The organism is Providencia sp. PROV130 (assembly GCF_028482225.1).
In the GTDB taxonomy this organism is placed as follows: Bacteria; Pseudomonadota; Gammaproteobacteria; order Enterobacterales; family Enterobacteriaceae; genus Providencia; species Providencia rettgeri.
The window spans coordinates 57672-115342 of record NZ_JAMPQC010000010.1; the positions used below are offsets into that span (position 1 = coordinate 57672).

52 protein-coding genes and 1 tRNA gene (2 of these 53 cut by a window edge) are annotated in these 57671 nt (G+C 39.8%); 38 read left to right on the plus strand and 15 right to left on the minus strand.

What is annotated here, in order from left to right; genetic code table 11:
• The 3 genes from dapA to PSF28_RS07660 all read left to right on the plus strand — a co-directional run.
• A protein-coding gene (dapA, locus tag PSF28_RS07650) for a 4-hydroxy-tetrahydrodipicolinate synthase (protein WP_272684857.1) crosses the window boundary here: on the plus strand, window positions 1-320 show its final stretch. Its footprint begins 547 nt before the window's first position; the window shows 320 of its 867 coding nt (coding positions 548-867); its start codon lies beyond the left edge, outside the window; its stop codon occupies window positions 318-320.
• An 8-nt stretch (window positions 321-328) separates the two neighbouring features.
• Window positions 329-1813, plus strand: coding sequence for an aldehyde dehydrogenase (locus PSF28_RS07655; protein WP_210835579.1), 1485 nt, complete (start codon window positions 329-331; stop codon window positions 1811-1813).
• Window positions 1814-1899: 86 nt separating this feature from the next.
• A complete protein-coding gene (locus PSF28_RS07660) occupies window positions 1900-3420 on the plus strand; it encodes an alanine/glycine:cation symporter family protein (protein ID WP_272684858.1) in 1521 nt (506 codons plus the stop codon).
• A gap of 8 nt (window positions 3421-3428) precedes the next feature.
• On the opposite strand, the gene PSF28_RS07665 is transcribed toward PSF28_RS07660, so the two are convergent.
• A tRNA-Ser gene (locus PSF28_RS07665) sits at window positions 3429-3516 on the minus strand.
• Between the two features lie 337 nt (window positions 3517-3853).
• On the opposite strand from PSF28_RS07665, the gene ghrA reads away from it, so the two are divergent.
• Window positions 3854-4795 carry a glyoxylate/hydroxypyruvate reductase GhrA gene (gene ghrA / locus PSF28_RS07670; RefSeq protein ID WP_272684859.1) on the plus strand — a complete coding sequence of 314 codons (942 nt, stop codon included), beginning with the start codon at window positions 3854-3856 and terminating at the stop codon, window positions 4793-4795.
• Window positions 4796-4933: 138 nt separating this feature from the next.
• Window positions 4934-5485, plus strand: a complete 552-nt coding sequence (locus PSF28_RS07675; RefSeq protein ID WP_115167313.1) for a TorD/DmsD family molecular chaperone — start codon at window positions 4934-4936, stop codon at window positions 5483-5485.
• Window positions 5486-5628: 143 nt separating this feature from the next.
• Here PSF28_RS07675 and PSF28_RS07680 read toward each other — a convergent pair whose 3' ends face one another.
• Both PSF28_RS07680 and mdtH read right to left on the minus strand, forming a co-directional pair.
• Window positions 5629-6189, minus strand: a complete 561-nt coding sequence (locus PSF28_RS07680; RefSeq protein ID WP_115167312.1) for a lipoprotein — start codon at window positions 6187-6189, stop codon at window positions 5629-5631.
• A 38-nt stretch (window positions 6190-6227) separates the two neighbouring features.
• Window positions 6228-7433 (minus strand): multidrug efflux MFS transporter MdtH, encoded by a 1206-nt coding sequence (mdtH, locus tag PSF28_RS07685; RefSeq protein ID WP_210835586.1) that lies wholly within the window; start codon window positions 7431-7433, stop codon window positions 6228-6230.
• A 431-nt stretch (window positions 7434-7864) separates the two neighbouring features.
• Here mdtH and rimJ point away from each other — a divergent pair, with 431 nt between their 5' ends.
• Window positions 7865-8452, plus strand: a complete 588-nt coding sequence (gene rimJ / locus PSF28_RS07690; protein WP_109911314.1) for a ribosomal protein S5-alanine N-acetyltransferase — start codon at window positions 7865-7867, stop codon at window positions 8450-8452.
• 83 nt (window positions 8453-8535) lie between these two features.
• Window positions 8536-10074, plus strand: coding sequence for a murein biosynthesis integral membrane protein MurJ (gene murJ / locus PSF28_RS07695; RefSeq protein ID WP_210835588.1), 1539 nt, complete (start codon window positions 8536-8538; stop codon window positions 10072-10074).
• Between the two features lie 233 nt (window positions 10075-10307).
• Here the strand turns inward: murJ and argS are convergent, their stop codons facing one another.
• Window positions 10308-12038, minus strand: coding sequence for an arginine--tRNA ligase (gene argS, locus PSF28_RS07700; protein WP_272684860.1), 1731 nt, complete (start codon window positions 12036-12038; stop codon window positions 10308-10310).
• 165 nt (window positions 12039-12203) lie between these two features.
• Between argS and PSF28_RS07705 the strand changes: the two genes are divergently transcribed.
• The 5 genes from PSF28_RS07705 to PSF28_RS07725 all read left to right on the plus strand — a co-directional run bounded on the left by PSF28_RS07705 (window position 12204) and on the right by PSF28_RS07725 (window position 17822).
• Window positions 12204-12758 (plus strand): VOC family protein, encoded by a 555-nt coding sequence (locus PSF28_RS07705; RefSeq protein WP_272664987.1) that lies wholly within the window; start codon window positions 12204-12206, stop codon window positions 12756-12758.
• A gap of 181 nt (window positions 12759-12939) precedes the next feature.
• Window positions 12940-13701 carry a copper homeostasis protein CutC gene (gene cutC / locus PSF28_RS07710; protein ID WP_210835595.1) on the plus strand — a complete coding sequence of 254 codons (762 nt, stop codon included), beginning with the start codon at window positions 12940-12942 and terminating at the stop codon, window positions 13699-13701.
• A 291-nt stretch (window positions 13702-13992) separates the two neighbouring features.
• On the plus strand, window positions 13993-16416 hold the full coding sequence (locus tag PSF28_RS07715; protein WP_272684861.1) for a DMSO/selenate family reductase complex A subunit: 2424 nt from the start codon (window positions 13993-13995) through the stop codon (window positions 16414-16416).
• Between the two features lie 10 nt (window positions 16417-16426).
• The gene (locus tag PSF28_RS07720) at window positions 16427-17044 is read left to right on the plus strand and encodes a DMSO/selenate family reductase complex B subunit (RefSeq protein ID WP_210835599.1); all 618 of its coding nucleotides are present in this window, start codon (window positions 16427-16429) and stop codon (window positions 17042-17044) included.
• A 1-nt stretch (window position 17045) separates the two neighbouring features.
• Entirely contained in the window at window positions 17046-17822 is a 777-nt protein-coding gene (locus PSF28_RS07725; RefSeq protein ID WP_272684862.1) for a dimethyl sulfoxide reductase anchor subunit family protein, read from the plus strand.
• Between the two features lie 61 nt (window positions 17823-17883).
• On the opposite strand, the gene cmoB is transcribed toward PSF28_RS07725, so the two are convergent.
• The 5 genes from cmoB to PSF28_RS07750 all read right to left on the minus strand — a co-directional run bounded on the left by cmoB (window position 17884) and on the right by PSF28_RS07750 (window position 21123).
• A complete protein-coding gene (cmoB, locus tag PSF28_RS07730) occupies window positions 17884-18855 on the minus strand; it encodes a tRNA 5-methoxyuridine(34)/uridine 5-oxyacetic acid(34) synthase CmoB (RefSeq protein WP_210835603.1) in 972 nt (323 codons plus the stop codon).
• 2 nt (window positions 18856-18857) lie between these two features.
• On the minus strand, window positions 18858-19607 hold the full coding sequence (cmoA, locus tag PSF28_RS07735; protein WP_272684863.1) for a carboxy-S-adenosyl-L-methionine synthase CmoA: 750 nt from the start codon (window positions 19605-19607) through the stop codon (window positions 18858-18860).
• A 131-nt stretch (window positions 19608-19738) separates the two neighbouring features.
• Complete coding sequence (locus tag PSF28_RS07740) at window positions 19739-20137, minus strand: MAPEG family protein (RefSeq protein WP_004255048.1); 399 nt, start codon at window positions 20135-20137, stop codon at window positions 19739-19741.
• Between the two features lie 149 nt (window positions 20138-20286).
• Window positions 20287-20691: an NUDIX hydrolase gene (locus tag PSF28_RS07745; protein WP_272684864.1), complete on the minus strand. Its 405-nt coding sequence runs from the start codon at window positions 20689-20691 to the stop codon at window positions 20287-20289.
• A gap of 108 nt (window positions 20692-20799) precedes the next feature.
• Window positions 20800-21123, minus strand: coding sequence for a DUF4377 domain-containing protein (locus PSF28_RS07750; RefSeq protein WP_272684865.1), 324 nt, complete (start codon window positions 21121-21123; stop codon window positions 20800-20802).
• Window positions 21124-21617: 494 nt separating this feature from the next.
• Here PSF28_RS07750 and aspS point away from each other — a divergent pair, with 494 nt between their 5' ends.
• The 6 genes from aspS (at window position 21618) to ruvB (ending at window position 27176) form a co-directional block, all read left to right on the plus strand.
• Complete coding sequence (aspS, locus tag PSF28_RS07755; protein ID WP_210835611.1) at window positions 21618-23387, plus strand: aspartate--tRNA ligase; 1770 nt, start codon at window positions 21618-21620, stop codon at window positions 23385-23387.
• Window positions 23388-23392: 5 nt separating this feature from the next.
• Window positions 23393-23824 (plus strand): dihydroneopterin triphosphate diphosphatase, encoded by a 432-nt coding sequence (gene nudB / locus PSF28_RS07760; protein ID WP_210835613.1) that lies wholly within the window; start codon window positions 23393-23395, stop codon window positions 23822-23824.
• Window positions 23825-23854: 30 nt separating this feature from the next.
• The gene (locus PSF28_RS07765; RefSeq protein WP_210835615.1) at window positions 23855-24598 is read left to right on the plus strand and encodes a YebC/PmpR family DNA-binding transcriptional regulator; all 744 of its coding nucleotides are present in this window, start codon (window positions 23855-23857) and stop codon (window positions 24596-24598) included.
• 269 nt (window positions 24599-24867) lie between these two features.
• Window positions 24868-25389: a crossover junction endodeoxyribonuclease RuvC gene (gene ruvC / locus PSF28_RS07770; protein WP_102140267.1), complete on the plus strand. Its 522-nt coding sequence runs from the start codon at window positions 24868-24870 to the stop codon at window positions 25387-25389.
• A gap of 142 nt (window positions 25390-25531) precedes the next feature.
• Window positions 25532-26149 (plus strand): Holliday junction branch migration protein RuvA, encoded by a 618-nt coding sequence (gene ruvA, locus PSF28_RS07775; protein WP_210835616.1) that lies wholly within the window; start codon window positions 25532-25534, stop codon window positions 26147-26149.
• 16 nt (window positions 26150-26165) lie between these two features.
• A complete protein-coding gene (gene ruvB / locus PSF28_RS07780; RefSeq protein WP_004255021.1) occupies window positions 26166-27176 on the plus strand; it encodes a Holliday junction branch migration DNA helicase RuvB in 1011 nt (336 codons plus the stop codon).
• Window positions 27177-27281: 105 nt separating this feature from the next.
• Here ruvB and znuB read toward each other — a convergent pair whose 3' ends face one another.
• Together znuB and znuC are read right to left on the minus strand one after the other, a co-directional pair.
• Entirely contained in the window at window positions 27282-28067 is a 786-nt protein-coding gene (znuB, locus tag PSF28_RS07785; RefSeq protein WP_115167306.1) for a zinc ABC transporter permease subunit ZnuB, read from the minus strand.
• On the minus strand, window positions 28060-28827 hold the full coding sequence (znuC, locus tag PSF28_RS07790) for a zinc ABC transporter ATP-binding protein ZnuC (RefSeq protein ID WP_210840343.1): 768 nt from the start codon (window positions 28825-28827) through the stop codon (window positions 28060-28062). Before znuC ends, znuB begins: the two co-directional genes overlap by 8 nt.
• Before the next feature lie 76 nt (window positions 28828-28903).
• Between znuC and znuA the strand changes: the two genes are divergently transcribed.
• From znuA to PSF28_RS07835, 9 genes are all read left to right on the plus strand, one after another.
• Window positions 28904-29863: a zinc ABC transporter substrate-binding protein ZnuA gene (znuA, locus tag PSF28_RS07795; protein ID WP_210840342.1), complete on the plus strand. Its 960-nt coding sequence runs from the start codon at window positions 28904-28906 to the stop codon at window positions 29861-29863.
• A 19-nt stretch (window positions 29864-29882) separates the two neighbouring features.
• Window positions 29883-31223, plus strand: coding sequence for a murein DD-endopeptidase MepM (mepM, locus tag PSF28_RS07800; protein ID WP_210840341.1), 1341 nt, complete (start codon window positions 29883-29885; stop codon window positions 31221-31223).
• Window positions 31224-31341: 118 nt separating this feature from the next.
• Window positions 31342-32316: a lauroyl-Kdo(2)-lipid IV(A) myristoyltransferase gene (gene lpxM / locus PSF28_RS07805; protein ID WP_272664976.1), complete on the plus strand. Its 975-nt coding sequence runs from the start codon at window positions 31342-31344 to the stop codon at window positions 32314-32316.
• A gap of 1235 nt (window positions 32317-33551) precedes the next feature.
• A complete protein-coding gene (locus PSF28_RS07810; protein WP_272684866.1) occupies window positions 33552-34412 on the plus strand; it encodes a LysR family transcriptional regulator in 861 nt (286 codons plus the stop codon).
• 185 nt (window positions 34413-34597) lie between these two features.
• A complete protein-coding gene (locus PSF28_RS07815) occupies window positions 34598-35119 on the plus strand; it encodes a fimbrial protein (protein WP_210839262.1) in 522 nt (173 codons plus the stop codon).
• Window positions 35120-35176: 57 nt separating this feature from the next.
• A complete protein-coding gene (locus PSF28_RS07820; protein WP_210839264.1) occupies window positions 35177-35839 on the plus strand; it encodes a fimbrial biogenesis chaperone in 663 nt (220 codons plus the stop codon).
• A gap of 11 nt (window positions 35840-35850) precedes the next feature.
• Complete coding sequence (locus PSF28_RS07825) at window positions 35851-38337, plus strand: fimbria/pilus outer membrane usher protein (protein WP_272684867.1); 2487 nt, start codon at window positions 35851-35853, stop codon at window positions 38335-38337.
• A gap of 8 nt (window positions 38338-38345) precedes the next feature.
• Entirely contained in the window at window positions 38346-39362 is a 1017-nt protein-coding gene (locus tag PSF28_RS07830) for a fimbrial protein (protein ID WP_210839274.1), read from the plus strand.
• 146 nt (window positions 39363-39508) lie between these two features.
• Window positions 39509-39937 carry a DUF7832 domain-containing protein gene (locus PSF28_RS07835; RefSeq protein ID WP_210839282.1) on the plus strand — a complete coding sequence of 143 codons (429 nt, stop codon included), beginning with the start codon at window positions 39509-39511 and terminating at the stop codon, window positions 39935-39937.
• Window positions 39938-39989: 52 nt separating this feature from the next.
• Here PSF28_RS07835 and pyk read toward each other — a convergent pair whose 3' ends face one another.
• Complete coding sequence (pyk, locus tag PSF28_RS07840; protein ID WP_109913282.1) at window positions 39990-41432, minus strand: pyruvate kinase; 1443 nt, start codon at window positions 41430-41432, stop codon at window positions 39990-39992.
• A 200-nt stretch (window positions 41433-41632) separates the two neighbouring features.
• Complete coding sequence (locus PSF28_RS07845; RefSeq protein ID WP_210839284.1) at window positions 41633-42478, minus strand: MurR/RpiR family transcriptional regulator; 846 nt, start codon at window positions 42476-42478, stop codon at window positions 41633-41635.
• A gap of 472 nt (window positions 42479-42950) precedes the next feature.
• On the opposite strand from PSF28_RS07845, the gene zwf reads away from it, so the two are divergent.
• Window positions 42951-44426: a glucose-6-phosphate dehydrogenase gene (zwf, locus tag PSF28_RS07850; RefSeq protein ID WP_004910705.1), complete on the plus strand. Its 1476-nt coding sequence runs from the start codon at window positions 42951-42953 to the stop codon at window positions 44424-44426.
• An 88-nt stretch (window positions 44427-44514) separates the two neighbouring features.
• Here the strand turns inward: zwf and pdxK are convergent, their stop codons facing one another.
• The gene (pdxK, locus tag PSF28_RS07855) at window positions 44515-45363 is read right to left on the minus strand and encodes a pyridoxine/pyridoxal/pyridoxamine kinase (protein ID WP_210839288.1); all 849 of its coding nucleotides are present in this window, start codon (window positions 45361-45363) and stop codon (window positions 44515-44517) included.
• 634 nt (window positions 45364-45997) lie between these two features.
• Between pdxK and mdtJ the strand changes: the two genes are divergently transcribed.
• Window positions 45998-46426, plus strand: a complete 429-nt coding sequence (gene mdtJ / locus PSF28_RS07860; protein ID WP_004910709.1) for a multidrug/spermidine efflux SMR transporter subunit MdtJ — start codon at window positions 45998-46000, stop codon at window positions 46424-46426.
• A gap of 1 nt (window position 46427) precedes the next feature.
• Entirely contained in the window at window positions 46428-46760 is a 333-nt protein-coding gene (gene mdtI, locus PSF28_RS07865; RefSeq protein ID WP_112307026.1) for a multidrug/spermidine efflux SMR transporter subunit MdtI, read from the plus strand.
• A gap of 116 nt (window positions 46761-46876) precedes the next feature.
• On the opposite strand, the gene PSF28_RS07870 is transcribed toward mdtI, so the two are convergent.
• Complete coding sequence (locus PSF28_RS07870; protein WP_004254978.1) at window positions 46877-47224, minus strand: RidA family protein; 348 nt, start codon at window positions 47222-47224, stop codon at window positions 46877-46879.
• Window positions 47225-47373: 149 nt separating this feature from the next.
• Between PSF28_RS07870 and PSF28_RS07875 the strand changes: the two genes are divergently transcribed.
• The 8 genes from PSF28_RS07875 to PSF28_RS07910 all read left to right on the plus strand — a co-directional run.
• A complete protein-coding gene (locus PSF28_RS07875; RefSeq protein WP_272684868.1) occupies window positions 47374-49299 on the plus strand; it encodes an ATP-dependent DNA helicase in 1926 nt (641 codons plus the stop codon).
• Window positions 49300-49393: 94 nt separating this feature from the next.
• Window positions 49394-50092, plus strand: a complete 699-nt coding sequence (gene tsaB / locus PSF28_RS07880) for a tRNA (adenosine(37)-N6)-threonylcarbamoyltransferase complex dimerization subunit type 1 TsaB (protein WP_272684869.1) — start codon at window positions 49394-49396, stop codon at window positions 50090-50092.
• A 245-nt stretch (window positions 50093-50337) separates the two neighbouring features.
• Window positions 50338-50940, plus strand: coding sequence for a Slp family lipoprotein (locus PSF28_RS07885; RefSeq protein WP_272684870.1), 603 nt, complete (start codon window positions 50338-50340; stop codon window positions 50938-50940).
• 430 nt (window positions 50941-51370) lie between these two features.
• On the plus strand, window positions 51371-53059 hold the full coding sequence (gene fadD / locus PSF28_RS07890) for a long-chain-fatty-acid--CoA ligase FadD (protein ID WP_272684871.1): 1689 nt from the start codon (window positions 51371-51373) through the stop codon (window positions 53057-53059).
• Window positions 53060-53143: 84 nt separating this feature from the next.
• Window positions 53144-54265, plus strand: coding sequence for a ribonuclease D (gene rnd / locus PSF28_RS07895; RefSeq protein WP_272684872.1), 1122 nt, complete (start codon window positions 53144-53146; stop codon window positions 54263-54265).
• 452 nt (window positions 54266-54717) lie between these two features.
• The gene (locus tag PSF28_RS07900; RefSeq protein WP_272684873.1) at window positions 54718-55461 is read left to right on the plus strand and encodes a Slam-dependent surface lipoprotein; all 744 of its coding nucleotides are present in this window, start codon (window positions 54718-54720) and stop codon (window positions 55459-55461) included.
• Window positions 55462-55548: 87 nt separating this feature from the next.
• Complete coding sequence (locus PSF28_RS07905; RefSeq protein WP_272684874.1) at window positions 55549-56961, plus strand: surface lipoprotein assembly modifier; 1413 nt, start codon at window positions 55549-55551, stop codon at window positions 56959-56961.
• Window positions 56962-56979: 18 nt separating this feature from the next.
• On the plus strand, window positions 56980-57671 hold the beginning of the coding sequence (locus PSF28_RS07910; protein WP_272684875.1) for a TonB-dependent receptor domain-containing protein. It continues 2317 nt past the right edge of the window; the window shows 692 of its 3009 coding nt (coding positions 1-692); it begins with the start codon at window positions 56980-56982; the stop codon falls past the right edge of the window.

The window sequence follows — 57671 nt, forward strand, 5'->3', positions numbered from 1 at the left end:
AGGTCATTTGTGGTTGCGATGATCAACCAGTGGATTTCTTCTTTTGGGGTTCCAAAAGTTGGATTGCGGGAGCGGGTAATGTATTTCCAGCAGAGCAAGTTGCTATTTTTAATGCTGCACAAGCGGGTGACTGGCAACAAGCCAAGCAGATTATGAATGAAATTTACCCTGCAATTTACTCAATGGAATCAGGGAACTATAACCAAAAAGCCAAGGCGGGTTGCTTGAATGGCACATTCAATGTCGGTCCGGTTCGTTTGCCTCTGTCAAATCTAGCGTCTCAAGAACGCGATGACTTTATTAAATTAATTAAGCGCTAGGGGGAAATATGACTCTTACCCAGCAGCAGGTATTTGAACGCGCAAAACAAGGAAAACTGTGGGCAGGCAATTTAATTGCAGGGCACCCAGAACAGCAAAATAGATTAGAAAACCGTACCCCAATCGACAACAGCATTATTGGTTTTATTGCAGATGGTGATGCGAACGATATTAATGTCGCAGTACAGGTGGCACGTGGCACGTTTAATCAAGGTGAATGGCGCGGGTTATCGCCGCAAGAACGTAAAGCTATCATGCATAAATGGGCTAATTTGATTGAAAAACACAGTGAAGAACTTGCGGCGCTAGACTGTATTGATGCAGGTAAGCCTATCACTGAATGCTTAAATACCGATTTACCCGCAACGATTGACACCTTTTATTGGTATGCCGAAGCGATTGATAAACTGTTTGGCAAAATTGCACCAACCAGTCATCAAGAATTGGGGTTAATAGTGCATGAGCCTATTGGTGTGGTGGGCGCGGTATTACCGTGGAATTTCCCAGCTCAAATGTTTGCGTGGAAAGTGGCTCCGGCTCTTGCTGTAGGCAACTCGGTGATAGTGAAACCGGCCGAATTAACCTCATTAAGCGCGCATCGCATGGTGGAACTGGCCTATGAGGCCGGTATTCCTAAAGGCGCATTAAGTCTCGTTTGTGGATTAGGTGAAAAGGTCGGGGAAGCGCTTGGCCGCCATCATGATGTTGATATGGTGTCATTTACTGGTTCAACAGATGTGGGACGCTTATTTTTAAAATATTCCGCCGAAAGTAACTTAAAAGAAATTGTACTCGAATGTGGTGGTAAAAGTCCTCAAGTAGTGTTTGAAGATGCGAATATTGAGGCGGCAATTCCACATATTATGGCGGCGGCTTTCTGGAATATGAGTGAAAACTGTAGCTGTGGTTCTCGCTTAATAGTGCATGAAAGTATCAAAAAAGTACTATTAGAGAAGCTTGCCATCGCCGTTAAAGAATGGAAAGTCGGAGACCCAAGGCAAGCAGATATTTCAATTGGGCCAATGGTCGAACTGGCCCATTTTGAGAAAGTAAAATCCTTTTTAGATACCACACTAAAAGAAGGAGGAAAATTAGTTGCGGGTGGAAAAATTCATCATGAATTGGGGGCTGGATGGTATATCGAACCGACAGTTTTTGATGAAGTCACGCCTGAAATGTCGCTATTTAAGCATGAAGTTTTTGGCCCTATTTTAGCCGTTACATCGTTTAAAACTGATGATGAAGCGGTCGCTTTAGCCAATGATACTCAATATGGCTTAGCGGCTTCATTTTATAGCCAAAATATTCACCGAGCCATGCAAGTTGCACAGCGCATTAATGCGGGCACTGTTTCAGTCAATGGCTTTAGTGAGGGCAATATTACAACGCCGTTTGGCGGTTTTCGTCAATCAGGTTTTGGCGGTAAAGACAATGGTTTAGAGGCATTTGAGCAATATACTCAAACGAAGGTTATCTGGTTTATCCATCAGTAAAACGTTGGCCGGAGTCCCCTAGTGGACTCCGGTTTTTTTTACCCTGCAAATACAAATAAACAATTACAATAACGAAGGAGTACAAAATGGAAGCCATCGTTAATACAATCGTTGGTTACATCTGGGGTAATGCATTAGTGGTATTATCGCTAGGTGTTGGGCTCTATTTTACATTAGCAACTCGCGGTGTACAGTTTCGCTATCTCATTAAAATGGTCTGTTTGTTAAAGGAAAATAAAGCGTCAAAAGAAGGAATTTCCTCCTTCCAAGCATTCTGTTTAGCATTATCAGGACGAGTTGGGGTGGGGAATATCGCCGGTGTAGCGACAGCTATTGCTGCGGGTGGTCCTGGGGCGATTTTCTGGATGGTTGTCATGGGGTTATTAGGTGGAGCAAGTGCGTTTATCGAATCAACACTCGCTCAAATATACAAGCAGCGCTCTGATGGTCAATACCGTGGCGGTTCGCCTTACTATATCGAGAAAGGGTTAAAATTGAAGCCATTTGCCATTATGGTAGCTGCTGTTATTTGCCTATCTTATGGCGTACTAGTTCCGGGTATTCAAGCCAATACTATAGCTGACTCCTTTCAAACTTCATTCAACTTACCTCCAATTGCGACAGGCGGCATTGTGACAGTGCTGATGGCATGGCTAATCTTTGGCGGTGTAAAACGTATTGCGAGTGCTGCGGATAAAATCGTACCAATTATGGCGTTAGCTTATATCGTCATGATGGTGATCATCTTGGGTAGCCATTACGAACAAGTGCCAGGAATGTTCAGTTTAATCTTCCGTAGCGCGATGGGAATGGATGCCGTATTCGGCGGTATTATTGGTACGGCTGTTTCATGGGGGGTGCGCCGTGCGGTTTTTTCCAACGTAGCAGGTGCGGGTGAAGCTACATTTAGTTCTGCGGCAGCCGAAGTAAGCCATCCTGTAAAACAAGGGTTAATTCAAGCATTTTCAATTTACATTGATACTGTTGTTGTGTGTACAGCATCGGGTCTAATGATCCTTGTCACGAATATGTATAACGTTTTTCCAGACGGTTCGGCAACGGCCTTAGTTGAATACGTTCCAGGGGTTGCTGCGGGAACCGCATGGACACAAATGGCGGTATCAACAGTCTTTACTTCCGCAGGGTCGGGATTCGTCTCAATCGCCGTATTTTTATTCGCATTCACAACATTGATGGCCTATTACTATATTGCAGAAACCACAATTGTTTACCTTGATAGAAAATTACGTTACCCCATTCTAAAATTGATACTGAAGTTTGTATTTTTGATTATTGTTTTTATGGGAAGTGTTCAGTCAGTCAGTTTAATGTGGAGCCTTGGCGATATTGGGTTCGGTAGTATGAGTTATCTTAATCTTATTGCCATTGTATTCTTGTCAAAACCGGCGCTACGGGCACTTCGTGACTTTGAACGGCAGGAAAAATTAGGTGTTGATCCAGTGTTTGACCCGAAAGTGGCCGGAATAGAAAATGCAGAACTTTGGGAAGATATTAGCCGTGAATACCATGCGAAAGGAATAGGTATAGAACCGAAAGAGAAACAAAATAAAGGGATGGTATATCAAGAAGAAGAGGGTAAAAACTAGAAGAAAAATGGCGGTGAGGGAGGGATTCGAACCCTCGATACGTTGCCGTATACACACTTTCCAGGCGTGCTCCTTCAGCCTCTCGGACACCTCACCGTTTTTTTAAATCTGTTGTGGAGTAGGGAATAAAAACCTGCTCTGCAACGGGGCGCTACTATAGGGAAAATAGCGTCTTACGTCAACTCCCTATTTATCCTTTTTCCGACTTTTGTTGCTGTTTAGCTAAATAAAAAACAATTTGATTATTATCTAATCTCAAATGTTATCGGCTAAGGTAAATAATGCATTTAATGTTAATTTAAAACGGCAAGTCACAGAAGTAAAAACCGTTAGCTAGTTAACAAAATTCTGATTGTGTACAGTGTATCGGCTTGATTAACTTGAAAAGAAATCCCATTCGGCACACTCTGTTAGAAACCAAAGAGGAGTTGCCATGAATATTTTATTTTACCATCCATTTTTTGATTCAAAACAGTGGATTGACGGCATGAAAGCACGCTTACCACAAGTGAATATTCGCCAATGGGAAAAAGGGGATAACCAAAGTGCGGATTACGCCATGGTTTGGTTACCGCCTTATGAATGTCTCGCTGGTCGCAGTGATTTAAAAGGAATTTTCGCTTTAGGCGCAGGTGTGGATGCTATTTTAAAACAAGAACAAGATAAACCTGGAACCCTACCTGCAGGGGTTCCCGTAATGCGTCTGGAAGACACGGGCATGGCGATTCAAATGGAAGAATACGCTTGTGCAAAAGTGTTAAGTTACTTTCGTCGTATGGATGAATATCGCCAATTACAATCACAGCGCCAATGGAAGCAGTTACCGGCCTACCAACACGAAGATTTTGTGATTGGTGTGATGGGCGCAGGGGCATTAGGACAAGCAGTTGCAAAGCGCTTAGTCAGTTTCGGTTTTCATGTAAGAACATGGAGCCGCTCTGAAAAACAACTTGATAACGTAAAAAGTTATTTTGGTCATGACCAGCTAGCTAATTTCCTTTCTGGTACTCGTGTAATTATTAATCTGTTACCAAGTACTCCAGAAACGGTGGGAATTTTAAACCAGCAACTATTTAGCCAGTTAGAGCAAGGGGCATATGTTATCAACCTTGCACGAGGCGCCCATCTGATTGAACAAGATTTGCTTTTAGCCCTCGAATCAGGACAAATTGCAGGTGCTGCACTTGATGTTTTTGCGAGTGAACCGTTGTCGCAAATGCACCCGTTCTGGACACATCCCCGCATCGCTATCACCCCTCATGTTGCTGCCTTTACAAAACCGAAAGAGGCCATGGATATGATTGTTAGTAACATCCAACGTATCGAAGCAGGGCTAGCGCCTGTTGGTGTCGTTGATATGCAACGCGGTTATTAGTCACTTCTTTGCTGCAAGTGGTCTTTATGACCACTTGCAATTACCTCCCCCTAATATCTTTCCTATTTTTTCGATATACTGAAAGTAACTGCTTCGGTCACGAGGTGTGACTACTGAATCTGTAAAATAGGATAATATATGAACGAATTTTCAATCGTCTGCCGTATTTTGGGGACACTATTTCAACGTAGTCCCTCTGATAGCCTCGTAAAACCGCTTATTGATATGATTGCTCAAGATAAATTAAAAGCATCATGGCCATTGGAACAAGATGAGTTGTGGTCACGCATGGCAAAAGACCTCGACGTCAATGCAGTTAATGCGGATTACCAAGCCCTATTTGCGGGGGAATCTCCTGCAGTTTCAATGTTAGCGAATGATTACGATTCTGAAATTACAGAAGCAGAAGTTCGCGAATTTTTAACCGTTAGAGGAATGTCCCTGACGAATGCGCCTGCTGACGCTTTTGGCGCGTTGCTACTCGCGGCTTCTTGGTTAGAAGACCAAGCGGCAGAAGATGAAACCGCCGCTCAAGAAGAATTATTTGATAGCTATATTCTTAGTTGGTATGGCAGCTTTTTAGGTAAAGTTGAAGCGCATGCAACCACTACCTTTTACCGTACTTTAGCTCAAATTACGCGTGATGCAGTCATTGCTCTGCGTGATGAGCTTGACTCAGAAACTGAATAATCGTGACACTGTCACTTTTTATGGTGATGTTACTGATGTTTTAGTTAGCGCTATTGATTAATAATTTTGATTGAATATAAAAGGCAACAGATTTTCCTGTTGCCTTTAATGCTTTTATCAATCGAAATTATTTATGGTTAAAATTAATCAACTAATGGAATGACCAGTTTACCTGGTTTGATTTCAAGCCCTTTAGCGAGTTTTTTCGCGGTTGCTTCAGCCGCGCCATTATCAGGATTTAACACATAAACAGGTTGAGTTTCAAAGAAAGTTTCAAGGGAACTATTCAAGTAAGGAATAACCGCTGACATCGCTGTATCCATATTTTCTGGCATCACTTTGTAACTGCTAATATTCAACTCTTTTAAGTAAATTGAACCTGTTTTGGCGTCAAAATAAGGGCGAGCAGTGAGTGTCAGGTTAATTTGTGCTTCTGCTTTACCAATCAGCGAGTCTAATTTAACGGTTGCATCCCCCGTTAAAGCAACTTTTCCTGGTTCACTGCGGCCAATTTCTGATTTTAAATTAGCGAGTTGAATATCCGCATCAGCAAAGCCCGTAATACCGACCTTATGGTCATATTTTACTTTATTAGCAAGGTAATTATTAATTTGTGACTCACTAATACTAAACTCAGATAATTGACTACAACCCGATAAGAGAGTGAGAAAGCCTACCATAGCGGCGATTAAAAACTTCTTCATAGAGACTCCTTTTACAGTAATACGGCTAGTTTAGCGCATTACTGCCCACTCAACATGACTGTTTCAATTTTTTTACGGTTAAATTGCTTATGCAGCGCCCATAAAGTAATAAAACCGATGATTCCTAATAAGAACCAAGGAAGTTGAGGTAAGTTCCATTGGTGACCAATATCGTACATCCAGCCGCCGCCGGTATAACCGACTGCTCCACCTAAAGCAAGGCCTAAGCGGCTAAAACCCATATAGCTGCCTCGAGCTCGAGGGTCAGCAAGAGAGGCGCTCAATGTTTCTCTCGCTGGGTCTGCAGTTACCGTGCCTAAATAAAATAGGCAAATAAGGGCGAATAGCGTATTGAGAGAGGTTGTCATGCCAATCGGAAACATGCTGAAACTCATTAAAAATAGCCCGGCCATAAGCCGTTGTTCAAGGCGAAAGTGTTTTTCGCTCCAACGCGCAATGGGATAAAGCAATGTTAAAGATATCGCTGCTTCAATCGCATACATCCATTTGACGGCAGTGGGTGTGCCAGCTAATTCATTAACAACAATAGGAAACATAAGCATTACTTGTACTGACAACATAAAATAGCCTGCTAATGTAACCACATAAGTTACAAAGCGTTTGTCTTTCAGTACGCGTCCCATGCCTTCTTTAATGGGGGTTCTGACGGTTGAGATTCGATAAGCAGGTAATAACCAAGCATTGCAGATAGCAGCAATAATAAACACCGCAGCGCCAACCCAGCAGACATAATGGAAGTCATATTGTAGTAGCCAACTACCAATCAAAGCACCGATAACTGCACCAGCACTGTCCTGCATTAACAGCAAAGAATAAAAACGACCACGTTCATACGGGCGAGTTAATTTAATAACTAATGCGGTTCGTGGGGGATCAAACAAGGTTCCACCCAGTGCCGAAAGTACGCAAGATAGCCATAAAACCCAAGGGTCATGGGCCACCGCCATGACTGCAAAACCACTGGCACGTAATAGCATTCCAATGACAATCATGGGCTTCGCACCAAATCGGTCAGCGATAGCACCGCCAAAGATACCTAAACCCTGTTGAACAAACTGACGAAGCCCTAAGGCAAAACCAACCACCACAGCGGCCCAACCCAGTTGATCAACAAAACGAATAGAAATAAGTGGAAAAACGACAAAAAAGCCTAGAACAACCAACATGTTGTCAAGCAAAAGAAAATACTTGCCAAGGCTTCTTGCCCGTGACACTTGCGCCATGAGAGACACCATTAGAAAAATAGCAAAGGGGAAATGTTTCTTAAAATCAGATAGTAATAATATCAGTATAATAGGGTTCAATAGATGATATTTTTTTATCATAGTAACGTGGGGTATCGATGATTTATTTTTATCAATAAATATTCGTCATACTTCACTCTGTGGGGTTGTTGACTGCGTTCGGCTAGTTGGGTCACATACTCATGTACGCTCCCCAAGCTATCCTCGCTGGTCGCCTAGCCACAGAACGAATTATTTAGAATATTATTAATTATCAAAACATATACTGTTGGCGATTTTAGCGATGTATTCACATTTTAATTTTCAGAACATATTTTTCGTCAGCGCATTGTAAGCTACACTTTAACTTTCTAAGTTATTGGCTTGGAACTAGAGAAAATATCTGGCTTTTTATTAATTAAGGGTTAACGATGTTTGGTTATCGTTCAAATGTACCGAAAGTGCGCCTTGTCACTGATAGAATGGTTATTCGTTTGACTTATGAGCGTGATAATTATCGACTAGCTGATTATTACAGCCTGAACAAAGACTTTTTAATTCCGTGGGAACCCATCAGGGATAACTCACATTACCAGCCTGCGGGCTGGCAGAATCGGTTACAAGTCATGAATGAAATGCATCGAGAAGGAAGTGCCTTCCATTTCTTACTATTAGACAAAGAAGAAAACGAAGTCATGGGGGTAGCGAACTTTAGTAATGTATTGCGTGGCTCATTTCATGCATGCTATCTAGGTTATTCACTGGGTCAAAAATGGCAAGGCCAAGGCCTAATGCACGAGGCGTTAACTCAAGCTATCCGTTATATGCAGCAACACCAAAAAATGCACCGAATTATGGCAAATTATATGCCTCATAATATGCGTAGTGGTAATTTATTGACTAAGCTTGGCTTTGAACGAGAAGGCTATGCAAAGCAATACTTACAAATCAACGGTGAATGGCGTGACCATGTATTGACGGCACTGACAGATAACACGTGGGCGCTGAATAAAGCCTAAATTCCTAATTTACTTTTCAATCGTAGTCAGTTGCAGTGCACACTGTTAAACTGATGCGATTGTATTCTTTTAGTCTATCAATCATGAATTTATTAAAATCATTGGCGGCAGTAAGCTCCATGACCATGATGTCTCGTGTGCTTGGCTTTATTCGTGACGCCATTATCGCTCGGGTTTTTGGTGCAGGAGCGGCAGCGGACGCCTTTTTTGTCGCATTTAAATTACCGAATCTTTTACGCCGAATTTTTGCCGAGGGGGCATTTTCACAAGCGTTTGTCCCCATACTGGCGGAATATAAAAACCAACAGGGAGAAGAAGCCACCCGTACATTTGTCGCTTATATTGCCGGGATGCTAACCCTTGCTTTGGCGATTGTGACTATCCTTGGCATGATAGCTGCTCCTTGGATCATTTATGTCACCGCTCCTGGATTTACCGACGACGCTGATAAATTTGCGCTGACTACTGACCTTTTACGGGTCACATTCCCTTATATTTTTCTGATTTCACTGGTCTCCCTCGCTGGGGCAATTCTCAATACTTGGAACCGTTTTTCGGTTCCGGCATTCGCGCCGACATTGCTCAATGTCAGTATGATCATTTTTGCCGCTTTTGCCGCCCCATACTTTAATCCACCCATTATGTCATTGGCATGGGCGGTGCTGGTTGGTGGTGTTTTACAGCTAGTCTATCAGCTCCCGTACCTTAAAAAGGTGGGTATGTTAGTGTTACCGCGCTTGTCATTTCGTGATAGTGGGGTTTGGCGTGTAATGAAAATGATGGGGCCTGCCATTATTGGGGTCTCTGTTGCTCAAATTTCTTTAATTATCAATACAATATTCGCCTCTTTTTTGCAATCTGGTTCAGTATCATGGATGTATTACGCCGATAGGCTAATGGAATTGCCATCTGGAGTACTTGGTGTGGCTCTCGGAACGATTTTATTGCCTTCACTCGCGAAAAGCTTCACGAGCGGTAATCAAAATGAGTATCGCCAATTGATGGACTGGGGGTTACGCCTTTGTTTGTTATTAGCCTTACCATGTGCGTTAGGGTTGGCAATACTCTCTGAAGCATTAACGGTGTCTTTATTCCAATACGGTAATTTTACCGCGCATGACTCATTAATGACGCAATATGCTTTAATTGCCTATTGTGTCGGTTTAACGGGGATGATTTTGGTGAAAATTTTGGCACCGGGCTTTTATTCACGCCAAGATATTCGTACGCCAGTGAAAATTGCGATTGTCACTTTAATATTAACACAATTGATGAACTTAGCTTTTATTGGCCCATTGCAACATGCTGGTTTAGCCTTGTCTATTGGGCTAGCAGCCTGTTTTAATGCAGGGGTTCTCTATTGGCAATTGCGCAAGCAAGATATTTTTCAGCCTTTAGCGGGTTGGAAAGGGTTTATATTTAAATTATTGATAGCCTTAATTATAATGGGAGCTGTGCTATTTGGTGTCTTACATTTTATGCCATCTTGGCAAGAAGGTAATATGCTGATGCGTATGCTACGTTTGATAGGTGTCGTAATTGTTGGTGCGGGAAGCTATTTCGTTGCTTTATACGTGCTTGGGTTCCGCCCTCGTGACTTTATGAAACGTAGTATTGCGTAACGAATAATAAGCACATCAATAAACATTAAGCCCAAAATTTTGGGCTTTTTTTGTTTCTCAGATCTATTCATTTAAGTTATTGATGGCGGTTGATTTATTTGGAATTTGCTTCTGGGTGATCTTGCAATGAAAAGCTAGGTGAAGGGTGGAAATTGGCGTTAATACTTGCTTTGTAGCACAAACAAAAACGGCTCACCGAAGTGAACCGTTAACAGACAACCTATTGATTTGAACTACATTCTTTCAACGGTTTCAATACCCAGTGTGTCTAAGCCCGTTTTTAACGTTCTTTGGGTTAATGCAGCCAATTTCAAGCGGCTTTGGCGCTGTGCTTCGTCATCAGCTGACAAGATAGGGCAGTGCTCATAGAAACCAGAGAATAAACCTGCTAATTCATATAAATAAGCACACATAACATGAGGTGTACCATCACGAGCGACAGTTAGAATGGTTTCTTCAAACTGTAATAAACGTGTCGCAAGTGCAATTTCACGAGGGTCTTGTAATGAAATAGGCAGAGTTAAGTCTGCATGGGTTAAATTGGCTTTCTTGAAAATAGAAGCCACACGAGTATACGCATATTGCATATACGGAGCGGTATTTCCTTCGAAAGCTAACATGTTGTCCCAATCAAAAATATAATCCGTCGTTCTGTTTTTGGATAAATCAGCGTACTTAACCGCACCAATACCGACCACATTTGCGACGTTAAGTAATTCATCTTCAGGCATATCCGGGTTTTTCTCACGGATCAATGCTTGAGCGCGTTCAACTGCTTCATCAAGCAAGTCTGATAAACGAACAGTACCACCGGTACGAGTCTTAAATGGCTTGCCATCTTTACCTAGCATCATACCGAACATATGGTGCTCAAGCGCCATTGATTCAGGGATATAACCTGCTTTACGGACGATGGTCCATGCTTGCATCAAATGTTGATGTTGGCGTGAGTCAATATAGTAAAGTGAGCGGTCAGCATGCAGGGTTTCATAACGGTATTTAGCACAGGCAATATCGGTTGTTGTATACAAGAAGCCACCATCTTTTTTCTGGACGATCACGCCCATAGGTTCGCCTTCTTTATTTTTAAATTCATCAAGGAAAACAACCGTTGCGCCTTCACTCTCAACCGCTAAACCTTTAGCTTTTAAATCTGCAACAATACCCGGTAGCATGCTGTTATATAAGCTTTCACCCATCACGTCATCTTCAGTTAAGGTGACGTTTAAGCGGCGGTAGGTTTCTTGGTTTTGTTGCATGGTGATATCAACCAATTTACGCCACATTTGGCGGCAATACTCATCACCGGATTGCAATTTCACCACATAACCACGTGCGCGTACCGCAAACTCTTCATCTTCGTCGTAGTGCTTTTTGGCTTCACGGTAAAATTCTTCGAGGTCTGCAAGTGCCATATCCGTGGCATCTTCATTTTGTACTTTTTCGAGATAGGCAATTAACATACCAAATTGCGTACCCCAATCACCGACGTGATTGGCTCGAATGACTTTATGACCAATAAATTCTTGAGTACGTGCCGCAGCATCACCAATAATGGTTGAACGCAAGTGACCCACGTGCATTTGTTTTGCGACATTAGGCGCTGAATAGTCAATAACAATCGTTTCAGACTCGACTGGCGCGATGCCTAAGCGCTGTGAAGCTAATGCTTCTTCAACATGCTTTTCAACCCAAGTTGGCTCAAGGAAGATATTAATAAAGCCAGGGCCTGCAATTTCAACTTTGCGGGCAATCCCTTCTAAATCTAAGTGATTAACAAGCTGTTCTGCCAGTTGTCGCGGAGCTAGCCCCATCTTTTTAGCCGCGCCCATCACTCCATTAGCTTGGTAGTCACCAAACTGAGCTTTAGCGGATTGACGCACAAGTGCATCGCTGCCTTCTGGAGCACCCGCTGCTAACATCGCAGCACTAATTTTATCTGAAAGAATCGCCTGAATATTCACCGAATTACCTTAAATTACGAACATAGTTACCGCATTGTGCCATCACATGCGCATAACTAAAAGGTGGAAGAGAAAAATCGGCAGGTTTTATACCACATTTTGGGGCTCTCATGCTACAGTCTGCGTCATTGTTTAGCAGATAAGTTTTTGTAAAGGGGGCTTTAAGTGCCACAGTTTAGCAAAATTTCGCAATTACAAGATTTATGGGATGACCTACCTGTATTTATTCGTAAATTACAACAGATGGCGCAGGAGATAAACCTATCATTGTCATCCTTTCCGATAGACCATATTTCAGTGCGCTGTCATCATCTTGCAACTGCAGAACGTTGGCACCAAGGATTACTGCAATGTGCGCAACTTTTATCTGACAATGTAATTAATGGTCGGCCGATTCGTTTATATGAGCTAAGCGAGCCGTTAAACATCGTAGGTCAAGATGTATTTATGATTGAATTACCTTTCCCAAAAGACAAAATTTACCCGAAAGAAAGCTGGGAGCATATTGAAATGGTAATTGATGTTGAGCCAAGTGAGCTAGAAACCGCGGCATTCCAGTTGCTGCTTGATCCTTTACCCCAAGGATACCGACTGAAGATGAGCCAGCCTAAAGGGCAGCAAGAAAGGTTGCCAAATCCAACATTAGCAGTGTCAAATGGTGAAATAACCGTTAAATACCATCCATTTCCGCTAAAAAAGATAATTGAAAGTGAAAAATAAGTGATGTAATTAACGTTATTGATCAATAGTTCTCATTAACTTTTGGCGGTGTGATATCCATCCGATAACATTTTTTAATAAATGGCATTATTAGCTGAATTGTTAACGTTTAACATTAAATCTTTTCATTATTTTTGGGCACATAAAGTAGGTGTTTTATTGCTCTATTTCGGAGGTTGTGATGGCAAAACTGGAAATCTGTTGTTTTGGAATTGAATGCGCCCAAGTGGCCCAAGAGTATGGTGCAGATCGTATCGAGCTTTGCTCTGGCGCCGCTGATGGTGGCTTAACACCCAGTTATGGCTACCTGAAACTGGCAAAAGAAAAACTGCATATTCCAGTTCATCCTATTATTCGTCCTCGTGGTGGTGATTTTTGCTATAACATCAGTGAATTTGACGTGATCCGTGAAGATTTAATTATGATTAAGGAAATGGGTTTTCCAGGCGCTGTTATCGGTATATTGGATAGCGAAGGGCGCATTGATATCAACAGGATGCACACGTTGATGGAAATAGCACAGGGGATGAATATTACCTTCCACCGTGCATTTGATATGTGTATTAACCCATTGTTAGCTTTAGAACAATTAAAGGAACTCGGCGTAGCTCGCATTTTAACCTCTGGGCAGCAACAAAGCGCGGAGCTAGGTTTACCGCTCTTGAAAGAGCTACATGAAAAAAGCCAGCAAATTAATGGCCCACAAATAATGGCGGGTGCGGGCGTACGTTTGGCCAATTTAAGTAAATTTATGGAAATCGGCTTATCTGAGGTACACAGTTCCGCAGGGAAAACGGTACCATCAACCATGAGTTACCGTAAAGTGGGCGTGACAATGGCCTCTAATAGTGAATCAGATGAATTTACTCATTATTGTGTGGATGGTCCTACGGTCGAAGCGATGAAGGACTTTATTTCTATTACAGAAAAAGTTTCTGTTTAATTGCTGCTGGCCTCAATACACGGCTTTGATATAGAAATTTTACATAGCTTGTTATTCTTTAAGGAAAATCAATTCGTTGGTTTTCCTTATTGTTTTTTAGTCATCAATTAGTTTAATGTCATTAAAATAGCCAATAAGAAGACTAAAAATATGATTTATTTATCATTAATGGTTTAATTATTGCTTGTGTTGATACATGTCAATTAACCCTTATTTTTATAAGGCTACTATCTAATTACTATAAGAATACTAAGTAATTCAATTTATAATAATTAATAAGGTAGCAATGTAATGATCAATAAAATCAGGGAAAAAGCGCTGAGTCGGCGACAGTTTATTCAGGCTTCTGCCTCTGTCGCTACGACAACGGCTATCGTCAGCTCCATCTCACTACCTTTTTCCGCTCAAGCAACACCAACCATCACAATCCAACCCGATGAAGTCAGCGAAAAAATCAAATACAGCGCATGCTTAGTCAATTGTGGCAGTCGCTGCCCACTCAAAGTACATGTAAAAGATGATGTCATTACTCGTATATCGAATGAAACCATGTATGACGACACACAGTTTGGTTTGCACCAAATACGCCCTTGTTTAAGAGGGCGTTCTGTTCGCTGGAAAACTTATAACCCAGACCGCTTGAAATACCCGTTATTGCGTACAGGGAAACGAGGGGAAGGCAAATTCAAACGAATTTCTTGGGATGAAGCAACAACGATTGTGGCGCAAAAGTTACGTTCAACCATTGATACCTATGGCAATGAAGCGATTTATTATCAGTATGGTTCAGGTTCGACAGGGGCGAATTTACAAGGGCGCAATGCGTGTAAACGTTTATTAAGCCAACTCGGTGGGTTTCTTGACCAACATGGAACTTACTCAACAGCCCAAATAAATGGGGTCATCCCGTATGTTTATGGCAAATTAGACGACTCTTTACTGTCTGAAATAGCTCACAGCGATTTAGTGGTGATGTTTGGCCATAATATCGCGGAAACACGGATGTCCGGTGGCGGCCAATTCTACGAAACCCTAAAAGCATTAGAAAAAAGCCAAGCTAAAGTCATTATTATTGACCCGCGTCGCACCGATAGCGTGACAACACTCGGAGCGGAATGGCTCCCGATTTATCCGGGTACTGACGGTGCGCTTGTGGCTGCGATTATCCATACATTGATTAAAGAACAATTAACGGATGAAGACTTTCTAGCGAAATACTGTGTGGGTTGGGATAACCAGACACTTCCTGAGTCCGCACCCAAAAATGGCTCATATAAGGATTATATTTTAGGGCTAGGTGATGATGGTATTGAAAAAACACCGCAGTGGGCTAGCCAAATTACAGGCGTCTCACCAGTTCGAATTATTCAACTGGCTCGTGAGTTAGGTAATGCGAAAGCCGCGTGGATTTCTCAAGGTTGGGGATTACAAAGGACGGCATCGGGTGAACAAGCTGCACGGGCTGTGATGATGTTACCGATTGTCACGGGACACATTGGACGTCCAGGAACGAATGCCGGAGGATGGGGAGGAAACGTGGCGTATTCTGTGCCAGATTTTGCTATTCCAAACCCAGTTAAAACCAAGATCCCGTGTTTTATGTGGACAGATGCGATTGCGCGCGGAACCGAAATGACCGCGACAAATTCAACCCTGTTGGGTAAAGAGCGTCTTGAAACGAATGTGAAATTTTTATGGCACTATGCGAGTAATGTCACGGGTAACCAACATTCTGACCTAAACAAAACCCACAAAATTCTAACAGATGAGTCTTTATGCGAGTTTATTTTGGTGTGGGATACGCATATGACGGCATCGACTAAATATGCGGATTTAATTTTACCCGATGTGACCAGTGTTGAATCAAATGATTTAATTAATAACTCATATGCCAGTGGTGCTTATCACTATGCTATTCGCCTACAAAATGCGATTACCCCATTATGGGAGTGTCGCCAATCTTATGATGTTTTAACTGATATTGCTGAAAAATTGGGTATTAAAGACCAATTTACCGAAGGTCGTACTCATGAGCAGTGGATAGAACATTGCTATAACCTGATGCGAGAAAAAAATCCACACTTGCCCTCGTTCGAAGAAACGAATGACATGGGAATTGTTGATAGAAAATTGGCAAACAGTGCAGATTATATAGCATTAAAACCATTCAGAGATTCACCTGAAACCGCGCCATTGCCAACACCATCGGGTAAAATTGAAATTTATTCAGAAAGGCTCGCTAAGATAGCGAAAGAGTGGGAATACCCTGCTGACCAGCGGATCCCTGCTGTACCTGAATATTGTGTAAATACTGAAGGCGTTGAAAATAAGCAAGCTAAACAAAAATATCCACTGCAAATGACAGGCTATCATGATAAAGGCCATGCGCATTCTTCATATTTTAATATTGCAATGCTGCGCGAAGCCGTTCCTCACCAGTATTGGATTAACCCAATTGATGCGTCGGCTCGTGGTATTCAGGATGGTGATATTACTGAAATTTTCAATGACCGCGGGCGTATGCATATTAAAGCAAAAGTGACGGAGCGCGTATTACCTGGTGTGATTGCAGTCCCGCAAGGTGCTTGGCGAGAAGTCAATGAGGAGGGGGTCGATATTGGTGGTTGTATTAATACACTAACGACACAACAGCCTTCCGCTCTTGTTAAAGGAAATCCACAACATACTAACTTAGTTGACGTGAAACGTGCATAAGGAGTGACGAATGAAACAGTATGGTTTTTATTTTGACTCAACAAAATGCACAGGGTGTAAAACGTGTCAGGTGAGTTGTAAGGATGAAAAAGACCTTGATTTAGGGCCTAAATTTCGTCGGGTATACGAGTTTGGTGGTGGAGCATGGCAACAACAAGAGGGGATATGGCAACAGAATGTTTATAACTACTATCTATCGATTTCCTGTAATCATTGTTCTAACCCAACCTGTGTTGCAGGATGCCCAACTGGTGCGATGCACAAACGTGAACAAGACGGACTAGTGGTGGTCGACCAAACCATTTGTGTTGGATGCCGCTACTGCGAGTTACGTTGCCCATACGGTGCACCACAGTATGACGAAAAGAAAAAATTGATGAGTAAATGCGATGGATGCTATGAACGCGTCGAAAAAGGGATGAAACCCGTTTGTGTTGAATCTTGCCCACAACGCGCATTGGACTTTGATGATATCAACATCCTTCGTAAGCGCCATGGCAATATTAGCGGGATCGCTCCCATGCCAAACCCATCTCTTACTAATCCTAATATTGTCATTAAGCCGCATAAAGATGCTAAACCTTGTGGTGACAAGAGCGGGAAATTACAAAACCCAGCAGAGGTATAACATGCACGAACTTCCACTCGTTTTTTTCACCGTATTGGGGCAATCGGCAGCAGGTTTATATTTATTGGCGTATGCGAGCCGAAAACTGGGGATGTTGAGCGAGAACCAATTGCGTCATACCAATATAGCGGCATTTGTCATCATGATCATTGCGCTAGTCATTGGTGGATTACACGTTGGGCAGCCTCTACGCTTCTTTAATATGCTTTTAGGCGTAGGCCGCTCACCAATGAGTAATGAAGCTTTACTCAGTGGTATTTTTGTCGCCTTTGGGGCTGCAACTTTATTATTCATCCTATTGATTAAAAATAAAGTGCTGAGTGAACTGTGTAATATTGCCACGGTGATTTTTGGTTTGGCATTCGTATGGTCAATTCCTCAAGTTTATAATATTGCTACAGTAGCCAATTGGTTTACTGTTTTCACGACATTACAAATGTGGATGACACTGTTAGTGGCTGGTGGCGCATTAGCCATCTTATTCGGCGCTCAGCGGTTAGGGGCGATGGCATTTTTGATCGGTTCAATTATTATTTTTGCTACTCGCGCGGCTTATGTGTCATTTTTAGGCGAGACAGGGCTAGAGATTAGCGCCGAGCAAGCTGGTTTTTGGAGTTTCCAATTAGTCGTCTTAGCGGTGATGCTGTTTGTTTATCCGGCTCTGCTATATCGAGGAAGAAATTCATCCGTACTATTAGGCCTATGTGCGCTAGCGGTTATTTTAGCCGAGTTATCTGGCCGAATTGCCTTCTATAATTTATGGCAAATAACAATGTAATCGCTTGTTAACTACCATGATAATAAATGCCTATGACATGATTGCCATAGGCATTTTATCTTTATGGCTTACGCGCAACTAAAATTGCACGTAGTGGTGCGGGGTAACCTTCGATAGTTTTAGTTTTATCATTGGGGTCTAAAAATTCAGCTAATGAATCTGTTTTCATCCATTGTGTGCGGCGTTGCTCTTCCAAAGAAGTTACTTCTTGGTCAACAATTCGGACATCGACAAAACCACATTTCTCTAACCAAACTTTGAGCATTTTAGCGGAAGGTATAAAATAGACATTACGCATTTGGGCATAGCGCTCACCGGGGATCAAACACTGAAACTCATCCCCCTCAATAACCAGGCTCTCTAAAACCAATTCTCCTTCGCTGACTAATTGGTTTTTAAGTTGCCATAAATGGTCGAGTGGTGAACGGCGGTGGTAAAGTACACCCATTGAGAACACAGTATCAAATGCTTTCAATTCAGGTAGTTGTTCAATACCTAAAGGTAACAAGTGGGCACGTTGGTCATCGCCTAATAGCTTTCTTACTGCTTCAAATTGGCATAAAAATAATTCCGTTGGGTCTATCCCAACGACAAATTTGGCCTCTTGCCCTAACATACGCCACATATGATAACCGCTGCCACAACCGACATCTAAGATATAACGGTCTTTTAGTGATGAAATATGGGGGAGTACGCGATCCCATTTCCAATCGGAGCGCCATTCAGTATCAATATTGACACCATAGAGAGAAAATGGACCTTTGCGCCATGGCATTAATTGTTGAAGAATATTATTTAAGCGCCGAGTCTCGCCTGCAGTGAGTTCGGGTTCACGTGTCGCTGTCACGCTATGACGTAAATCCAAATCAGTAGGAACCATAATTGGCAGGTTATCTAGCATTTTTTCCCATGAAGAAAAACCACCGTGTAACCCTTGTTTTTTCCATTCTGAAAGTTGTGCTGGAAGCGTTTCAAGCCAATGACTTAGCGGGCCAACGGCAATTTGTTGGTAAAAACGACCAAAATCAATCATGCCTAGACCTCTTTGATGGCTAACAGTGAACCAAAATTAAAGCACTGGAACCAAACTTCACAGTGAGTAAAACCGGCATTTTTTAAACGCGCTTTATGTGCATCAACAGAATCTGTGAGCATTACGTTTTCTAACATGCTACGTTTTTGGCTGATTTCTAATTCGCTATAGCCATTTGCTCGTTTAAAATCGTGGTGCATATTGAATAATAACTCACCGATTTCTTTGTCTTCGAAGTTAAACTTCTCGGAAAGGACTAAAATACCGCCGGGTTGTAGCCCTTGATAAATTTTACTGAGTAATAATTGGCGATCATCTGGGTTGAGAAATTGTAAAGTAAAATTGAGCACAACCATGGAAGCATTTTCGATATTTACATCACGAATATCACCTTCTATAACGTCAACCGGTGTATCCGCCCGATAGGCATCAATATGGCGTCGGCAACGTTCAACCATAGCAGGAGAGTTATCAACAGCAATAATTTTGCTTTTTTCTACTGTAATATTACGCCTTATAGATAAGGTTGCTGCACCTAAAGAGCAGCCTAAATCGTAAACATGGCTGTTGGGTTTGACAAAACGACCCGCTAGCATGCCAATCATCGTAATAATATTAGAGTACCCTGGAACGGAGCGTTGAATCATATCAGGGAATACTTCAGCCACTTTTTCATCGAATTGCCAGTCACCAAGGTTAGCGATAGGCGCAGAGAAAAGGCGATCTTTTGAGGTTGGATCTGAGTTTGACATAAGTTCTGTATTAAGCAAAAACAAAAGTAGTGAAGGATTGTATCAGAAAGGCAGCCTACTGAAAATCAATCCATAAGCAATGAAATAATGAGCGGCACATTAATAACACGTGCCGTTATAGAGAGTAAAAACTAAAGATTAAATGAAACGATTTGCAGCCAAGGTAGGTAATACGTATTGGCGATAACCATCAGTGCCATTGCAAGGTAAGTTGCTACCATGCCTGAACGGCGATATGAGTAATCGTGATTTTTCAAACCATAAGAGTGCAGTATTCGACCGGCAATTAAGATCAGGCCACAAATATGAATCATCCACACTTGTGCGCCATTCATTTCCATTAAAAGCAATAAAATTAATGAGATGGGAATGTATTCGATGGCATTACCATGAACGCGGATTGCGGTTTGTAACTCATAAAAACCGCCATCACCATAAGCTATACGGTATTGATTACGCAGCTTCACAACATTTAAGGATAATCTAAGCAGCAGTAAGGCACCCAGTACAGCATACAAAGAGCTGACCATTTTTTACTCCACCATAAAACGAATCAAACTATGAAAACACCTAAAAATATAAGTTATAGTAATGGGTATTAACAATATTTTGTGAATTGTAAATCCTAAAAAGCCGTTAGACAAATGAAATCACAACTTTTTTGGGTAGTCCTCATGCTCTAGTTGATCAAACCTTCTTTCTTTAAGCGAGTTAAAATAGTCACCGCCGTGGTTGAGCAGCGCGGTAAATCGTCAATGCTGAACCAATCTAGCTCAGCAATCTCAGCAGCAGGGTGTGGCTCGCCTTGATAGTCTGCAAAGTAGCAACGAATACGGACTTGCGTTCCATCTGTTTTTCCATCAGCAGGGCCAATAAACTCACCATAAAACCGGATAGAAGCGACATCTAGCTCAAGTTTTAATTCTTCGGTAATCTCACGGCAGAGTGCTTGTTCATCAGTCTCACCTTGCTCACGTTTTCCGCCGGGGATGTAAAACAAACTTTTATTATGGGAACGTACCATCGCAATTTTGTGATCTGATAAGGTAATTAACCCCAGTTTATCAATGATTTTAGCACTCATAATATGGTCACTCTGTTATTTAACGATGATAAGAGAATTATTGCTGTAAGTGAGTCATTAAGTAAAATGATAAAATTACTTAATGACTTAAATTATATTGTTTAAAAATTATTTTTTCTCAACGATTTTTACCAATTCATAACGAATACTTGGCGCATCAGCGGGTGGGTTTGGTACGTCAAATTGCTTCACTTGCAAGGTATAAGAGAAGCCTGGTTGATATTCGAAGCCTTGAATTGAACTATAAAAAAGTTGCCAGTCATCATTTGGGTTTTCTTTCACTTTCATGCACTTCATTGGGGCAACCCCCACACAATCAGCAAGAGAAGAATCAATGTAAAAAGTTTTTGTATTATCAGTCTCTGCGGGTTTCATGTTTTGGCATCCAGCGAGTAGTACGAACATGGAAGTGGCAAGTAAAAATTTTTTCATGGGCAATCCTTAAACTGCAGATGGTGATTAATTCAGCGTTATATTTCTATGTTGTGATTATAGCAAACTGAAAAAGGTAACGATTCTGAAATAGAAAGATTAATGATTAAAGAGGTATTTATTAATCAATAGTTGAATTGGAAAACATTAAGTGATGTTACTTTGCTCAAAAAGACATCGAACTAATAAAATAAACCTCTGCTGCAATATGTACATGGTGCGGATAGTCCCTTAAAATCGATAGGATCATCGTGATAGACGTCTATCTCGCCATTCAATTTTATTATTGTTGATTAGCACGACAATAATTGATGAAAATATGATTAAAAACAAAATGGTTTACGTGTTATGTAGAATACGTAACTATTTGTCTAACAGAATTTCCTGTATAATGTCTGCCTTTTTGACATTCTGAATTTTCAGCTCAATGTTCAGCAAAATGCCAAATTTCCGCAGCAAGCAAATGCACAACAAGCTGAGTAAAAGGATATTGTATGCGTACTAATTATTGTGGGCAGTTAAACATCGCTCACGAAGGCCAAAAGGTCACTCTTAGTGGATGGGTAAACCGCCGCCGCGATCTAGGTGGTTTGATTTTTATCGATATGCGTGACCGTGAAGGTATCGTGCAAGTTTTCTTCGATCCCGATCGTAAAGACATATTTGAAAAAGCGTCAGAGCTGCGTAATGAGTTCTGTATCCAAATCACAGGGACAGTACGCGCACGTCCAGATAGCCAAAAAAATAAAGATATGGCAACGGGCGAAATTGAAGTATTTGCTGAAGAACTGAATGTTTTCAATAAGTCAGAGCCGCTGCCATTAGATAGCAACCAAACGAATACAGAAGAGCGTCGTTTAAAATATCGTTATTTAGATTTACGCCGCCCTGAGATGTCTGAGCGTCTGCGCACACGCGCCAAAATCACCAGTTTTGTTCGTAATTTTATGGATAACGAAGGGTTCTTGGACGTTGAGACGCCAATGCTAACCAAAGCAACACCGGAAGGTGCTCGTGACTACTTAGTACCAAGCCGTGTTCATAAAGGTAAATTCTACGCATTACCGCAATCACCACAATTGTTTAAACAATTACTGATGATGTCTGGTATTGACCGTTATTACCAAATCGTAAAATGCTTCCGTGATGAAGATTTACGTGCAGACCGCCAACCTGAATTTACCCAAATCGATGTTGAAACCTCATTCATGACCGCAGAGCAAGTGCGTGAAATTATGGAACGTATGATCCGTAATTTATGGTTAGAGGTAAAAGGGGTTGATTTAGGTAACTTCCCAATCATGACCTTTGCAGAAGCTATGCGTCGTTATGGTTCAGATAAACCAGACCTACGTAACCCAATGGAGTTAGTGGATGTCGCGGATATCGTAAAAGATGTTGAATTTGCGGTGTTCTCAGGCCCAGCGAACGACCCGAAAGGCCGGGTTGCGGCTCTGAAAGTCCCAGGTGGCGCTGCTATGACGCGTAAGCAAATCGACGAATATGGTCAATTTGTTGGTATTTATGGTGCGAAAGGTTTGGCTTGGATGAAAGTCAACGAACGCGCTCAAGGCCTTGAAGGTATTCAAAGTCCTGTCGCAAAATTCTTGAGCGAAGACGTGATTAACCAATTACTAGACCGCACAGGCGCAGTTGATGGCGATATCTTGTTATTCGGTGCGGGGGCAAAAAATGTCGTAACCGATTCAATGGGTGCGTTACGTTTGAAAGTCGGCCGTGATTTTGAATTAACCAATTTAAATAGCTGGCAGCCACTGTGGGTGATTGATTTCCCAATGTTTGAAGATAATGGTGAGGGCGGGTTAACTGCGATGCACCATCCATTTACTTCCCCTAAAGATTTTTCACCTGAAGAATTGGCAAGTAAACCTGAAGAAGCCGTTGCCAATGCGTATGATATGGTTATCAATGGTTACGAAGTTGGCGGTGGTTCAGTACGTATTCACCGCAATGAAATGCAACAAACGGTATTTAGTATTTTAGGCATTAATGAAGAAGACCAACGCGAAAAATTTGGCTTCTTATTAGATGCATTGAAATATGGTACGCCACCACATGCTGGCTTAGCATTTGGTCTTGACCGTTTAGTGATGCTGTTAACAGGAACCGATAATATTCGTGATGTTATTGCTTTCCCGAAAACAACAGCGGCAGCGTGTTTAATGACGAATGCTCCAAGCCATGCGAACCCTGATGCATTGACGGAGCTCGCTATCGCCGTGGTTGCGAAAGACGAAGAGTAAGCTCAATGAAAAAATATAAGCGCCCGGAATCGGTATTAGTCATTATTGTGGCTCAAAGTAGTGGACGGGTGCTTATGTTACGACGTAAAGACGACCCAGACTTCTGGCAATCAGTGACTGGAAGTTTGGAGCCTGATGAAACGCCGTATGAAACGGCATGTCGTGAAATTAAAGAAGAAACAGGTTTTGAGGTTGAACAAAACCAGCTGCAAGATTTATCGCACAGTATCATCTTTGAAATTTTCCCGCATTTCAGGCATCGTTATGCACCTGATGTGAGCCATTGCAAAGAGCATTGGTTTAAATTGGTGCTAAGCGAAGAACAAATGCCATTACTGACGGAACACAGTGAATATCGTTGGTTAGCCCCTGAGGAAGCGGCTAAGTTAACGAAATCATGGAGTAACGGTCAGGCTATTTTAGAATTTGCTAATTAATTATTGTATTGACGTTTTTGGAGATATTTCATGGCAGGTCATAGTAAATGGGCCAATACCAAACACCGTAAAGCAGCCCAAGATTCTAAGCGCGGTAAGATTTTCACAAAAATTATTCGTGAGCTGGTCACCGCCGCACGTTTAGGTGGTGGTGATACCGGTACTAACCCACGTTTACGTGCCGCAGTGGATAAAGCATTATCAAATAACATGACTCGTGACACCTTAAACCGTGCAATCGCACGCGGTGTGGGTAATGATGAAAATGATAATATGGAAACCATCATTTATGAAGGTTATGGTCCTGGTGGCACAGCCGTGATGGTTGAGTGCTTAAGTGACAACCGTAACCGTACCGTATCTGAAGTACGCCATGCATTCACTAAAACTGGCGGTAACTTAGGAACAGATGGTTCAGTATCCTATTTATTCACCAAACGTGGTGTTATTACTTATGCACCGGGTGTCGATGAAGATGCATTGATGGAAGCAGCACTTGAAGCCGGTGCTGATGATGTTGAGACTTATGACGATGGTGCTATTGATGTTTACACCACGTTTGAAACGTTTGGTACGGTAAAAGATGCGTTAGACGCAGCTGGCTTTACCAGTGAAGCGGCTGAAGTTTCGATGATCCCATCGATTACCGCAGAGCTTGATGCAGAAACCGCACCAAAATTAATGCGCCTTATCGATATGTTAGAGGATTCAGACGACGTTCAAGAAGTTTATCACAACGGTGATATTTCTGACGAAGTCGCTGCCACACTGTAAATAGTGAGGCACTAAATGACAGCATAGTCATTTAGCATAATCCGCGTAGAGAAAGCGGGCTGGCGCAGCCTGTTTTCTCTAACGCCTTCTACTCTTTCATTTCCCTTATCCGCTATACTTTATTTTATATCAATGAGCTAACTCGCTTTTAGTTTTTATCAGTGATTCAAATAGCTATTTAGTTGAAATTGATAGTATTATGAAATGGATAGTATTATGAAGCTTATTAGAACAACTTGATCAATATAAAGAGGTATAGATAAATTTATATGGCGATTATTTTAGGTATTGACCCCGGTTCTCGTGTTACGGGATACGGTGTTATTCGCCAGCAAGGCCGGCAACTACTGTATTTAGGTAGTGGGTGTATTCGTACACAAGTTGATGATTTACCAAGTCGTCTGCAACGAATTTACGCGGGTGTCTCGGAAATTATCACACAATATCAACCGGATGTATTATCCATTGAACAAGTATTTATGGCGAAGAATGCGGATTCAGCATTAAAACTTGGGCAAGCTCGAGGCGCAGCTATTGTTGCTGCTGCAAACATGAATATACCCGTATTTGAATATGCAGCTCGTCAGGTCAAACAAACGGTTGTAGGTACGGGGGCCGCAGAAAAAAGCCAAGTACAGCATATGGTTAAATCAATTCTAAAATTGTCAGCAAGCCCACAGTCTGACGCAGCAGATGCTTTGGCAATTGCGATTACACATTGCCATTTCAATCAAAATCTTTTAAAAGTTGGCGATCCACGGTTAGTTTTAACTCGTGGACGTTTAAGATAGAGAGTTTATCTTAAACAGAATTGCTTATTAATAAATAGCGTGTAGCTGGATATGCATCCAGCATTTTTTGTGGTATAAACAACAGTATTGATGATAATAAACCAACCTGCTCAAGGTTTAGTTAGTAATAGAGGGCTTCAATGTGATAGGTCGTTTACGTGGTATTGTTTTAGAAAAGCAACCTCCAATCGTATTATTAGAACTACAAGGTGTCGGTTATGAAGTCCATATGCCAATGACTTGTTTCTATGAATTGCCCGAAATTGGTCAAGAAGCGATTGTTTTTACTCACTTTGTTGTTCGTGAAGATGCCCAGTTACTATATGGTTTTAACGATAAGCAAGAAAGGGCGTTATTTAAAGAGCTGATCAAAGTAAATGGTGTTGGCCCCAAATTAGCTCTTGCGATTTTATCCGGTATGTCTGCTCAACAATTTGTTTCCGCGATTGAACAAGAAGCGATTGCATCATTGGTTAAATTACCTGGAATTGGCAAGAAAACCGCAGAACGCTTAGTGGTCGAAATGAAAGACCGCTTTAAAGGACTCAATGGGGATTTATTTAATCCAAACAGCGACATTAATCTGCCAAATGTAAACAGTAAAGTTCCCAATATGGCAGATATTGAAGCAGAAGCTGCCGCTGCATTGATTGCTTTAGGGTATAAACCACAAGAAGCAAGCCGAATGGTAAGTAAAGTTGCAAAACCGGATAGCGATTCTGAAACATTGATCCGTGATGCCCTTCGCGCCGCACTTTGATTGAGAGAATTTTAATATGATTGAAGCTGATCGCCTAATAACTGCTGAAGTATTACAGTCAGATGAAGAAGCTATTGACCGTGCGATCAGGCCAAAGCTATTGAATGAGTACATTGGTCAGCCTCAGGTTAAAGACCAAATGGAAATATTTATTCAAGCAGCGAAAATGCGAGGCGATGCGCTTGACCATCTGCTCATCTTTGGCCCTCCAGGGTTAGGAAAAACCACTCTAGCAGGGATTGTTGCAAATGAACTCGGTGTTAATCTGCGTACCACTTCAGGGCCCGTATTAGAAAAAGCAGGCGATTTAGCTGCCATGCTAACTAATTTAGAGCCCCATGATGTCCTATTTATTGATGAAATCCATCGATTATCTCCAGTTGTTGAGGAAATACTTTATCCTGCAATGGAAGATTACCAACTCGATATCATGATAGGTGAAGGACCTGCAGCGCGCTCGATTAAAATTGATCTTCCGCCTTTCACATTAATTGGCGCAACGACTCGGGCAGGGTCGCTCACATCACCATTACGTGATCGCTTTGGTATTGTGCAACGCCTAGAATTTTATCAAGTTGATGATTTACAACATATTGTCAAGCGTAGTGCCCAATATATGGGGTTAGATATCACCGAAGAAGGGGCGCTACAAGTTGCGATGCGTTCAAGGGGAACTCCACGTATCACCAACCGTTTGTTACGTCGTGTACGGGATTTTGCTCAAGTGAAAGGTGATGGTTCGATTGATGGGCTAATTGCTAACCAAGCTTTGGACATGCTAAATGTCGATGCTGCAGGTTTTGATTATTTAGATAGAAAGCTTCTAGTTGCTATCATTGATAAATTTATGGGTGGTCCTGTTGGTGTTGATAACCTCGCCGCAGCCATTGGAGAGGAGCGCGAAACTATAGAGGATGTTTTAGAGCCTTATCTTATCCAGCAAGGTTTTATTCAGCGTACCCCTCGAGGTCGAATGGCGACGGTTCATGCATATAACCACTTTGGTTTAACGCCTAAAGAAATTTAATTATATTAAATGAATAAATATGGCCCCAACATTGTTTTCAATGTTGGGGCCATTTGCATTAAAAATAGTATGTAATAACTGAAATTATGTAGCTTAAAGCTTAAATTAATTTTTCGCTTTTATTGCTAAGCTAAGTACAAATAGAATAGCCGATACCAACACAACTGATGGCCCAGCAGGGGTATCGTAGAAAGCAGAGAGAGTTAGCCCCCCGGTTACAGCAATCATACCAATTAAGACAGCGATGAAGGCCATTTGCTCAGGTGTTCGAGCAAAACGCCGAGCCGTTGCTGCTGGTATAATCAATAAAGACGTAATAATTAATGCTCCGACAAATTTCATTGCGATACCAATTGTTAGTGCGGTAACTAACATCAGTAATAAGCGCAGTCGTTGAATATTAATCCCATCAACAAAAGCAAGTTCAGGGCTAACCGTTATCGACAAAAGTGCCCGCCAACGATAAAAAAGCAACCCGCAAACGACAATAACGCCAATAAAAATCGTTATAATGTCTTCATAGCTTACTGAGAGTAAGTCACCAAATAAGTAAGCCATTAGGTCAACGCGAACATTAGCCATTAAGCTAACAACGACTAAACCTAAAGACAGCGAACTGTGTGCCATAATTCCCAGTAAAGTATCAACGGCAAGTTGTGGGCGCTTTTCTAGCCAAACTAAAATTAAGGCTAGTAGCAAGGTTACAGCAATAACGGCATAGAATGGGTTGATATTTAATAGAAGCCCAAATGCAACTCCTAATAATGAAGCATGAGCTAGCGTATCGCCAAAATAGGACATTCGGCGCCACACTACAAAAGAGCCTAGAGGACCTGCCGCAATGGCAAGTAGCATGCCTGCTATCCAGCCAGGTAATAGTAACTCAATCATGTTTGCAGTCCTTGCTGTGTTGGTGACCAACAATAATATTACCTTCTAAATCATGTTGATGATTATGTTGATGGCGGTATACACCAAGTTGTTGAGCACCGCGATAACCAAACATTGCGACAAATTCTGGGTGGTTTGAAACAACATCGGGCGCACCAGAACAGCAAATATGGCCGTTAATGCAAAGTACTTTATCTGTTTTTGCCATCACGAGATGCAAGTCATGGGAAACCATTAATACAGCGCAGTTAAGCTCAGTTCTTAATTGGTTGATTAAGTCATATAGTGCAACTTGGCCTGTAATATCAACGCCTTGAGCTGGTTCATCAAGTACGAGGAGATCCGGTTTATTGAGTAGGGCACGAGCCAGTAAAACACGTTGTGTTTCACCGCCTGATAACTTTTGCATCGGTTGTTCAAGTAAATGCGTTGCTTTGACTCTTTTGAGTGCAGGTAATAAATGCTCTTTACGAACACCAAGTTTTAATAACATAAAACGTTTAACAGTGAGGGGTAGCGTCGTATCCAAATGAAGTTTTTGTGGAACATAGCCAATAGCGAGAGAAGAAGGACGCGTAATAGTACCTGATGTAGGGGCAAGTAGCCCGAGTACAACACGTACAATTGTTGATTTTCCAGCTCCATTCGGGCCTAAAAGGGTTACGATATCACCTTTATTCAGTTCAAAGGTAACATCATTGAGAACCTGTTTTTCGCCAAATGAAACAGAAATCTTATTTAAAGTCAGTAATGGTTGCATGTGAAAAACATCTTGCAGAATTCATGTTGTGTTATATTATAACATTTCAAAATCAAAATCACGGAAAAAGACTGCTATGATACATAAATCGAAAAACATTGCCTGCAAATTTCTTTTTGGGGCGGTGGCGAGCTCCGTATTAAGTGCAACAATGGTATCCGCTGCGAATGCTGATGTTGTGGCTTCAATTCGCCCACTGGCCTTTATTGCCGCGGGAATTGCTGATGGTGTCACTGAGACACAAGTTTTATTACCAGACGGTGCTTCGCCCCATGATTATGCACTTAAACCTTCTGATTTGAAAAAAATTAAACAGGCTGATTTATTCGTATGGGTTGGTCCTGATATGGAAATGTTTTTACAGAAGCCAATCAATACATTACCGCAGAATAAACGCCTAGCATTGGCTGAACAGAAAAATATTAAGCCACTTCTTATGGCAGAGTCCCATGAAGATGAACACGACCATGAACATGGAGATGAAGCTAATCATGACAAGGATCACGAACATCATCACCACGGTGAGTATAATATGCACATCTGGTTGTCTCCAGAAATTGCAAATTTTGCTGCGCAAGACATTTATGAACGTTTAGTAGAGCTTTATCCTGATCAAAAAGATAAGCTAGACGTAAACCTTCGTAAATTCAAAGAAAATATGACGCAAAATGATCAGAAAATTGCTAGTATTTTGCAGCCAGCTAAAAACAAGGGTTATTTTGTTTTTCACGACGCTTATGGCTACTTTGAAAAACACTATCAATTAGCTCCATTGGGGCACTTTACGATAAACCCAGAAATACAACCTGGCGCGCAGAAATTACATCAAATACGAACACAATTGGTTGAGCATAAAGCGCAATGTGTTTTTGCTGAGCCGCAATTCAGGCCTGCTGTGATTGAAAGTGTAGCACGTAATACGGGGGTGAAAATGGGAACTCTCGACCCACTAGGAATTGGGCTGGCAATAGGGCCGGATAGCTACATGCAGTTTTTGACTCAATTATCAGAGCAATATGCCAGCTGCCTGGATTAAAAATAGAAGGAATTGTTTAGTGCAGCAAATGGCCAAAAGTCTGGCTCAGGTATACGGTAGCCTGTCTAGAACACACAAAATTGTATTAAGTACGCTCACTGTAGCGACTATGGCCGTCGCAATTTGGCGGCCAGTTCATGTACCAACAACTGCTGAATATGATGGTACACCGGATACCATCATTCCGCTCTCATTATTACCTGCAAGTGATGCTACCGACGATATAATTCAAGACAGTAGTGAGCAGCTACCCGATGAAGGCCTCGCTGATACCGAAGCAGAAGCCGTAGAGACGGGGGGCGTGGCTGCGCCTCTCGTCCATGAATATGTGGTTGCAAGTGGTGATAACTTAACGACTATTTTAACTCAATTCGGTATTGAAGCTGGTGATGTTGCAACACTATCTAATCAACATAAATCACTGAGAAATCTGAAGATAGGCCAGTCATTAAATTGGTCGTTAAGTGATCAGGGTGAGTTAGAGTCATTAACATGGGAAGTTTCTCGCCGTGAGACCCGCGTATTTACCCGTGTTGGGACGACAAACAAATTTGAAGAAGCTAAGCAGATTCGCGAAGGTGAATGGACTAACAGTGTTTTAAAAGGTACGGTTGACGGTACATTTGCACAAAGCACAAATAAAGCGGGCTTAACACGCAATGAAGGCCGTGAGGTAATTAAAGCCTTACAATGGCAGGTTGATTTCAAAAAATTGAAAAAAGGCGATAAGTTCAGTGTATTAATGAGCAGGGAAATGCTTAATGGTCGCAGTGAACAGAGCCAACTTATTGGTGTTCGCCTACAAACGAATGGGAAAAGCTATTATGCTTTTCGTGCTGAAGATGGGCGCTATTATGACAGCGAAGGAAACGGGTTAGAACGTGGTTTCTTACGTTTTCCAACTGCTAAGCAGTTTAGAGTCTCTTCACAATTCAACCCTCGACGAGTTAACCCAGTTACTGGGCGCGTAGCACCGCATAAAGGTGTGGATTTCGCAATGCCTGTTGGCACACCCGTACTTGCTGTTGGTGATGGCGAAGTGATTGTTTCAAAATACAGCGGCGCTGCAGGTAACTTTATTGCAATCCGTCATGGTCGCCAATATACAACTCGTTACATGCACTTACGTCAATTACTCGTTAAGCCAGGCCAGAAAGTTAAGCGCGGTGATCGCATTGCGTTATCAGGCAATACTGGGCGTTCGACTGGTCCTCATCTACATTTTGAAATGTGGGTAAATCAACAAGCGGTAAATCCACTTACCGCAAAATTACCGAGTTCTGGTGGTTTAACAGGAAAAGAGCGTAAAGAATATTTAGCGCTAGTGAAAGAAACGAAACCACAACTCAAGCTACAGTAATTTAAGTTTCTATTTTTATCGCTGGCAGGTACTTGTATCTGACAGTTTTCTTTGTAATGCTCCCGTAAACTATTATTATAAGCTATAGAAAGATGGCTATTATTCACTTGAGTACAGCATGAATAAAGATCAAGACACTGATAATAAAAAAGGCTATGTGCCAACTTTTCACCGTTCTTACCTGTTACCTAAGTATTGGGGGGTGTGGCTAGGAGCTGGTGTTTTAGCGGGGTTGGCTTTCATTCCGGTTAAGATCCGTGACCCTTTACTTGCTAAAATAGGAAAATGGGTTGGGCGACTTGCTAAAAGTGGCCGTCGTCGTGCCAAAATTAACTTACTCTATTGTTTTCCGGAATTGACAGAACATCAACGAGAAGAGTTAGTTGACCGCATGTTTGAAACCGCACCACAGTCCTTTGTTATGTTGGCAGAGTTATGTCTTCGTGGTGCGAGTAAAACGCTAGCTAGGACACATTGGCATAATCAAGAAATTTTAGAGCGCTTAAAACAGCAGCAAAGCAATGTTATCTTTATGGTTCCTCATGGCTGGGCTGTTGATGCGCCAGCCATGCTATTAGCAGCAAAAGGCCAGAAAATGGCTGCAATGTTTCATCACCAAAAGAACCCTGTTGCCGATTATTTATGGAATAAAGCAAGATACCACTTCGGTGGGCGCTTGCATTCAAGAGAGGCGGGGATTAAGCCTTTTATCGCTTCTGTTAGGCAAGGTTATTGGGGCTTTTATCTTCCTGACCAAGATCATGGTGAAGAGCATAGTGAATTTGTTGATTTTTTTGGCACATATAAGGCGACATTACCTGCTATTGGTAGGCTAATGAAAGTTTGCAAGGCGAAAGTTGTACCGCTATTTCCCGTTTATGATCATAAAACGCACCAATTGCATATTTATATCCGCGAACCAATGGATGATATCGATGGGAAGGATGATAAGTACATCGCACGAAGAATGAATGAGGAACTGGAATATTTGGTTTCTCCGAATTTAGAACAATACACATGGATATTAAAGCTATTAAAAACGCGAAAAGAGGGGGAGATAGAGCCTTATCAGCGTAAAGATCTCTACCGTTAGTGTTTAGTTTTACAGAATAGTGTTTAAGCCATTACTTTTTAAGTAATGGCTTTTTTTATTTAAAAGTGTGTATTTATAGAAATATACGCTTGATGACGGGGGATTTTAAAAAACGGTACACGATTATTCATAACAAAAATTTAGGATAGTACATTAGTAATTTATAGATGTTTCATTCATTTTTTGAGCTGTATCTAATTTTTGTAAAGTCTTGATAAAAATGAGAAGAACAAAATTCAAATTAACTTATTGATTTACATGTTAATTATAAATTTTGCATTAGATGTTCATAACTTACATGACAGAAAGTTAAGTACAATATAAGGAAGATATGCTTAATAAACATGATAAAAGAGCAAAAAAACTTATGTATTCGTTTAATTAACAATAATTAAGTTGAGGTATGCTAAAAGGTTTTGGACGGTAGAGTTTAATCTTAAGCTCGGAGGTCAATTTGATACATGAGTAAGGAAATGAGAACAATTTGATAATTTTTTTTTAGAAAAAGTGGTGGTCGCTATCCTAAGCATTAATTATAGAATGAACGAGGGTTCATATTATTACTTACCTAACATCTGATAAACTAGAACTGATAAATATCAAACCGTATCGTTTTAAGTAATTATTAGCAGTAATTAGTCTGCGTTACATCAATCATGAAATTAAGTCTTAGTATATATACTAAATTGACTTTATTTCAATATCTGTATTGTGATATTCCTTTTTATTTATCCAATGTAAAGCCAACTATGCAGTAGATAATATTATAAAGTCATCGTTAAATGACTAGCCAATTATGGTTATTATTTGTATACATTACAAAAATTATCATTGAGTATTGGTTTTTTCTTCAAAAATTATTTTTGTTTAATATTTATGAGGTTGTTAATTTTTTATTTAATAATAATAATTTATTTTTATTTGAAATTAAATATGCTAGGGGTGATTTTTTTATTTACATTCTTACTTTGTTGTTTTTTTAAATTTAAACTTAAATTATTTATTGATTATTTCTATTTATGATGTAGTAAGTGTAAAAACTATATTTTAAATATAAAATTAATCTTTATATTAAAAATCATTCCTTACATACTAAAAAAAAGAACTTAAATAATTTTAAACATATGGGTAAATACTAAGCATTATGTATAATCACTTATTAACGATTATAAAATATATTGCTATATTTTAATTATATAATAAAAATGACTCCCAGATTAATACTTGGAGACTCTATGGAAAAAACTCGAACAACGTTAGATCAATGGATAACTCTACAGGCAGTGGTTGACTACGGTGGTTTTGCTCAAGCAGCTGAAATTTTGCATAGGACACAGTCATCAATTAGCTACACCATTAGTAAATTAGAGCAAACATTGGAAATTGAAATATTTTCTTTAGAAAAACGTCGTGCAGTATTAACTAAACAAGGAGAGCAGCTATTAGCGCTATCGAGAGAGGTAACAAATAAAGCAATTTCATTAGAAGAGGTTGCTAAATCATTAAATTATGAAGGAAATAATAAAATTAATATTGTTATTGATTCACTATATCAAAGTGATGAAATACTGAAAAAAATTGGGAATTTAAGTCGCTCCAAAAAGGATTATGATATTGATTTAAAAAGCATTTTATTAAAAAAACCAGATGTTTTCGGAGTTAAAAATTATGATTTATTAATTACTCACCATTACGTTGAGTCGTTAAACCCTATATTCCTCGAGCAAGTTGAGGCGGTGTTTGTAACCAATCCAAATCATAAGCTTCAACATTGCCATGCTGATAATAAATTGAAATTAATGGAAAAAACAACATTGATTGCTTTGGAATCTACAGAGATGGATGGGATAAAAAACATCCAAACTATTCATGTTCCTAATGTGGATTTAGCAATTCAATTAGCTGAGAATTCGATTGGATATTTATGGTTGCCAAAAAATTTAGTCCAGAAGGAATTGAATAATAATTCATTAAAAGAGCTGAAAACAGCAAATAACAAATCCTTCTATAATTTCTACATGTATATGAATAAAAATTCAATGGCTAATGAAATTTTAAGATACTACCTAATTGATAATGAAAAAATAAATGAATGAGTCAATTAATGAATAATCAAAATCAAACATAAATATTTTAGATGTCATTTTAAAAAATTCAATGTATCCATTAGTTAACTTAACTAAAGGTAAATGGTATATTTCTTTCGCACACCTAATATGAGTAATTGATTTATTCATATAGTAGTAATTAATAATTCAAAATTTATATTATAGGAACTATTATGAGTATTCTAAAAAAATCCCTAGCAGTATTAGGGGTTGCTTTAGCTGTAACATCTGCGCCAACTGTTTTTGCTTCAGGTACAATTAATTTTACCGGGGAAATAACTGACATAGCTTGTACAGTTGATAGCAACTCAAAAAACTTAAATGTTGACCTTGGAAAGGTATCAGCTAAAAGTTTAGCTGCACAGGGTGAAGTGGCAGGATTGAAAGACTTCACGATTAAACTTGTTGATTGTCCAGCAAACTCGAAAGTAACCGTACGCTTTGGTGGTACACGTGATACTGCAGACCGCGATATTCTTGCCATTAACCAAGGTGCAGGTGTTGCAAATAATGTCGGTATTGCTTTATTTGAAAAAGACGCAACAACACAAATCAAATTATTTGATGATTCAAAACAAATTGAATTCGATGGTGCAACAGTAGATTTAGATTACGTAGCTCGTTATAAAGCAACAGGCGTAGCAACTGCAGGCCCCGCTAATAGTAGTGCCGTATATAGCATTCAATATCATTAATTAGTTGGAGGGTGACAATGGTTGCCCTCTTTCTCACATCAATATCATGGCTGTTTTATGAAAAAAATATTTTTTTCAATCTGTATATGTTTATTTTCTATTTCTAACATCTCTCAAGCGTCAGGTATTAGTGTAGGTGGAACGCGTTTTGTCTATGAAGAAAACAAACGTGAAATTGACATCCCGATTTTTAATAGTGATAAAGAAAAACCATTTTTAATCCAAAGTTGGGTTTCTCCATTTAATGGTGAGGGTAAAGCACCATTTATTGCTACGCCACCATTATTCCGAATTGAACCTGATACAAACGGCTCAGCGAGGATCTCATACATAGGTGAACCTATAAATTCAAATGAAGAAAAAATCTATTTGCTTAATATTAAATCAATACCACCGAAAGATAATAGTATTGAAAATGAACTACAGATAATTATAAACTCACAATTTAAATTATTTTTAAGATCGAAAGATATTGAACCTTTTGATTTTGAAAAAGTTAATTTAGTTGAAAAATCAGATGGAATTATGATTGATAACCAAACACCCTATCATTTATCAATCAAAAATATCCTCATCAATGGCATGGTCATTGATGGTGCTAGCTTAATATACCCATTTAAAAATGACTACATTCTTAAGAAAAAAACAAATAATGGCGATTCAATAGTTATTCAGTTTATTAATGACTATGGCGCTATCATAGAGAAAAAAACCAAGTAAGAGTATCTAAGATGTCAGTTCTCTATACCAAAAATAGGCTTATGTATTCTAAAATTTTTACTACGATCAGCTTAATATTGTATGCAAATAATACAATTGCTGAAGATATATTTGATATTAATGCCATCAACACTGGAATTGAAAGTCAAGTTGCCGATGTGAATAGCTTGGGCTATTTGTCTTCCGCAGGTGGGCAATTGCCAGGTGATTATTTTGTTGATATTTATATTAATGATCAACTGGTAGATAATAAGAATATTACATTTTTATTTGATGATAAAACTAAAAGGTTACTCCCTGAAATAACAAAAAAAATGCTACTAGAGTGGGGAGTGAAAAACTCAGCAAGCGAAAAATTCTCAGTAATTGAAAATGATGAATACTTGAAAGATATTGCTCAAATTATTCCTAGCGCTAATTATCAATACAAATTCGAAATCCAACAATTACAAATAAGTATTCCTCAAATTGGATTAGAAAATACTAACCGAGGTTACGTTGAACCAAAAGAATGGGATGATGGAATTAATGCGGCATTTGTTAATTACACTGCAAGATTTAATAAGCATTGGTACCAAAATAGAGACAACAGAGATAACACATTCTTAGGTTTAAGAAGTGGTATTAATCTAAATGCTTGGCGTTTACGTAGCTATAGCACATATAGTAATACAACAAATGAAACAAATTGGAATAATTTACAAACCTATATAGAACGAGATATCAGAAGTTTAAAAAGCCGATTAACGATTGGTGAAACATCCTCTGATAATGGTGTGATGGAAAGCAATCCTTATCGTGGAATAAGGTTAGCTTCCGATGAAAGTATGTTGCCCCAAAGTGAAAGGGGTTTTGCACCGACAGTGACAGGAATTGCACAATCAAATGCGATTGTTACTATCAGGCAAAATGGTAATGTGATTTATCAAACAACTGTACCACCTGGTGAGTTTTCAATTAATGATCTATATCCAACTTCATACAGTGGTGACCTTGAGGTCTCCATTGAAGAAGCTAATGGAACCATCCGATCTTTTATTCAGCCGTTTTCAGCAGTCCCCATGATGCAAAGAGCAGGTGCATTAAAATATAGTGTGGATATTGGTAAATATAATGTTGATAGTGCACGACGTAAACCAAATTTTGCGCAAGCATCAGCAATTTATGGGTTACCATATAACTTATCCGCTTATGGAGGGTTTTTAGTTTCCCAAGACTATCAAGCTTACACAGTAGGTACTGGAATAAATTTAGGTAATATTGGTGCGATATCGGCAGATATTACACAAGCATCAACACAATTGATTGATAAAAAGAAGGCAGAAGGGCAATCGTACCGAATCCAATATTCAAAATATATTCCAGACACAGGTACTTCTTTTTCTTTGGCATCATATCGCTATTCAACAAAGAATTATTATGACTTCTCTGATTCGAATAATTACTTTTATAACATCGGTCGGAAAAAACAACAGTTTCAAGCATCAGTATCCCAATCACTTAACGGGATAGGTTATTTATCAGTGAATGGTTACCAGCAATATTATTGGGATAAAAGTGGTTCAGATAAAAATTTAACAATGAGTTTTAGTTCTAATTATAATTCGATGAATTACAGTGTTGCTTATTCTTATACAAAGCAAGATTATTCGAATACCAATGACCAAATGCTGTCATTAAATTTAAGTATTCCTTTTGATTTAGGGCGGAGAAATAATTGGATCAATTATAGCTATAATAGCAGTAAAAATGGCGACTCTATTAGCTCATTGAGTTTTAATGGTACGCAATTAGAAGATAATAATTTGCAGTATGACCTTACGCAAAGATATAACCACAGCCATGATGAATATAGTAGTTCCGTTAGTGCAAACTATATCGTTTCATCAGGGGAATACAGTGCAGGTTATAATTATGACCCTAAATATCATTCTGTCGATCTCGGTGCAACAGGAGCGTTATTACTGCATTCTGGAGGGTTAACGACATCACGTACTATTCATGATTCTGCAGTGCTGGTAAAAGCTGAAGATATTGATAATTTAAAAGTGAATAATGCGCAGTCGCTCTATACTAATTCTTCAGGATTTGCCGTAATCCCTACGGTTACACGCTATGAACGAAATAAAATTAGTGTCGATACTGCAACATTAAGTGGTAATAATGATGTTGCTATTAATACAACAACCGTCGTTCCTACTCAAGGAGCTATTGTATTAGCTAATTTTCAAGCAAAACGCGGTGCTAGAGTATTACTAAAACTGCAGTATGCAGGCAAACCCATTGCATTTGGCACACAAGTTTCTGTTATAGAAAATGAAGAGCAAGTGACAGGGGGGATTGTTGCAAATGATGGGGAAGTTTATTTAAGCGGTGTTCCAGCGCAAAGTACCGTCATTGTAAAATGGGGTAATAGTCATAATCAACAATGTACAGTTCCACTTTCATTATCGTTAGAAAATGAAAAAATTCAGTTTATAGAACGAACTTGTGAATAGGAGTCGTCATGAATAATTTAGGATTAAAAATCGGCATTCCGTTACTTTTATATTCACAATTTGGTGTTGCAGAATTTAGGGCCGAATTTACTAACCAACTTGTTAATTCGAATAAAACACTTTATGTCTCACGCACATTACCCGTAGGTACTTTTATTGGTTCAGTTGATTTAGGTACTCATTCCCCTTGGGTGTGGTGGAATGTAACTGGTAATACAGAAGTTGGCATATATTTACCAAGCGGATCAGGAAATTCAAGGTACATTTCTGGTGTAGGTTATGTGAGAGAAGTGAATAGTTCCGGCGTTGGTTATGCTTTGCATGGAACAGTGATGAGTCCTTGCTCTGGTTCTGCGTATGTTGATGGAGTAAATACGAAAGATGGAAATATTAGTAATAGGTTAATTTGTGGTTCTAATGCATCATCAGCAACATACACTGTAAAGTTAAGAGCAGATTTTTATAAAGTTGGTAATAATGTTAAAAGCCAAACGTTGCCAACCACTAATGCTGCGATGTTAATTTTATTCCATAATGGCTTTATTACGTCAGATTTATATGGAAGAGTCGAACCCAAAGTGGCTATGGGACCAATTAATGTTATTTCGAGTGGTTGTGAAGTTAAAAATAAGTCAATAGATGTGCCGTTCGGTAAAGTCAGCAAATCGTCGTTTACAGGTGTTGGTTCAACGAGCCCCGAGAGCAAGAAAAATTTTCAAATTCAATTAGACTGTGACCCAATATCACCGATAAAAATTACGTTTATTGGATCCCAAGATGCAAGCCAAACACCAGGGGCAATCGCACTCAATAATTTAGCCGATGAAAATACAGCGAAGGGCTATGCAATCCAAGTGAAATATAAAGGAGCACCTATTAAGCTTAATCAGCTAATGCCTATCGTTGAACAAAATAATGTAGGGCAATATAACATTCCATTGGAAGCTGCTTATATCCAAACTCAATCTACAACAACTGCTGGGAAAGCAAACGGTACGTTACAATTTAATCTACAATATCACTAAGTTCTATTTGCTCTGTACATAACATGCAGAGCTTACTGTCTTGCATTACTTCTTGTTTAGTCATCATTTTGCACTTTATCTTAATTCATCACTAATCTGAAGTAAGTTATAGTTAGCTTTTATTGATGAATAAATTGAGGACGACTATGGCATTTGATCGTATGGATTGGCATTACGGTGGTGATTATCCATCAGACTTACCAAATGAGAATGGAGGCACCCATATTGGCTTTTATTTAACATGGATTATTCATAATCATTTAGTGGGAGAATTTCATACTGAAGAATCAGAGGAAGAACTTGCATTAGTTAAAGCTCGAAAGTTGGATGGCCGTGAATTTTTGATGACAATGTGTGATGAAAAATTTATAGATGAAGATTTAAGTGATGAAGGTAATGCTTTTACTCAGTTTTACTATGCAGCGGAAGAGAAGGGCTATTTTGAAGATTACGAACGTGTCCTGAAAGGTGATTTACCAACAACTTACCATATAGAAAATTCATGGGAAAATTATGATAAAATTGCCCCTGTAATTAGCGAAGCATATACCAAATGGAAACAAGCTCAAGGTTAGATAGAGCAACAATATAAAAGAAAGCCCCCACCCATAGGCGAGGGCTAAAAGATTATTCGACTTCTAGAATACGACAAGTATTCGTGCTACCTACGGTGCCCATTAAGTCGCCCTGAGTGACAAGAACCACGTCACCACTCATTAAATAGCCGTTATCACGTAAACGCGTCACTGCTTCATTAGCAGCCGCAATACCATCTGTGTGGGTGCTACAGAAAACTGGGGTAACACCACGGTATAGAGAACATTGGTTGAGCGTTTTTTCATGACGAGACATTGCAAAAATAGGTAAGCCAGAACTGATACGAGACATCATACGAGCAGTACGACCAGATTCAGTCATTGCAATGATAGCTTTAACCCCTTTAAGGTGGTTCGCAGCATACATTGTTGACATAGCAATTGCTTCTTCTGGGCTGCTAAATTCTGCATCTAAACGGTGTTTAGATACATTCAGGCCAGGCATTTTTTCTGCACCAAAGCAAACTTGTGCCATTGCAGCTACCGTTTCTGCAGGGTACTGACCTGCGGCTGTTTCAGCGGAAAGCATAACGGCATCGGTACCATCCAACACCGCATTTGCAACGTCCATGACTTCGGCTCGTGTTGGCATTGGGTTAGTGATCATCGATTCCATCATTTGTGTTGCAGTGATAACAACGCGATTTAATTGACGTGAACGACGGATTAATTTTTTCTGAACAGCAACTAACTCAGGATCGCCAATTTCTACACCGAGGTCACCACGAGCAACCATGACGACATCAGAAGCGAGAATAACCTCATCCATAACTTCATCATTGGCAACGGCTTCAGCACGCTCGACTTTAGCAACAATTTGACATTCACAACCCGCATCACGAGCCAATCGGCGCGCATAATCTAAATCTTCACCAGAGCGAGGGAATGAAACGGCTAAATAGTCGACATTAATTTTGGCTGCGGTTTTTATATCTTCTTTGTCTTTGTCTGTTAATGCTTCAGCAGAAAGACCGCCACCGAGTTTATTAATACCTTTATTGTTAGATAATTGGCCACCAACAGTAACTTCTGTAAAGACTTGTAATCCTTGGACTTCTCGGACTTTTAATTGAACACGCCCATCATCAAGAAGTAAAATATCGCCTGGAACGACATCGGCAGGTAAGCCTTTATAGTCGATACCCACTTTTTCTTGGCAACCTTCACCTTTACCTAAATTGGCATCAAGAATGAATTTATCACCAATATTGAGGAAAACTTTACCATCTTTAAACGTAGAAACACGAATTTTAGGGCCTTGTAAATCACCGAGGATCGCAACGTGACGTCCTAAACGAGCGGCAATCTCACGTACTTTATTAGCACGTAATAGATGGTCTTCTGGAGTTCCGTGGGAGAAGTTAAGGCGAACAACGTTGGCGCCAGCATTGATAATTTTTTCAAGATTATTATCGCGATCAGTAGCTGGACCAAGAGTTGTAACAATTTTAGTTCTTCTAAGCCGTCTAGACATGTATTACTCCGTTGACCTGTAATGGTGTTGATAAAAGAGTGAAACCATTTCACTCCATTTCGAAACCTGTTTACTGCAAATAGGGATGCTGACACGAGCACAGCTATTATATACAGCCAATTTCTTAATGCTATCAGGTCTGTAAAACTATTAAAGCCTGAAAAGCAAAGAAAAGCGTTTATCTTGTCAATTTATTGCCTTTAGATGCTATCAAACCGCGAATCCCGTAATGCTTCTTTGACGCGCTTCAAGTTATCTCTAAATTTTTCACCTCTTCTTAACGTAAAACCCGTTGTTAATACGTCAATTACTGCGAGCTGAGCCATTCTTGATACCATCGGCATATAGATATCTGTATCTTCAGGCACATCAATAATGATAGATAGGGAAGCGGCTTGGGATAGCGGAGAGTTTTCTGAGGTAATTGCTATGACGGTGGCATCGTTTTCCCGTGCTAAACGTGCCATGTCAACTAATGCCTTAGTTCTTCCCGTATGGGAAATGAGCACAATAACGTCCCCCTCAGCACTATTGATACAGCTCATACGTTGCATGACAATATCATCGAAGTATATGACAGGAATATTAAAGCGGAAAAATTTATTCATTGCGTCGTGGGCGACAGCAGCAGAGGCACCAAAGCCAAAAAAACTGATTTTTCGTGCTTGGGTTAATAAATCAACAGCACGGTTAATTGCACTAATATCGAGTGTATGTTTCACATTATCTAATCCGGCCATAGCCGATTCAAAAATTTTGTGAGTATAGGTATTTACTGTGTCAGTTTCTTCTATATGGCGATTGATGTAAGGGGTGCCATTGGCTAAGTTTTGCGCTAATCGTAATTTAAAATCAGGGAATCCTTTCGTGCCCATTTTCCGACAAAAGCGGTTTACTGTTGGTTCGCTAACATCTGCTAATTGCGCTAGTGTGGCGATACTAAGATGAATGGCATTTTGTGGCATACCTAAAATAACGTCAGCCACCTTTTTTTCTGATTTACTTAAAAAATCGAGACTTGTTTTCATTTGTTCTAAAATATTCATATAGCAAAAGCGCCTATTTCATCGAAAGGGGAAATTTGTGAGTCATCACGTTATCCTATTGTTGATTTTTAATTTCTTGTCGTGATGCTGTAATAGAGAGTGAAAATATACTATGTATGATATGTAAGCTATCTGAATGCAGGTGATAACTAGCAGCTTTTTGTGAAACTTTGACCCGTATCTAATTTTCAGATTAGTAAACATCCTACATATTTTGTTATTTTTTTACGGAAGCTGTCTCCATTCAGTTAAATCGCATCTTTTTAATACACTAAAAATTATTCAGTGTGTAACATAAGAGTAAACAGGGAATATGTTGTTTTTTTCATCATAAAAACTGTGATCGGTATCATGAAGATTTACTGGGCACTAGCAACAGGGTACATTAGCGGAATTAGGGCTAATTTTAACAAAATTACAATAAGGCCTATCCTAGTTAGGTCTTACATTCCGCAAATTGAGGAGAACCAATATGGCGGTACATAATGCTGCTCAAGCTTGTGACTTAATTATTTTTGGCACCAAGGGAGACCTCGCTCGTCGTAAGCTGCTGCCATCGCTTTATCAATTAGAGAAAGCGGGTTACATTCATCCAGACACGCGTATTATTGGCGTCGGTCGGGCTGAATGGAGTCAAGATGATTATGTCCACTTTGTCAAAGAAGCGTTAGATAAGTTCTTAAAAGAAGATCTCGATTCAGCATTGTGGGAAAAACTGAGCTCTCGCTTGGATTTTTGTAACTTAGACGTTAACCAGACTGAAAGTTTTGTGCGTTTAGCTGAAATGTTAAAACAAGATGCACAACCAGCTATCCATTACTTTGCCATGCCACCGAGTACCTTTGGTGCAATGTGCCAAGGGCTGGGTCATGCTAAATTAAATAAAAAGCCAAATCGTGTTGTCATGGAAAAACCACTGGGAACGGATTTAGCGTCGTCACAAGAAATTAATAATGAAGTGGCCAAGTATTTTGATGAAAGCCAAGTTTATCGTATTGACCACTATCTTGGTAAAGAAACGGTTTTAAACTTACTCGCATTACGTTTTGCAAACTCGTTATTTATCAATAACTGGGACAACCGCACTATCGATCATGTCCAGATCACGGTTGCAGAAGAAGTGGGAATCGAAGGTCGTTGGGGCTATTTCGATCAAGCTGGCCAAATGCGTGATATGGTGCAAAACCACTTATTGCAAATCTTAACGATGATTGCGATGTCACCACCGGCAGATTTAACCACAGACCGTATTCGTGATGAAAAAGTGAAAGTCTTACGTTCTTTACGTCGCATTGACCATACTAATGTGCGTGAAAAGGCAGTACGTGGGCAATATACCTCTGGTTTTGTTCAAGGCAAAAAAGTCCCAGGATATTTAGAGGAAGAAGGGGCGAATAAGCAAAGTATGACTGAGTCATTCGTTGCTTTGCGTGTTGATATTGATGACTGGCGTTGGGCGGGTGTGCCTTTCTATTTACGTACGGGGAAACGCCTACCGGCTAAATGTTCAGAAGTTGTGGTTTATTTTAAAAAGCCCGCGTTGAATATTTTCTCGGAAAGTTATCAAGATCTGCCTCAGAATAAACTAACCATTCGTTTGCAGCCAGACGAAGGGATTGATATTGAAATTATGAATAAGGCACCAGGCCTTGATCATAAACACCGTTTACAAACTACTAAATTGGATTTAAGTTTCTCCGAAACTTTCAACCAAACTCACCTTGCAGACGCTTATGAACGTTTATTGCTTGAAGCAATGCGTGGCATTCAAGCACTGTTTGTTCGTCGTGATGAAGTAGAAGAAGCATGGAAATTTGTTGACTCTATTATAGATGCATGGGCAATGGACAATGAAGCGCCTAAGCCATACCAAGCAGGGACTTGGGGGCCGATTGCATCTGTAGCAATGATTGCTCGTGATGGTCGTTCGTGGAATGAGTTTGAATAAAATTATCAATACTTGAAATATTAGACAGTGTATTGACTAAAATGGCGGGTTAATCCCGCCATTTCTCTATGCTTCTTATATCGTGGTATTAAAGAATTAATTCACTACGCCCAGTAGCGGCCATGTGAATAATTGCTTGTTCGATACGTAAACACGCCATTTTAGCGGCATCAGGAACGGATAACCCAGCTAATAATTGTGCAGTGAGTTCTGCACCAAATAAATCCCCCGTTCCTTTTGGCGTGACAGGGTAACGTTTGTGGCGGATAACAGCCACGTTATCTTTGGTAACACAGACTACTTCGATATTATCATCATCAGGCTGGAAAGCACTTGTGATGATTACCCACTGGGTATTTCCTTTTAATAAGCTGCGGGCTGCAGCTGTCGCATCATCCAAATTATTAACTTGTTTGCCACTTAAGGTCATGAGCTCGAATTTGTTTGGAATAATGCCTGTTGCTAAAGGTATGACTTTATCACGGTAGACCTCGGCAATTTCAGGGGGAATATAAAAACCACTGTCCTCATCCCCCATGACTGGGTCAACAATAACCGGTAGTTCTGCTCGTTCTTTGCGGACGAGGGTTAACCAGTCAGCTAAGTCTTGAGCTTTTTCGGGGGAGCCTAGATAACCAGTCAAAATAGATCTTACAGAATCTAAACTACCACGTTCAACAAAACCGTTTAAATAACCACGAAACCACTCTCCAGGTAACTCCCCACCATAGCAAGTGGTATAATGAGGCGTATTACTCAGTACCACGGTAGGGACTGCCGCTACGCGTAAACCTTGTTTTGTCAACGCTGGAACGGCAATGCTATTCCCAACGCTGCCATAAATAACTTGCGATTGAATTGATACGACATCATAAGGTAATGGTGTTGCATCTGCGGCATTTTGGAAACTATTGGAGGTAAGGCTAAAGGTATTCATGGCTCTCTCTTCGGCATATTACAATCATATGGTTACTATAAGAAGCTTGTTTAATCAGGTTGTCAATGTTAAAAATCGAACAGCATATTTTAGGTGTGATGAGAGTATAAAAAGTGGAATAAAGAGATTTTTTTATAAAATAATTCCAATGAAAAATTTATTGTTGTCGCTTGTTTATTCGTATAATTATTGATAGTTCAAGGGTTAATTAGCATATTAATGAATAGTTATGCATATTTCCATTCAATGCAAAAAATGTTTATATTCATTGACTTAATAAAATTGGCATGCTAAAAATAAGCTGAAATTAACTATCAACATGAGGGTTCGGAGTAAATTGGGTAGATGTCTACCTGATGAAAAGAATAAGATATCATGCTTAGCTCAACTAGCGGCAAGATCAGCAAGTCCCAAAAAAGAACGACACACAGGCTTTTCCTTTCAGCTATCCTTTCCAGTGAACACTACTGGTGTGGTGCATTATAGCGTCTCTCTCGATTATTCATTTCGCTGAATAAACTCAGCAACACGTTGTTATTTATTTGAATTTTCAACAACCACGCAATAGTAATTTATCTATTTGTTCTGTACAAAAAACAGGCTGTTACGTGGCTGTACGTAGAGAGATATTATAATGATTTACTGGATATTTTTAGTATTAGCTATCGTTGCCGAGGTTATCGGTACATTATCAATGAAACATGCCAGCGTAAGTGGTGATTTCACCGGTATGGTGGTGATGTATGTCATGATAGCAACATCATACATTTTACTTGCCATTGCAGTTAAAAAAGTGGCATTAGGTGTCGCCTATGCACTCTGGGAAGGGATCGGTATTCTTTTTATCACAACATTTAGTGTCATGTGGTTTGGAGAATCACTATCACCGATGAAAATAGGTGGATTAGTATTACTGATCACTGGTATTGGGCTGATTAAATCAGGCACCAAAAAAGCCACCGTTCGTCAATCTGCGCAGAAAGTAAAACAAGTTACACAAAACGCGGTCAATGCAGCCAAAACAAATGCTTTGGTTGGGCGCGAAGCTAAGTCGGAGGCGTAATATGGCGAGTCATTTTGAATGGTGGCATGCTGCGTTTTTGGTCCTAGCAGTAATATTAGAAATCGCAGCCAACATTTTATTAAAAATGTCGAATGGATTTAAACGGTATTGGATAGGTATTCTCTCCCTAATTGCGGTACTCGGAGCCTTCAGCGCATTAGCGCAAGCGGTAAAAGGAATCGAGCTTTCAATTGCTTATGCGTTATGGGGAGCATTCGGTATTATCGCGACAGTAGCAGCAGGTTGGATTCTTTTCAATCAACGGCTAAATTATAAAGGCTGGGGGGGAATTGTGTTACTGTTGCTGGGAATGGTGCTTATTAAGATGTCATAATGCTCGTCATATTTTGCACTGTCACGTTGTTGGCTAGATTCTCAAAATATAACGGTTCAAAATAAAATGGGCGCTCATCATTGGCGTCCATTTTAATCAAAGCAAAAGCTGTCTAATCAATCAATTGCTGCAACAATCTTAATTTCAACTTTATATTCAGGCTTCATCAACAATGCTTGGACAGTACAACGGACAGGCGCACTTCCTGCAACAACCCAAGCATCCCATGCTTGGTTCATACCAGCAAAATCGGCTTTATCAGCAAGAAAAATGGTGGCATCAAGAATTTTACTTTTGTCTGAACCAACACGTTCAAGCATCACATCAATTGCCGCGAGCGTGTTTGCTGTTTGAGCAACAATATCAGCGTCAAGGTTTTCAGGCACACTGGTGTAGTAAATTACATTATTGTGAATAACAGCTTCAGACCAACGATTATCCGGGTCAATACGTTTGATAGTCATAATTATTCCTTATTATACATGTGGCTCAAGAATAACAGTTTGTAGGCTGGATGAAAATCAGTTGTTCAAGGGGATAATAATTACCTCAGCAGGGTTAATAAACTCATGGTAAAGTGTGCCCTCATTATTACTAATAAATAGGTCTTGTAGTGCACGATGATTTTTCTGCGGATGGCTTTTTAGCCAGAACAATTCCCGGTTTTCAGCCTCGAGAAGCACAAGTTACGATGTCGAACGCAGTCACTGAGTCGATTGAGCAGCAGCATGTGCTGGTGGCGGAAGCAGGCACTGGAACAGGAAAAACTTATGCTTATTTAGTTCCTGCATTGCGTAGTGGAAAAAAAGTCATTGTTTCAACGGGGTCAAAAGCCTTACAAGATCAATTGTATCACCGGGACTTACCGACAATTATTGATGCCATGGGTTACACTGGGCGTACAGCCTTGTTAAAGGGGCGATCAAATTATTTATGCTTAGAGCGATTAGACCAACAGTCCCTCGGTGGTGGTAGCCTTGAACCTGAAATATTGTCAGCAGTAGTGAGGCTACGCAGTTGGTCAATCGAATCTGAGTTAGGTGATACGAGTACCTGCCATGATATCGCTGAAGACAGCCCAGTTTGGCCGTTAGTGACGAGTACCAATGATAATTGTCTCGGTAGCGACTGCCCACGTTACCAAGACTGTTTTGTCTTAAAAGCGCGACGTAAAGCCTTAGAAGCGGATATTGTTGTTGTAAATCACCATTTATTTATGGCTGATAGAGTCGTGAAAGACACGGGTTTTGGTGAGCTAATTCCCCAAGCTGAAGTTATGATTTTTGATGAAGCACACCAAATTCCGGATATCGCCAGCCAATATTTTGGTCAGCAGCTTAGCAGTCGTCAACTGCTTGATCTTGCTCGCGATATGATTATGACCTATCGAACTGAGTTAAAAGACCAAGTGCAACTGCAAAAAAGTGCGGATAGGCTCACTCAAAGTACACTGGATTTCCGGCTCAATTTGGGGGAAAACAGCTTTCGTGGCAATTTACGTGATTTACTAAAACGCCCTGAAGTGCAAAGAGCATTGACATTACTTGATGATTCTCTTGAACTTTGTTACGAAGTGATCAAAACCACTTTAGGCCGATCACAGAGCCTAGATTCTATTTTTGAGCGCGTCACTATTTACCGAAATCGTTTGAATCGTTTAAAAGATGTGACGATAGCGGGTTACAGTTATTGGTTTGAAAGTTATGGTCGTCATTTTCTATTGGCGCTTACCCCCTTAACGGTTGCAGATAAATTCAGTGAAATGATTGCAAATACGCCAGCCAGTTGGGTCTTCACATCAGCAACTTTGTCGGTAAATGAAAAATTAAGTTACTTCACTGACCGTTTAGGTTTAGTCACAGCAAAAACGTTACTATTAGCCAGTCCATTTGATTACCAAAGCCAAACCTTATTATGTGTTCCGCGTTTTTTACCTGAACTCAATCAACGAGGTCTAGCGCAAAAATTGGCAACAATGCTACGGCCTATGATTGAAAAAAATCAGGGGCGCTGTTTCTTTTTATGTACATCGCATCTCATGATGCGTGAATTGGCAGAAGAGTTTAAATCGTCATTGACATTACCCGTCTTAATGCAAGGGGAAAGCAGTAAAAATAAACTGTTATCCCAATTCATCTCAGCAGGGAATGCCGTGTTAGTTGCTACCAGTAGTTTTTGGGAAGGGGTTGATGTGCGAGGTGATGAACTGACTTGTGTGATTATCGACAAACTTCCATTTACTGCTCCGGATGATCCGTTATTAAGAGCGCGTATCGAGGATTGTGAATTACGAGGCGGAGATCCTTTTTCTGATGTTCAATTACCAGATGCAGTGATTACTTTAAAACAAGGTGTCGGGCGGTTAATTCGCGATACCAGTGATTATGGGGTTATCGTTATTTGTGATAACCGTTTAGTAACGCGTCCTTATGGTGAGGTTTTTTTACGTAGCCTTCCGCCATCACCGCGAACAAGAAGTATACAAAAAGCAATTGCATTTCTTGAAGAGAAAAGACAAGAAGTTAATAGAACGAGGTAAATCCCACCTTGTTTTTCTGCTATTCCTACGGCCGTTTATGTTAATATAATCGGCATCTTTCAATTAGAAACTATTAATTTGCCGGAGTTTAGGCATGTCGAGTCGTATTCTTGCTGTTGATACAGCAACAGAAGCCTGTTCAGTCGCACTTTGGTGTGAAGGTGATATTATTTCTCGTTTTGCGGTTTCTCCCCGTGAGCACACGCAAAAAATCTTACCCATGGTTGAGGACGTTCTTGCGGAAGCCGGAATGGGGTTAAATCAGTTAGATGCATTAGCTTTCGGGCGAGGCCCAGGAAGTTTCACCGGGGTTCGTATTGGTGTTGGTATCGCACAAGGGTTAGCATTAGGAGCTAATTTACCCATGATTGGCGTTTCCTCTTTAATGACACTTGCCGAAGGCGCCTTTCGTATAGCGGGGCATAAACAGGTATTAGTGGCTATTGATGCACGGATGTCAGAAATTTATTGTGCCCAATATCAGCGAACTTCTGAAGGTCACTGGTTAGGTGAAGAAACCGAAGCTGTTCTACTTCCCGATGATTTTAAAAATAAATTTACTGGGCTTTCAGGGGCTTGGAGTTATGCAGGAACTGGATGGGAAGCGTATCCTTCATTGCTGAATGACTCAACCTCATTGGCTGACAGTCATATTACGCTGCCTGATGCGCAAGATATGTTACCCATTGCAGCTCAATTATGGCAACAGGGAAAAGTGGTTGCCGTTGAAAACGTCGAACCTACTTACCTACGTAATGAAGTTACATGGAAAAAATTGCCTGGTCGTGAATAGTACGTAGGAAATTAATTGATTTTGCATTGGCTATACCCTGTGGTATAGCCAATTTTTTATAATAAACAGAAAATAAATCAAATATTGAATAATAAAAATACAAATCGAATCATTCAATAATTTAGGATATTATTAGGGTGTAATGAGATTTTTATGGCTGCTTTTAACATATCGTGTTTTGTTTGCTAAATGCTATTTAAAACTGTATTACCTGAATTTATAATATCGCTAATCGGAGGTGGTCTATGAACATTGAATTAAACTACCGTAATGCACTTAAAAGCCTTTTTGTTGCAAGCGTATTAGCACTGACAGGGTGTGTTTCGATACCTGCTTCAATTCAAGGTTCGGTACAAAACCCAACAGATAACTTAATTTCCGTACAAAATGCCCCTGAAATGTATATTGGTCAGGAAGCACGTTTTGGTGGGAAAGTCCTTGCAGTTAAAAATGAAACAGCAAGAACACGGTTAGAAATTGCGGTGATGGCATTAAATAAATATGATGCCGCGCCAGAACTCAATGCCCCGTCTATTGGGCGCATTTATGCATATCTAAATGGTTTTCGTGAACCAAGTGATTTTACTAACCGTTATATTACTGTGGTGGGGAAAATCACTGGGGAGCAACAAGGGAAAGTAGGGCAAGTTCCTTATAAGTATGTCACGTTAGATGTAACAGGTTTCCAACGCTGGAATGTTGCACAAAGTGTCATGCTTCCGCCATCTGGCCCGTGGGGTTATGGTTATTATGGCGACCCGTATTTTTATAACCACCCATGGGGCTATGGTTATGGATACGGTTATCCTGGAGGCCCAGTCCCCGTACAAACGTATCTAACAGAATAATGATTATTTTTCTTTATTTGAAAGCCCTGCTTATAGTAGGGCTTTTTTGTTGGTATAGATAAATTATCTAAATATGTGCTAACAGATGAAAGTACGTAATAAAAACATTAACTAGAATTTAGTTCCAATAAAAATGACTTTAGTTAACGTAATAGGTTAAATCCCTTCTTAAGTGACTAGATAAGCTCTCCAAAAACAACGTAACATCATGTATAATTGCGCAATCTTGTACGGATTTATATCTGTTTAACTAATTTAAGACAAACAAGGCGGCTTAGTCCGCCTTGTTTTTTCTTGAAGGAACAAAATTTATTTAGTGATAGACCTCTCAACCTTGACATTGTCTGTTTTTCAAACTGGTACGCTGAGTTAATAATTTGTTAAAAGAGATGTTGAGTATAATAACTTCACTAAATTCAGGAGTAACATTTTGGAAAAAATCTGGCTAAAAAATTACCCTGCTGATGTGCCGGAAGAAATCAATCCTGATAACTTCGCTTCTCTAGCAGAGTTACTTGAAAATGCGGTTTCTCAATTTGCCGACCAACCTGCTTTCATTAACATGGGGGCGGTGATGACTTATCGGAAGCTTGAAGAGAGAAGTCGCGCTTTTGCTGCCTACTTACAAAATGGACTTGGCCTTAAAAAAGGGGATCGTGTCGCATTAATGATGCCAAACCTATTACAATATCCGATTGCTTTGTTTGGGGTATTACGAGCAGGAATGGTTGTAGTAAATGTTAATCCACTCTATACCCCAAGAGAATTAGAGCATCAATTGAATGATAGCGGTGCAACAGCGATTGTGATTGTATCGAATTTTGCGCATACGCTGGAAAAAATTGTTTTCAATACCAAAGTGAAACACGTCATTTTAACGCGGATGGGTGACCAACTTTCACGTCCTAAAGCCACGATTGTTGATTTTGTAGTTAAGTATGTCAAACGCTTAGTTCCTAAATATAATTTACCAGATGCCATTTCCTTTCGCCGTGCTATGCATTATGGCTATCGTATGCAGTATATTAAACCTAACATTACCGGTGATGACTTGGCCTTTTTGCAATACACGGGTGGAACAACCGGTGTTGCTAAAGGGGCGATGTTAACTCATCGCAACATGTTAGCAAATATTGAGCAAGCAAGAGCGGCTTACGGGCCTGTACTGAAATTTGGGGCTGAATTTGTTGTCACTGCTTTACCGCTGTATCACGTTTTCGCTTTGACGGTTAACTGCTTATTGTTTATTACAGTAGGGGGAGTTAACTTATTGATTACCAACCCTAGAGATGTACCTGATACCGTAAAACAACTAGGACGTTATCCCGTTACGTCAATCACCGGGGTTAACACGTTATTTAATGCGTGGCTGCATAATGAAGAGTTCAAAAAGTTGGATTTTTCACGTTTACGTCTTTCAGTTGGAGGCGGAATGCCTGTTCAAAAAGCCGTTGCAGAAAAATGGCAGAAGCTGACTGGGAAACATTTGCTCGAAGGGTATGGGTTAACAGAATGTGCACCACTAGTAACGGGTAATCCTTATAATTTAACCAGTTATAGTGGAAGCATTGGTTTACCTGTTCCGTCAACAGATGTTAAATTCCTTGATGACGATGGCAATGAAGTCGCTATTGGTGAGCCTGGCGAAATGTGGGTAAAAGGTCCACAAGTCATGAAAGGGTATTGGAACCGGCCTGATTCCACCGCGGACACGATAGTGGATGGTTGGTTAGCGACGGGGGATATCGCAGAAATAGATAGCGAAGGTTATATTCGTATTGTTGATCGTAAAAAAGATATGATCATCGTTTCAGGTTTTAACGTCTATCCAAATGAAATTGAAGATGTTATTTCTGCACATCCAGACGTTATAGAATGTGCCGCAATTGGCGTACCAAGTGAAAGTACGGGTGAAGCGGTTAAAGTTTTTGTTGTAACGAAAAATGCGAATTTAACGGGGGATGAGCTAAAAACCTTTTGCCGTCGTTCATTAACCGCGTATAAAGTACCTAAGATATTTGAATTTCGTGATGAATTACCAAAATCTAATGTGGGTAAAATTTTGCGTAAAGACCTACGTGATGAAGAAAAATTGCAAAGAGAAAAATCACCAGTATGATTGTGGTTTAGTCTTAAACAAAGAATAGATGACGCCGGTTTTAACCGGCGTCATTGTGATGAAAATAAAAAAGAGAAACTTGTTTTGAATTATCGTTTAGTAACTACAGATAGTGAATTAGCCCAAGTATGCCAAGAGGCTAGTAATGCACCATGGCTCGCTTTGGATACCGAGTTTGTTCGTACCCGAACATATTACCCACAACTAGGTTTGCTACAGCTATATGATGGAAAGCAAGTTTCGTTAATTGACCCATTATTAATGACGGATTTTAGCCCGTTCAAAGCACTTTTAACCAACCCAGAGCAACTAAAATTTTTACATGCGGGGAGTGAAGACCTCGAAGTATTTATGCATGATTTTAACTGCGTTCCTGAGCCGATGATCGACACACAGATTATTGCTGCTTTTTTAGGTTATCCGATTTCTTGTGGTTTCGCGTCATTGGTTGCTGAACATTTAGGTATTGAGCTCGACAAAAGTGAATCACGGACAGACTGGCTCGCGCGTCCGCTAAGAGAAAAACAATGTGATTATGCAGCGGCGGATGTACTGTATTTGCTGCCACTAGCTGAAATTTTAATGGGAAAAGTGACCGAAGCAGGCTATTTGGAAGATGCAAAAGATGAGTGCCAACGTGTTGTGGCTCGTCGGCAAAAAACACTAAAGCCAGAAAAAGCCTATATGAATATCCATAATGCGTGGCAACTACGTGATGAACAGCTCGCTTGCCTACAGTTATTAGCACAATGGCGTTTAAACCAAGCTAAAGCACGTGATATGGCGGTCAATTTTGTGGTGAAAGAAGAGCACCTGTGGAAAATAGCCCGCTATTTACCAGGCTCTCTTGGTGAACTCGATGCACTTGGTTTAACGGGGCAAGAAATTCGTTGCCATGGTAAGCGTTTATTAGCGATTGTCGAACAAGCAAAACAACTTGATGAAAGCCAATACCCAACACCGGTGGCGAATATTACTGAACAGAGCCAGTACAAAAGCGTATTTAAAGAAATTAAAGCGCTGGTTAAAGATATTGCTGAAAACGAAAAATTTAATGCAGAATTATTGGCCTCTAGACGGCAAATTAACCAATTACTGTCGATTCATTGGGGGTTAAAGTCTTCGGCTACACCTCCTGAGCTATTGGCTGGTTGGCGAGGGCGGTTACTCGCTGAACCCATAGCAAAGCTCTTAGCAAGCATATAGCGTATTATTAGGTACAAGAAGAGTACTTCTTGTACCTAATTTAAATAACCTAACCTAACCTAGCCTATCCTCTCCTCTCCACCTGTATTTCGTTTATATTTATTGTTTATTAATAAAATTATAAAAACATACGTTTTATTTATTAATTAATATATTTATTCTGCGTTAAATCAATAATTGTAATTACTCTTAAAAATAAAATTAATTCTTAATGAAAACCCTAATAAATAAAATTAGATATTATAGGGTTTTTAATTAACCATTTAAAAAATAAAAGATTATTTTTTCTCATTTCCTAATAATAAAAAATTGAATTATATCCCTCTCATTTGTTAATAAAAATCATTTGCATATACTCAATCTCGAACATTAAAGGAAAGTATAAACTTTTATTTAATGTGTCTTTTTAAAAAAACAACCTAATTCAAACTTCTATTGAAAAGGACGCGCAAATGAAGAAATTATCATTAATTACAGTTGCAGTATCTTTCTCTATATTTTCTGTTGGTGTTATGGCAGAAACGGTATCAAAGCAAAGCTTAGATTATGGATATAATGAAACAAATATTATTGTCGATAAAACTCAATCAACTATGGGGCCACACGGGGGGAGTATCGGGGCACCGGGAATTGGTTCTCGCTTTATGAAGGAAGGCAAAACCATATCATTTTCTGGCTTAAAATATATGGTAACACAAAAGCCAGACAACGTGTATGTTTTGGAAAGTGGCGGTAGCCCGCACGGTGGCATGGGCAAGTTCCAATTTAGTCAAGTTGCAGATGCCGAGGTATATTTCGGTGATTGGTCACAAACTGGCTTAGCCGATGATGCAATGCACACGGTTTATTTCTCCGGTGCAAATGCAACAACAGAAGTCCCAACCAGTGGCCAAGCGACTTATTCTATAGCAGGCATTAACCAATTCGTAGGTGAAGCAAAACAGACGGGTTGGTTTAATGCAAATTTTGCGGATAAATCATATACAGGTGCATTAGAAGGAACGAATAGCCACTCCATGGCGGGGAACATTGAAGAGGATGGTAAATTTAGTGGTACTGCTATTGCCAATGAAACACATTATGGTAACAGCATGGGACAACTATTTGGTAATAATGCAGAACAAGTGGCCGGTATTCTTTCTTATGATAACAATCGTGAGTTAGACACGGCATTTGGTGGGCAGAAAGACGAATAATTACTGAAAATATAATTGGATAAAAAAAGTAGGCAAAAGAAAACTTGTCTACTTTTTTATTTGTATTATTAAAATGGTAGCCTTAACATGTCTATTTTTAATAAAAAAACAAAGTTAATATATGTAATTTTATTATTACTTTTACCTATACATTCAACACAGGCCGTTCAATATTTAAAAATGGAGGTAACTAATATTCTAAATGGTTATAGTAACAAAAAACATCAATCAGAAATAAATAATGTAAAATATAGTAAAAAAAACATCGACGAACTTGGCTTTATTCTTTATGATTTAATTCAGAAGAGGAATTTTGACGCAATAAATAAAATTATTGATAACTACGTTAGCCATAAAGATCATGATAAAGAATTGGTTAAATATATTTACTCTGAAAAGGCGATTTTAAATGATGAATATGATTTGGCAATTAGGTTATATAATGAAATTTTAATTCACAAGCCTAATATGCTTTTGGTTGAGTTAAAACTTGCACGAGCACTAACTCATGTTAAACATTATGAGGCAGCATTATCGATATATCAGAATATAAAAACAAAACATAGCGGGGGAATATCAAGTAAGTTAGCTGAATATATTGAAAATCAAATAATAGATTTAGAGAATAAAAATCGCTGGCAAGGAATGGTTAAGCTAGGTTCAAGTTATGATTTTAATTTAAATGAAGCATCAAATAGCCGTGAAATGTACTGTTTTCGTAGTAAATGTATGAATAGCAGCAATCAGTCTATCGCAGGTGGAAAATGGCATTATTATATTAAATCAACAAAGCGGTTTCCTCTCGTTGGTAACCATTCAGGGCTATTATCATTCGGTGCGTTTGGGTTAGAACCGATGAAAACAGTTACGGCTAGAAAAATAAATATATTTGTTAGCGGGGGTTATCAATTTGAAAATGCGAATACAAAAATCGGCATATTGCCAATATTTGAAGCCAAATGGCATGATAACCAATATTATAATTTAAGCCTAGGAGGAAAAATAGCAACAGAATATACGTTAAATCATCGAGTAACTATTTTAGGCGATTTTGAATATAAAAATAAAACGTATCCTCATGAGTATAGTTTTAATGATGGTGATAAATGGATCTATTCACTATTTGGAACTTATTTAGTTGATTCTCAGTTAGTCGCTTTTGGGGGAATACATGGAGCCAATCGGGAAAAACAACGCAATAGTGATAGTTATTCACAGTATGGGATTAGAGCCGGTTTTTTAAAGGTCACCGAGTTGTGTGATTTTCTTGTTGCGGTAGGTTACAAGCAAACAAATTTCGAACAGTTTGATGTGTATTTAAATGTAAAAAGAAAAGATCATAATAAATATTTAAATACCCAAATAACATTTGATAAAAATAAAATATTAACCTTTACACCTTCTATTTATTTTAATAGCCAAGTTAATAAAAGCACGGCAGATATTATTTATTCTTTTAAGCAAAGTGAAGTCGGTGTCAATTTCACCAAGAAATTTTAATTTTCACCGGAACAGATAATGAAAATCAAAACAGTGATAGCCATTAATATCGCGACAGGGTTATCTATTAGCAGTATTACAAGTTTAGTCTACGCCCAACAAAGCGAAAACATCGGCTCTATTGTGGTAAATGATAAAGCGACCACTATCAAAGAGCGTGATAGAAAAGGGGCGGACGACCAATATGATAAAGATGAATCAAATATTTATATCAGTAAAGAAGAAATCGAACGCTATAAAGGCACTAACCCCGCAGATACCATTAACCATGCGGTAGGGGTATATAGTGGGGATGCCCGTAATAGTGGGGCGATAGACCCCAATGTACGAGGGATACAGGGGCAAGGGCGTGTCCCGGTGACTGTGGATGGCACAGAACAGGCTATCACTGTGTGGCGTGGTTATAATGGTGCGAATAACCGTAATTATATCGACCCGAATATGATTAGTAGCATTAAGGTAATGAAAAGTGCAACGCTAGACCGCAATGTGCGTACATCGACAGGCGGTGGAGTTGCCATAACAACGCTAGGCATTGATGACGTTGTGGATAAATACGGTAAGTTTGGTTTTGATATTAAATTAGAAACATCGAGTAACTCTACAAAGCCGCGGATTAACCATTTAAACCACGGTATCGATTACCGTGATGATAAGCGCCTAATGAGTTCATTAGAGATCCAGAAGTTTCGTGGAATTTATTTTCAAGA

Excerpts from the sequence above, each read along its gene's own strand:
- PSF28_RS07655 (WP_210835579.1), top strand. The coding sequence starts at position 329 with ATGACTCTTACCCAGCAGCAGGTATTTGAACGCGCAAAACAAGGAAAA.
- PSF28_RS07660 (WP_272684858.1), top strand. The coding sequence starts at position 1,900 with ATGGAAGCCATCGTTAATACAATCGTTGGTTACATCTGGGGTAATGCA.
- ghrA (WP_272684859.1), top strand. The coding sequence starts at position 3,854 with ATGAATATTTTATTTTACCATCCATTTTTTGATTCAAAACAGTGGATT.
- PSF28_RS07675 (WP_115167313.1), top strand. The coding sequence starts at position 4,934 with ATGAACGAATTTTCAATCGTCTGCCGTATTTTGGGGACACTATTTCAA.
- PSF28_RS07680 (WP_115167312.1), bottom strand. The coding sequence starts at position 6,189 with ATGAAGAAGTTTTTAATCGCCGCTATGGTAGGCTTTCTCACTCTCTTA.
- mdtH (WP_210835586.1), bottom strand. The coding sequence starts at position 7,433 with ATGGCGCAAGTGTCACGGGCAAGAAGCCTTGGCAAGTATTTTCTTTTG.
- rimJ (WP_109911314.1), top strand. The coding sequence starts at position 7,865 with ATGTTTGGTTATCGTTCAAATGTACCGAAAGTGCGCCTTGTCACTGAT.
- murJ (WP_210835588.1), top strand. The coding sequence starts at position 8,536 with ATGAATTTATTAAAATCATTGGCGGCAGTAAGCTCCATGACCATGATG.
- cutC (WP_210835595.1), top strand. The coding sequence starts at position 12,940 with ATGGCAAAACTGGAAATCTGTTGTTTTGGAATTGAATGCGCCCAAGTG.
- PSF28_RS07715 (WP_272684861.1), top strand. The coding sequence starts at position 13,993 with ATGATCAATAAAATCAGGGAAAAAGCGCTGAGTCGGCGACAGTTTATT.
- PSF28_RS07720 (WP_210835599.1), top strand. The coding sequence starts at position 16,427 with ATGAAACAGTATGGTTTTTATTTTGACTCAACAAAATGCACAGGGTGT.
- PSF28_RS07725 (WP_272684862.1), top strand. The coding sequence starts at position 17,046 with ATGCACGAACTTCCACTCGTTTTTTTCACCGTATTGGGGCAATCGGCA.
- cmoB (WP_210835603.1), bottom strand. The coding sequence starts at position 18,855 with ATGATTGATTTTGGTCGTTTTTACCAACAAATTGCCGTTGGCCCGCTA.
- cmoA (WP_272684863.1), bottom strand. The coding sequence starts at position 19,607 with ATGTCAAACTCAGATCCAACCTCAAAAGATCGCCTTTTCTCTGCGCCT.
- PSF28_RS07740 (WP_004255048.1), bottom strand. The coding sequence starts at position 20,137 with ATGGTCAGCTCTTTGTATGCTGTACTGGGTGCCTTACTGCTGCTTAGA.
- PSF28_RS07745 (WP_272684864.1), bottom strand. The coding sequence starts at position 20,691 with ATGAGTGCTAAAATCATTGATAAACTGGGGTTAATTACCTTATCAGAT.
- PSF28_RS07750 (WP_272684865.1), bottom strand. The coding sequence starts at position 21,123 with ATGAAAAAATTTTTACTTGCCACTTCCATGTTCGTACTACTCGCTGGA.
- aspS (WP_210835611.1), top strand. The coding sequence starts at position 21,618 with ATGCGTACTAATTATTGTGGGCAGTTAAACATCGCTCACGAAGGCCAA.
- nudB (WP_210835613.1), top strand. The coding sequence starts at position 23,393 with ATGAAAAAATATAAGCGCCCGGAATCGGTATTAGTCATTATTGTGGCT.
- PSF28_RS07765 (WP_210835615.1), top strand. The coding sequence starts at position 23,855 with ATGGCAGGTCATAGTAAATGGGCCAATACCAAACACCGTAAAGCAGCC.
- ruvC (WP_102140267.1), top strand. The coding sequence starts at position 24,868 with ATGGCGATTATTTTAGGTATTGACCCCGGTTCTCGTGTTACGGGATAC.
- ruvB (WP_004255021.1), top strand. The coding sequence starts at position 26,166 with ATGATTGAAGCTGATCGCCTAATAACTGCTGAAGTATTACAGTCAGAT.
- znuB (WP_115167306.1), bottom strand. The coding sequence starts at position 28,067 with ATGATTGAGTTACTATTACCTGGCTGGATAGCAGGCATGCTACTTGCC.
- znuC (WP_210840343.1), bottom strand. The coding sequence starts at position 28,827 with ATGCAACCATTACTGACTTTAAATAAGATTTCTGTTTCATTTGGCGAA.
- znuA (WP_210840342.1), top strand. The coding sequence starts at position 28,904 with ATGATACATAAATCGAAAAACATTGCCTGCAAATTTCTTTTTGGGGCG.
- lpxM (WP_272664976.1), top strand. The coding sequence starts at position 31,342 with ATGAATAAAGATCAAGACACTGATAATAAAAAAGGCTATGTGCCAACT.
- PSF28_RS07810 (WP_272684866.1), top strand. The coding sequence starts at position 33,552 with ATGGAAAAAACTCGAACAACGTTAGATCAATGGATAACTCTACAGGCA.
- PSF28_RS07815 (WP_210839262.1), top strand. The coding sequence starts at position 34,598 with ATGAGTATTCTAAAAAAATCCCTAGCAGTATTAGGGGTTGCTTTAGCT.
- PSF28_RS07820 (WP_210839264.1), top strand. The coding sequence starts at position 35,177 with ATGAAAAAAATATTTTTTTCAATCTGTATATGTTTATTTTCTATTTCT.
- PSF28_RS07825 (WP_272684867.1), top strand. The coding sequence starts at position 35,851 with ATGTCAGTTCTCTATACCAAAAATAGGCTTATGTATTCTAAAATTTTT.
- PSF28_RS07830 (WP_210839274.1), top strand. The coding sequence starts at position 38,346 with ATGAATAATTTAGGATTAAAAATCGGCATTCCGTTACTTTTATATTCA.
- PSF28_RS07835 (WP_210839282.1), top strand. The coding sequence starts at position 39,509 with ATGGCATTTGATCGTATGGATTGGCATTACGGTGGTGATTATCCATCA.
- pyk (WP_109913282.1), bottom strand. The coding sequence starts at position 41,432 with ATGTCTAGACGGCTTAGAAGAACTAAAATTGTTACAACTCTTGGTCCA.
- PSF28_RS07845 (WP_210839284.1), bottom strand. The coding sequence starts at position 42,478 with ATGAATATTTTAGAACAAATGAAAACAAGTCTCGATTTTTTAAGTAAA.
- zwf (WP_004910705.1), top strand. The coding sequence starts at position 42,951 with ATGGCGGTACATAATGCTGCTCAAGCTTGTGACTTAATTATTTTTGGC.
- pdxK (WP_210839288.1), bottom strand. The coding sequence starts at position 45,363 with ATGAATACCTTTAGCCTTACCTCCAATAGTTTCCAAAATGCCGCAGAT.
- mdtJ (WP_004910709.1), top strand. The coding sequence starts at position 45,998 with ATGATTTACTGGATATTTTTAGTATTAGCTATCGTTGCCGAGGTTATC.
- mdtI (WP_112307026.1), top strand. The coding sequence starts at position 46,428 with ATGGCGAGTCATTTTGAATGGTGGCATGCTGCGTTTTTGGTCCTAGCA.
- PSF28_RS07870 (WP_004254978.1), bottom strand. The coding sequence starts at position 47,224 with ATGACTATCAAACGTATTGACCCGGATAATCGTTGGTCTGAAGCTGTT.
- tsaB (WP_272684869.1), top strand. The coding sequence starts at position 49,394 with ATGTCGAGTCGTATTCTTGCTGTTGATACAGCAACAGAAGCCTGTTCA.
- PSF28_RS07885 (WP_272684870.1), top strand. The coding sequence starts at position 50,338 with ATGAACATTGAATTAAACTACCGTAATGCACTTAAAAGCCTTTTTGTT.
- PSF28_RS07900 (WP_272684873.1), top strand. The coding sequence starts at position 54,718 with ATGAAGAAATTATCATTAATTACAGTTGCAGTATCTTTCTCTATATTT.
- PSF28_RS07905 (WP_272684874.1), top strand. The coding sequence starts at position 55,549 with ATGTCTATTTTTAATAAAAAAACAAAGTTAATATATGTAATTTTATTA.